The sequence below is a fragment of the Pseudomonas sp. OVF7 genome (assembly GCF_030644265.1).
Classification (GTDB): domain Bacteria; phylum Pseudomonadota; class Gammaproteobacteria; order Pseudomonadales; family Pseudomonadaceae; genus Aquipseudomonas; species Aquipseudomonas gorinensis.
The window spans coordinates 517,052-574,574 of sequence record NZ_CP128996.1 but is presented as its reverse complement, the minus strand read 5'-3'; the positions used below and the strand labels follow the sequence as shown (position 1 = coordinate 574,574).

The following is a 57,523-nucleotide window of genomic DNA, read 5'->3' as shown; positions in this document are numbered from 1 at the left end:
TGCGCGCAACAGCTCGGCGCGGCTGTGCAGGAGTTGGCCGAGGTTACTGGCCTCGCCTAACTCCAACGCGACTTCACCGATGATCGTACGCAACATCTCGGGGCGCCGGCCTACCAGCTCAAACGCCTCATCAATGTCGGCAGGGTTGAACTGATTGGTTTGCGCCAAATGAGCGTTGAGGTGCACGGTGTACGCCTGGGTGAACTCTTTGCCGAGCAAGGGGAACGGCGTGATGCTGGAGCCGAAGAACGGCTGGCTTTTGCCGAGCACCAAGTGAGCCAGCTTGTCGCGGTTGGAGCCGGTAAACACCAGGCGCAAGCCGCTGCCTTCCTCGTCACGGCCTTGGTTGAGCTGATCCCGGGCAGCCTTCAACGCGAACATCGCATTGATACCCGACTCGGTGGTTAATGCGTGCTGCGCTTCGTCAATCACCAGCACAACGGGTTTTTCAGCAGCGCTGTGGAGCAATTCCAACGCTTGGGTCAGCGTCGCCCCGACAGGCAATTGTGGCTTGGTAAAATCCCAGGAGAGCGTACGCAGAAAGCTCAGTTTCTCGATGCCGATGTTCTTGGCCAGTTTGCGAATGCCCTTTTCATAGGGAACCAGAGCAGCCGCAATAGCACTGGCAATCAACTCTGCAGGATCTTTCTCTTTGTCAGCCCAGAGATCCACATACACCGTCAGCCAGCCCCGGAGCTGACATTCCGGAATCAAGTCTTCGCGCAGAAAGGTGCTTTTGCCGGTGCGACGGGGCGCCGCGAGAAACAGGCCAGAGGTGAAATCCTGAATACCGGCCCCCACCAGGCCATCGGCAATACTGCGTGCCAGGGTGGGGCGGCGAAACACAAAGCCGCTGTGCTTGGGCATGGTTTTATACTCAATTATGTAAAGGACTATAAATTATAGTAACGAGTATAATTGACTATAATTGCCCGTCAAACCACCTCCCGTCGCCGATCCTCCCTCGGACACTTGGCAAACCTGGCCCGATAACTCCTGGTGAAATACGACGGCGACTCAAACCCGCAGGCAATGCTCACCTCCAGCACGCTCATGTCGCTCTGGCGCAGCAACTGCCGGGCTTTTTCCAGGCGCAGGCCCAGGTAGAAGTTGCTCGGCGTGTCGTTCAAATGCAGGCGAAACAAGCGTTCCAACTGGCGCCGGGTGACCTTGATCGTGTCAGCCAGGGCCAAGGTACTCAGGGGCGGCTCGGTGTGCTGCTCCATCTCGCCGATCACGTGCACCAGCTTCTTGTTGTTGATGCCGTAGCGCGTGGCGATCTGCATGCGCTGGTGGTCTTTGCGTGGGCGAATGCGCCCGAGCACGAATTGTTCGGAGACCTGGATGGCCAGGTCCGGGCCGTGGGCCTGGGCGATCAGGTCGAGCATCAGGTCGATGGACGCGGTGCCGCCGGCGCAGGTGATGCGGCGGCGGTCGATCTCGAACAGTTCCTGGGTCACGCTCAGGTGCGGATACGATTCCTTGAAGGCATCAATGGCTTCCCAGTGCAGGGTCAGGCGATGACCGTCGAGCAGGCCCGCCTCGGCGAGAACACAGGCGCCGGTGTCGATGGCGCCAAGGGTGACGCCGTCGTGGTCGAGGCGGCGCAGCCAGTGCTCCAGGGCGGGCGTGGCGAACTGGAGCGGTTCGAAGCCGGCGACCACCATCAAGGTGGCGCCCTTCTTCAACGGTTCCAGCGCGGCGTCGGCGTTGACCGACATGCCATTGCTCGCCAGCACCGCGCCGCCATCGGCGCTCAATACGTGCCAGCGGTACAACTCGCCACGAAAGCGGTTGGCCACGCGCAACGGTTCAAGCGCCGAAATAAAACCGATGGCCGAAAAGCCCGGCATCAGCAAAAAGTAGAAATCCTGGGACATGGTGGCGCTCTCGTCGGACGGGCAGCGTGGCACTGTGATACTCCCGTTCTCGGGTGGATTCAAGGGGGCAGGTCGCTGCAGTGCAAGAGTGAGTCGCCGCCGTGCGTTTTGCCGCCCTCCAAGCTGCGTAACGTGATCCCACGGCGCACAAAGACGCCGGCCCCCACAATAACGACCTGCCGAGGGATCCACCATGAATCGACTGATCAGCCGTTGCGTACTCGCACTCAGTGCCAGCGCCCTCTTGAGCACCAATGTCCTGGCCGCCGACGCGGCATCCTGCCAGAACGTGCGCATGGGCGTGGTGAACTGGACCGATGTCATCGCCACCAGCGCCATGACCCAGGTATTGCTCGACGGCCTCGGCTATAAGACCAAGCAAACCAGCGCCTCCCAGCAAATCATCTTCGCCGGCATCCGCGACCAGCGCCTGGACCTGTTTCTCGGCTACTGGAACCCGCTGATGACCCAGACCATCACACCGTTCGTCAACGCCAAGCAGGTCAAGGTCCTCGACAAACCGAGCCTGGAAGATGCCCGCGCCACCCTCGCCGTGCCGACTTACCTGGCGGACAAGGGCCTGAAAACCTTCGCCGATATCGCCAAGTTCGAGAAAGAACTGGGTGGCAAGATCTACGGCATCGAACCTGGCTCGGGCGCCAATACCCAGATCAAGGCGATGATCGCCAAGAACCAGTTCGGCCTGGGCAAGTTCCAGTTGGTGGAGTCCAGCGAAGCCGGCATGCTCGCCGCCGTGGACCGCGCCGTGCGCCGCAAGGAAGCCGTGGTGTTCTTCGGCTGGGCGCCGCACCCGATGAACGTCAACGTGGCAATGACCTACCTGACCGGCAGCGAGGACGCCCTGGGCCCGAACGAAGGCATGGCCACCGTCTGGACCGTCACCTCGCCGACCTACGCCGAGCAGTGCCCCAACGTGCACAAGCTGCTGAGCAACCTGACCTTCACCGCCGCCGACGAGAGCCGGATGATGCAGCCGCTGCTGGATCACAAGGACGCTCTGGAGTCCGCCAAACAGTGGCTCAAGGATCACCCGCAGGACCAGCAGCGCTGGCTTGAAGGCGTGACCACCTTCGACGGCAAACCGGCCGCCGCCAACCTGCAATTGACCAGCAAATAACCTTTTTGGACTCCCCGCGTCGCGGTCATCCCTGGCCGCGAACGGCGTCCTACGCCTTGAAATCACACGCCTGTAAGGAACCCACCTCATGAACCACGACGTCATCATCACCTGCGCACTCACCGGTGCTGGCGACACGACCGCCAAAAGCCCTCACGTGCCGGTCACCCCCAAGCAAATTGCCGCCGCCGCCGTGGAAGCCGCCAAAGCCGGCGCTACCGTGGTGCACTGCCACGTCCGCGACCCCGAAACCGGTAAGTTCAGCCGCGACGTCGCCCTGTACCGCGAAGTGATGGAGCGCATTCGTGAGGCTGACATCGACATCATCGTCAACCTCACCGCTGGCATGGGTGGCGACCTGGAGATCGGCGGCGGCGAGAACCCGATGGAATTCGGCCCCAATACCGACCTGGTCGGCCCGCTGACCCGCCTGGCTCATGTGGAAGAACTGCTGCCTGAAATCTGCACCCTCGATTGCGGCACCCTGAACTTCGGCGATGGCGACACCATTTATGTGTCCACTCCGGCCCAACTGCGCGCTGGCGCCAAACGTATCCAGGAGCTGGGGGTAAAAGCCGAGCTGGAAATCTTCGACACCGGCCACCTGTGGTTCGCCAAGCAGATGATCAAGGAGGGCCTGCTCGACAACCCGCTGTTCCAGCTGTGCCTGGGCATCCCGTGGGGCGCGCCGGCCGACACCACCACCATGAAAGCCATGGTCGACAACCTGCCCGCCGACGCGGTGTGGGCAGGGTTCGGGATCGGCCGCATGCAGATGCCGATGGCGGCCCAGGCCGTGCTGCTGGGTGGCAACGTGCGTGTGGGCCTGGAAGACAACCTGTGGCTGGACAAGGGCGTACTCGCCACCAACGGCCAACTGGTGGAACGCGCCAGTGAAATCCTCAGCCGCCTGGGCGCGCGGGTCATGACCCCGGCCGAAGGCCGCAAAAAAATGGGCCTCACCAAACGCCGCTAATCAAAAAATGTGGGAGGGGGCTTGCCCCCGATAGAGGTGTGTCAGTTGAAGGATCTATTGGCTGACACACCGTAATCGGGGGCAAGCCCCCTCCCACAAGGGATCACTGAACGCTTTAGGAATTTGCCATGCGCTTTATTACAGAAATCAAAACCTTCGCCGCCCTCGGCAGCGGTGTCATCGGCAGCGGCTGGGTGTCCCGCGCCCTGGCGCATGGCCTCGACGTGGTCGCCTGGGACCCCGCGCCAGGTGCCGAAGCGGCGCTGCGCAAACGCGTCGCCAATGCCTGGGGCGCCCTGGAAAAACAGGGCCTCGCACCCGGCGCATCGCAAGACCGCCTGCGCTTTGTGGCCACCATTGAAGAATGCGTGAAAGACGCCGACTTCATCCAGGAAAGCGCCCCGGAACGCCTGGAGCTGAAACTGCAATTGCACAGCAAGATCAGCGCAGCGGCCAAGCCCAATGCACTGATCGGCTCGAGTACCTCCGGGCTGTTGCCGAGCGAGTTCTACGAGGGTTCGACTCACCCGGAACGCTGTGTCGTCGGCCACCCTTTCAACCCGGTCTATCTGTTGCCGCTGGTGGAAGTGGTGGGCGGCAAGCACACCGCGCCGGAAGCGATCCAGGCCGCGATCAAGGTGTATGAAGCCCTCGGTATGCGCCCGCTGCATGTGCGCAAGGAAGTCCCCGGTTTTATCGCCGACCGCTTGCTCGAAGCGCTGTGGCGCGAGGCGCTGCACCTGGTCAATGACGGCGTGGCGACCACCGGCGAAATCGACGACGCCATTCGCTTTGGCGCCGGGTTGCGCTGGTCGTTCATGGGCACCTTCCTCACCTATACCCTGGCAGGCGGTGATGCGGGCATGCGGCACTTCATGGCGCAGTTCGGTCCGGCGTTGCAGTTGCCGTGGACCTACCTGCCGGCACCGGAGCTGACCGACAAGCTGATCGACGATGTGGTCGAGGGCACCAGCGACCAATTGGGCAAACACAGCATTTCGGCGCTGGAACGCTATCGTGACGATTGCCTGTTGGCGGTGCTCGAAGCGGTGAAGGCGACCAAGGAAAAACACGGCATGACCTTCGCCGAATAACCCTGTGGGAGGGGGCTTGCCCCCGATAGCGGTGGATCAGTACCGAACACCTTGACTGACACACCGCTATCGGGGGCAAGCCACCTCCCACATTCCTGACCGCGTACATAGCCGGAATTCATGTGATGCCTGCACTGACCACCTACGCCACCAAAATCCAACCCGCCTGGGTGGACTACAACGGCCACCTGCGCGACGCGTTCTACCTGCTGATCTTCAGCTACGCCACCGACGCGCTGATGGACACCCTGGGCCTTACCAGCGACAACCGCGAAGCCAACGGCCATTCGCTGTTCACCCTGGAACTGCACCTGAACTACCTGCACGAAGTGAAACTCGGCGCCGCGGTGGAGGTGCATACGCAACTGATCGCCCACGACGCCAAGCGCCTGCACCTTTATCACAGCCTGCATTTAGTGGGCGACGAGAAAGAGCTGGCCGGCAACGAACAGATGCTGCTGCACGTTGACCTGGCAGGCCCGCATTCGGCGCCGTTTGCCGAGGCGACGCTGGAAAAACTCGTTGCGATCAGCACTGAGCAAGCCGATCTGCCAAGGCCCGCCCTCCTCGGCCGAGTGATTGGACTGCCACCAAAAAAATAAGGAGCCATCATGCAAACCGCCGCCGCTGTTGCCGATTTCCGTACTTACCCGAAGCGCTGCGACCTCGCCGAGGCGCAGGTGTTGGAAGATCAGATTCGCGTACGCTGGGCCGATGGCCGGGTCAGCCCGTTTCATCATCAGTGGCTGCGGGACAACTGCCCGTGCGCACAATGCGTGTACAGCGTGACGCGTGAGCAGGTGCTGGAAATTGTCGACGTGGATGACGACCTCAGCGCCATCGGCGCGCGGATCGAGCACGGTGTTCTCAGCGTGGAGTGGCGTGGCGGCCATCGCAGCCAATACGATCCCGGCTGGCTGCGCGCCCATGCCTATGACGATGAATCCCGCGCCGAACGCAGGGCGGCAAAGCCCCAACCCCAGTTGTGGGACAGCACCTTCGATCTCCCGGTGTTTGACTATACCGCCGTGATGGAAGACCCCAAGGCCCTGCTGCAATGGCTACTGGCACTGCGCGACCTGGGCCTTACCCAAGTCCGTGGCGTGCCCACCGAACCGGGTTCCCTGGCACTGATCGCCAAGCGCATTTCGTTTATCCGCGAGAGCAATTTTGGTGTGCTGTTCAACGTGCAATCCAAGGCCGATGCCGACAGCAATGCCTACACCGCTTTCAACCTGCCGTTGCACAGCGATCTGCCGACCCGGGAGCTGCAACCGGGGCTGCAATTCTTGCATTGCCTGGTGAACGATGCGGACGGTGGCGAGAGTCTTTTTGTCGATGGGTTTGCCATCGCCAATGCCCTGCGCGAGGAAGATCCCGAAGCGTTTCGCGCCTTGTGTGAAATACCCGTGGAGTTTCGCAACAAAGACCGTCACAGCGACTATCGCCGCCTTGCGCCGATCATTGCCCTGGACGCGTTGGGCGAGGTGGTGGAGATTCGCATGGCCAACTTTTTGCGCGGGCCGTTCGAAACGTCGGTGGCGCAGATGCCGTTGCTGTATCGGGCTTATCGGCGGTTTATCGCGATGACGCGCGAGGCGCGCTTTCGGCTGGTCAAGCGCCTGAACCCGGGCGAGCTGTGGTGCTTCGATAACCGCCGTACGTTGCATGCGCGTAATGCGTTTGATCCAACATCCGGGGCGCGGCACTTTCAGGGGTGCTACATCGATCGCGACGAGTTGCTCTCGAGGATCCTGGTGTTGCAGCGGTAGATCGCGGCGCGGCAGCGCAAAAAACCCAGGCAAAAAAAAGCCCCGATCCAGCCGTGACGGGATCGGGGCAGAGCGCTTTGTGTGAGCCGTACATCCCGAGGGTGACCAAACCTTCAAGCTGCTTGCTGGTAGCCAGTGTGCCTATTCCTTCGGTGGGTAAATGACCCGAAAACGACACGCTCATAGCCATCTGAGCCATTCGTGCATTCTGCCCTTGCCGACCAGCCGGGGGCCTACCAGAATCCAGATCAATCCCCCGCTCCCTTCACCAGGATAAACGTCATGATGCATGCGGATTTGATTGACCAGGATGACCTGCTGAGCCAACTGCGCTCGCTGGGTTTCGAGGTATCCAGCGGTGCCAGCGCCGAACAGGCGTGCGAATGCGCGGTACGCGGTTTGAGCGAAGCACGGGCCAAGGCGCTCAAGGGTATGGTTGAGCAGATGTACACTGGCAGTGCGACGATTCTGCCGGCGGTGCGCCAGGCGATCGACAAGCAGTTGTTGCCGGCGTTGGTGCAGTTCAAGCAGAACGCTGGCGCCTGACAGCCACCCTCCCTGTAGGAGCGAGCTTGCTCGCGAAGATCGCCAACAATGACGCGGGGCACCAGGTGCCCCGCGGCGCTCTTGCTTTTTTCGCGAGCAAGCTCGCTCCTACAGTTAGAGCCGTACGCTGGCGAATGTCGACTCGTTGCGCGCCTGGCTCAACGCCGACATCGGCCCCGACAACGGTGACAACACCAACGCCTGCGGAATCGGCATCATCGCCACCTGCTGGGTGGTGTTGGAGCCTACGCGCTCATCCCGTGGCGGAATGCCGAAGTATTCGCGGTAGCACTTGGAGAAGTGCGGCGTGGACACGAACCCGCACACCGACGCCACTTCGATGATCGACATCGGCGTTTGCTTGAGCAACTGCCGGGCGCGAATCAGGCGCAGCTTGAGGTAGTAGCGCGACGGCGAGCAGTGCAGGTATTTCTGGAACAGCCGCTCCAACTGGCGCCGCGACACGGCGACGTACACCGCCAGCTCATCCAGGTCGATCGGCTCTTCGAGGTTGGCTTCCATCAGCGCCACGATTTCCTGCAACTTCGGCTGGTTGGTGCCAAGCATGTGCTTGAGCGGCACGCGCTGGTGATCCTGCTCGTTGCGGATGCGCTCGTACACGAACATCTCGGAGATCGCCGCCGACAGTTCACGGCCATGGTCGCGGCTGATCAGGTGCAGCATCATGTCCAGCGGCGCGGTGCCGCCGGAGCTGGTGAAACGGTTGCGATCGAGGGTGAACAGGCGGGTGCTCATCGACACGCGGGGGAAGGCTTCCTGCATCGACGCCAGGCACTCCCAGTGCACGCTGCAATCGAACCCGTCGAGCAAGCCGGCGCAGGCCAAGGCCCAACTGCCGGTGCACACCGCGCCAAGGCGACGGGACTGACGCGCCTGGCTTTGCAGCCACGACACGTGTTCACGAGTGACGGTACGCTGGATGCCCACGCCGCCGCACACAATCACAGTGTCCAGGGCCGGGGCTTTGTGCATGGAGGCATCGGGGGTGATTTGCAGGCCGTCGCTGGCCCACACCTGGTTCCCGTCGACACTCAGGGTCGTCCAGCGATACAACTCGCGACCGGACAACTGGTTGGCCATGCGCAGTGGTTCCACTGCCGAAGCCAGGGAAATCAGCGTGAAATTGTCCAGCAGCAAAAAGCCGATGGATTGAGGCGCACGGTTCTGGGGTTGAGTCCCGGAGTTGAACGACGTCATGGCGGTATCTCCTCACACAAAGCGGGTGATGGCCTCAGGCGAGGCTCTTGTTATTGCGCGCGTCTGCGATGCAGAGCGACGCTTTGAATTGATAGAGCAAATGCCATGCCTAAAATTGAATGGCTATTCAATAACTCCTGAAAACGACCTCATGACGCGTCTATATAAGCCCACGCAGGAAGTGCGGAATACGACCCGAATTGGTCGTAGGAGCGAGCCTACTCAAGGGCTGTGAGCAGTTCGGTAGCACTTGTGGGAAGGCGCTTTCAGGGCGTAGGAAAAGTCTGTCACCGCACGCACAGGTGACGGGTGGTCGGAGGGGAAATCGTTCGCGAGCTACTTATCTGTTTGCGACGCGCTAAAAGGTGGCGATTTAGGTTGGAGTGTTCACTTTTTGAGCAGCATTGCCTGGATTACAGCCATCGGGGGCAAGCCCCCTCCCACATTTGAAGGTATTCACAATTCAACATGTGGGAGGGACGGTGCGACGATTCGACTTGCCCCCGATGCAGGCATCGCGGTCTCAGCACTCCACCGCACTCACCGCCAACCCACCCCGCGATGTTTCCTTGTACTTGTCATGCATATCCGCCCCGGTATCGCGCATGGTGCGGATCACCCGATCCAGGGAGATGAAGTGCTGGCCGTCGCCGCGCAGGGCCATCTGTGCCGCGTTGATCGCCTTCACCGCCGCAATCGCGTTGCGTTCGATGCACGGCACTTGCACCAGGCCGCCCACCGGGTCGCAGGTCAGGCCAAGGTTATGTTCCAGGCCAATTTCGGCGGCGTTGCACAATTGCTCCGGCGTGGCGCCAAGAACCTCTGCCAGCCCGGCGGCGGCCATGGCGCAGGCTGAGCCCACCTCGCCCTGGCAGCCGACTTCAGCACCGGAGATCGATGCATTCTTCTTGCACAGGATCCCCACCGCCGCGGCGCTGAGCAGGTAGTCGACCACGTTGGCTTCGGTGACTTCGTCGCTGAATTTCATGAAGTAATGCAACACAGCCGGAATGATCCCCGCCGCGCCGTTGGTGGGGGCGGTGACCATGCGTCCACCGGCGGCGTTTTCTTCGTTGACCGCCAGGGCGAACAGGTTGACCCACTCCATCGCGCTCAAGGTCGAGCCGATCACATTGGGCTTGTTCAATTCCTGCAAGCTACGGTGCAACTTGGCGGCACGGCGACGCACGTTGAGGCCGCCGGGCAGGATGCCTTCGTGCTTGAGGCCCTGCTCGACGCACTCTTGCATGGCGCGCCAGAGCTTCATCAGGCCGCTGCGGATTTCGTCCTCGGAGCGCCAGACCTTTTCATTGGCCATCATCAGCTCGGCGACGCGCAGGTTGTGGGTCTTGCACAGCTGCAACAGCTCCACCGCGCTGGAAAAATCATAGGGCAAGGCGGTGCTGTCCATATCGGCCACACCGCTGCGGGCCTGGGCCTCATCCACCACAAAACCGCCCCCCACTGAATAGTAAGTGTCGCGGTGCAGCTCGCCGTCATCGCCGAACACCACCAGGGTCATGGCATTGGGATGGAACGGCAGGTTTTCGTCGAGCAGGCACATGTCCCGGGCCCATACGAACGGCACGGGCAAACGTCCGTCCAGCAGCAAGGTATCGGTCTTGCGCAGGGTATGAATGCGCAGGCCGATTTGCGCCGGATCGATCGCGTCCGGCCACTCGCCCATCAGGCCCATGATGGTCGCGGTATCACTGCCGTGACCGATGCCGGTAGCCGACAAGGAGCCGTAGAGCTGAACTTCGACGCGCCGGACCTGTTCCAACAGTTCACGTTCACGCAAAGCCTGGACGAACAACGCCGCGGCGCGCATGGGGCCGACGGTGTGAGAACTCGAAGGCCCGATGCCGATCTTGAACAGGTCGAAAACACTGATAGCCATTGCGGTAGAACTCCTCGATAAGCACGGCCAGGCTTGAACGAGGTGCTACGCTCAGATCGCCCAGATGGCGGCATCATCAAGCTTTTACCTGCCCTCACGGCGTCTCACACCGACGCACTCATGCTCACCAGCGTCGCTCCCGTGCGATCGCCTGTTTTGGCCGTTTTTAGCGGTGCAGATGGGCAAAAACAGCAGTTTTGACTTGGGAAAAACCTGTAAGCGACGTCACCGACACTGGATACGACCCTCCCTGTACTGGATACGACGCCCCCTGTAGGCGTCAGATTTTCACTGGTACATGATCAGTCTCGACTCGTTTGCAAGGCACCGTGCCAGAGCTGTCGTCGCACGCCCCAACCGCAACACCTAATAAAGCGCGGCGAATGCCGCCAGAAAAGACACAGGAGTCTACCCCGATGAAAGGTTCACCCTCGTTGTTGTTGGCCGCCATGCTGAGTCTGCCAGTCATGGCACACGCTGCAGAACCGGAACAGTGTAAGACCGTCAACTTCTCCGATGTCGGCTGGACCGACATCACCGTCACGACTGCGACCACCAGCGAAATTCTCAAGGGCCTGGGCTACAAGCCACGCACCACGATGATTTCGGTACCGGTGACCTACAAGTCACTGGCAGACGGCAAGAACATGGACATCTTCCTCGGCAACTGGATGCCGACCATGGAAAACGACATCAAGCCGTACCGTGATGCCGGCACCGTGGAAACCGTGCGCGCCAACCTGGAGAACGCCAAGTACACCCTGGCCGTCCCCGAGGCGTTGTACAACAAAGGCCTGAAAGACTTCGCCGATATCGCCAAATTCAAGGATGAGCTGGGCGGCAAGATCTACGGTATCGAACCAGGTAACGACGGCAACCGCACCATCCAGACGCTGATCGACAAAGACGCCTTCGGCCTGAAAACCGCGGGCTTCAAAGTGGTCGAATCCAGCGAAGCCGGCATGCTCTCCCAGGTGGAGCGCGCCACCAAGCGCGACCAGGCCATCGTGTTCCTCGGCTGGGAACCGCACCCGATGAACACCCGCTTCAAGATGAAGTACCTGACCGGCGGTGACGACTCGTTCGGCCCCAACTACGGCCAGGCCACCATCTATACCAACACCCGCAAGGGCTACACCCAGGAATGCAGCAACGTCGGCCAACTGCTGAAAAACCTGGTGTTCACGCTGAACATGGAAAGCACCCTGATGGGGAATGTCCTGGACGACAAAATGAAGCCCGACGCCGCGGCCAAGGCCTGGCTGAAGAAGAACCCTCAGGTGCTCGACACCTGGCTGGCCGGCGTGACCACGGTTGATGGCAAACCCGGCCTGGAGGCCGTCAAAGCTTACCTCGACAAGTAACCGCTGACCCCGGGGCGGTGCGCTGCCCCGGGATGTTTTCCCCTTCGCATGTGGACATTCACTACCATGCTGACTGAACAGAAAATCCCACTAGGCCAGTACATCGCTGCCTTCGTCGAATGGTTGACCAAACACGGTGCCAACTATTTCGACGCAATCGCATCGACACTGGAAACGATGATCCACGGCGTGACGTTCGCGCTGACCTGGTTCAATCCGCTGGCATTGATCGGTCTGATTGCGCTGCTGGCTCACTTTATTCAACGTAAATGGGGCCTGACGGTTTTTGTCGTCGCCTCCTTCCTGCTGATCCTGAACCTTGGGTACTGGCAGGAAACCATGGAAACCCTCGCGCAGGTGTTGTTCGCCACCCTGGTCTGCGTGGTCATCGGAGTGCCGCTGGGCATTGTTGCCGCGCACAAGCCGATGTTCTACACCCTGATGCGGCCGGTGCTCGATCTGATGCAGACCGTACCGACCTTCGTCTACCTCATCCCTACCCTGACCCTCTTCGGGCTGGGTGTGGTGCCCGGGCTGATTTCCACGGTGGTGTTCGCGATTGCCGCGCCGATCCGCCTGACCTACCTGGGTATCCGCGATGTACCGCAAGAGTTGATGGACGCCGGCAAGGCCTTTGGCTGCTCGCGCCGTCAGTTGCTCTCGCGCATTGAACTGCCCCACGCCATGCCGAGCATCGCTGCCGGCATTACCCAATGCATCATGCTGTCGTTGTCGATGGTGGTGATCGCCGCCCTGGTGGGTGCCGATGGCCTCGGCAAGCCGGTGGTCAACGCGCTGAACACCGCCGATATCGCCCTGGGCTTTGAAGCCGGCCTGGCGATCGTATTGCTGGCCATCATGCTCGACCGCATCTGCAAACAACCCGACGCCAAAGTAGGGGGTGATGCATGAGCATTATCCGATTCGACAATGTCGATGTGATCTTCTCCAAAGACCCACGCGAAGCGCTCAAGCTGCTGGACCAGGGCATGAGCCGTAATGAGATCCTGAAAAAAACCGGGCAGATTGTCGGCGTAGAAAAAGCCAGCCTGGATGTCGAGAAAGGTGAAATCTGCGTGCTGATGGGCCTGTCCGGTTCCGGCAAATCGAGCCTGCTGCGCTGCATCAACGGCCTCAATACGGTCAGCCGTGGCCAGCTGTTCGTGGAGCATGAAGGGCGCCAGATCGACATCGCCTCCTGCACCCCGGCGGAGCTGAAAATGATGCGCACCAAGCGCATCGCCATGGTGTTCCAGAAGTTCGCCCTGATGCCCTGGCTGACGGTGCGCGAGAACATCAGCTTCGGCCTGGAAATGCAGGGCCGTCCGGAGAAAGACCGGCGCAAGCTGGTGGACGAGAAACTCGAACTGGTGGGCCTGACCCAGTGGCGCAACAAGAAGCCCGACGAACTGTCCGGCGGCATGCAGCAACGTGTCGGCCTGGCCCGCGCGCTGGCGATGGACGCCGATATCCTGCTGATGGATGAACCCTTCTCGGCCCTCGACCCGCTGATCCGCCAGGGCCTGCAGGACGAACTGCTGGAACTGCAGAGCAAGCTGAGCAAGACCATTGTGTTCGTCAGCCACGACCTCGACGAAGCCCTCAAGCTCGGCAGCCGTATCGCGATCATGAAAGACGGCAAGATCATCCAGTACAGCGTGCCGGAAGAGATCGTGCTGAACCCGGCGGATGACTATGTGCGCACCTTCGTCGCCCACACCAACCCGCTGAACGTACTGTGCGGGCGCAGCCTGATGCGCACCCTGGACAACTGCAAGCGCGTCAACGGTTCGGTGTGTCTCGATCCGGGCGGCGACTCGTGGCTGGACCTGGCCGAAGGCAACACCATCAAGGGCGCCCGCCAGAATGGCGCGGTGATGAACCTGCAGAACTGGGCACCCGGGCAAGCGGTGGAAGGCCTGGGTCGGTTGCCGACGCTGGTGGATTCGAATATCGGCATGCGCGATGCGCTGCAGATTCGTTATCAGACGGGGAACAAGCTGGTGTTGCATGACAACAACCAGGTGGTGGGGATCTTGGGCGACAGTGAGCTGTACCATGCTCTGCTGGGCAAAAACCTGGGCTAATCACCCAGGCCCACTGTAGGAGCGAGCTTGCTCGCGAAGAACGATCAGACAACGCATTAAGCCAGGATACCCGCGTTATCGTTGACGTTTTTCGCGAGCAAGCTCGCTCCTACAGTTCGTCCGTGAAGGCGGCGGTGCTCATTTCAACTATCAGCTATAGACACGGCCAAGGAGCTGCCGATGGCTTTCAAACTGATCGAGCACGTCCCGGGTGATCTGTTCCTGGGCGAAGCCCATCAGGTCGTACTCCTGAGGCCCGTTATGCAGGTACACCTCAGCACGGTAGTAACGGGTGCGCTCTTCCTCGGGCAGGTCGTCCGACGCCGTCGAGTAGCCATCCAGGCTGACTTCGTAGACAAACGGATTCCCCTCTTCCCTCTCGATGCGCACGCCAATGCAGCGCTTGGATTTGCCCAACAGGGTCTGCACTTCCAGCCCCTGCTCGCGCAACACCGTCGCGGCTTCTTCCAACGCCGGCGTTACATGCTTGTCCATAAAGCGTTGCACGGTGGCCTGGCTCGGTTGCAGGTCCAACGCGCTCAGGCGCTCGCTGAAACCACGACGACCACGCTCGGCCAACTGCGCCTGCTCCAGCTCCGTCGCCACGTCCTGGCGCATCGCCTTGTGCAAACCGAACATAAAGAAGATCAGCACCACCGAGAACGGCAGCCCCGCCAGCACCACCATGGTTTGCATGGCTTCGAAGTTACCCGCAAACAGCAGGCCGATCGTCACCAGGGTGATCACCGCCGACCAGAAGATCCGCAGCCAGTGCGGCGCATCCTCATCCACGTTGCCACCCTTGCAGGAAAGGTTCGCCATCATCACCGCGCCGGAGTCCGCCGGGGTCAAAAACAGCACAAAGCCTACAAAGATCGACACGCCAATCACGATTTTCGACGCGGGGTAATGCTCCAGCAGTTGGTAGATAGCCATGGACGGTTGTTCCAGCGCCGTCTTGCCCAACTCTACCGCACCGTGGTTGAGCACCAGGTCCAGTGCCGAGTTGCCGAAGATCGACAGCCACGCCAAGGTAAAGCCCAGCGGGATCAACAGCACGCCGGCGACCAATTCACGCACCGTGCGGCCCCGGGAAATACGCGCGATGAACATGCCCACGAAAGGCGCCCAGGAAATCCACCAGGCCCAGTAGAACAGGGTCCACAGGCCCATCCAGCGCTCGGTCTTGTCGGCGTCGCCTTCGTACACATACAGGTCGAAGGTTTTCAGGATGATGCCGTTGAGGTAGTCACCGGTGTTCTGCACCAGGCCGTTGAGCAAGTGCAGGGTCGGGCCGAACAACAGCACAAAGATCAGCAGGCCGCTGAACAGCACGATGTTGAGGTTGGACAGGCGACGAATGCCGTTCTCCACGCCCGACACGGCAGCAATGGTCGCCACGGTGCTCATCACGATGATGACGATCAACAGGTTCGTGTTGCTGTGCGCCATGCCGAACAGGTTTTCCAGCCCGGACGACACCTGCATCGAGCCGATGCCCAGGTTGGTCACCAGGCCCAGCAGGGTCACGAACATGCCGAAACCGTCCACGGCATGCCCGGCCGCGCCCTTGACCCACCGTTCGCCCACCAGCGGGTACAGCGCCGAACGCAGCGCCAGCGGCTGGTTATGGCGATACGCGAAGTACGCCACGGCCAGGCCGACCAACGCATAGATCGCCCAGCCATGCAGGCCCCAGTGCAGGAAGGTCAACTGCAACGCCTGGCGTGCCGCACCGTTGCTGGCCGCTGCGCCTTCAGGCGGGTTGAAGTAGTGGTCCAACGGTTCCGAGGCGCCGAAGTACAGCAACGAAATGCCGATGCCCGACGAAAACAACATGCCGGCCCAGGCGCCGTAGCTGAAGTCCGGGGTGTCGTCCTTGCTGCCTAGTTTCAGCTTGCCGTAGGAGGAAAACGCCAGGCCCACCACGAACACCAGGTAGGCGGCGATGACCACCATGTAGTACCAGCCGAAGCTTTTCGACAGCCACGCCTGTGCGATGCCGAGCATGCGCCCGGCCTCTTGCGGAGCGATGATCAGGATGGCGGTCAACAACAGAATCAATGCGGTGGAGGTGTAGAACACCCAACCGTTGACCCGCACCTTTTCTGGCGGGGTCTTTATAAGAGAGGCAGAACTCATGGCGCAGATGCTCCAGGCAGTGCGAGAGAGAAACACAAGGCAGCGGTTATCCCGCGCCATCGATTTTTCGGCAGTCGACGGACGGGTGTTATAAAGACACCCCGAAAATCCATGGCCCCCGCCGTAGCGGTACAGCGGGTGTTTCAAGGGTTTTCCAGGTGTCAGATGTCGTTGGCCTCGGGTAGGAAATACCTGTAGGCAGCGACCATTTGTCGCAGAGCTTATTCTTTGTTGATTGAACGTTCAATCAAAACAAAATAGACTGGCCTTCAAGTCGACGAACGTTGATCGCGCGTCGGCAGGCCTAAGGAGAGGTGCTACATGCCCAAGGTCGGTATGCAACCCATACGCCGCCAACAGTTGATCGAAGCCACGCTGACGGCCATCGATCAGGTCGGGATGGGAGATGCCAGCATTGCGCTGATTGCCCGTCTGGCCGGTGTTTCGAACGGCATCATCAGTCACTACTTTCAGGACAAGAACGGCCTGATCGCCGCGACGATGCGCTACCTGATGAACGTGCTGATCGAGAACGTCCATGAACGCAGGCTGGCGCTGAAGGATGACAGCCCACGGGCACACATTCAGGTGATCATCGGGGGGAACTTCGATGCGAGCCAGGTCAATGGACCGGCAATGAAAACCTGGCTGGCCTTCTGGGCCGCCAGCATGCACCACCCGTCTTTGCACAGGTTGCAGCGGATCAACGATCAACGTCTGTATTCCAACCTGTGCTGCCAGTTCCGCCGAGTGCTGCCGCTGCCGCACGCACGCAAAGCAGCCCGAGGCCTGGCGGCCCTGATCGACGGTTTGTGGTTGCGCGGCGCCCTGTCGGGAGACGCTTTCGACACGGCGCAGGCGCAACGGATCGCTTACGAATACATGGATTTCCAATTGGCCAAGCAGGTGAGTTAGAGCACACATAACCGCTCAACCCCTGAACGTCCGCCACTCAGTGTTGCCACACCCTTATGGCCCACTTTGCGGCGGGTAACGCCAACCACTTATGCACTTGCGAGGACTTTATGGCCCGTTTCGACCTGCAAAAACTCTACATTGACGGCGGCTACAGCGACGCTGGCAGCGATGCCACCTTCGAAGCCATCAACCCGGCTAACGGTGAAGTTCTCGCCCAAGTGCAACGCGCCACGAAAGACGACGTTGAACGTGCCGTGGTCAGCGCTGAAAAAGGCCAGAAAATCTGGGCCGCCATGACCGCCATGGAGCGTTCGCGCATCCTGCGTCGTGCCGTCGACATCCTGCGCGAGCGCAACGACGAACTGGCCGCCCTGGAAACCCTGGACACCGGTAAAGCCTTCTCTGAAACCCAGTACGTCGACATCGTCACCGGCGCCGACGTGCTGGAGTACTACGCAGGCCTGGTGCCGGCCATCGAAGGCGAGCAGATCCCGCTGCGCGATACCTCGTTCGTCTACACCCGTCGCGAGCCGCTGGGCGTGGTCGCCGGTATCGGCGCGTGGAACTACCCGATCCAGATCGCCCTGTGGAAATCCGCGCCAGCCCTGGCCGCCGGTAACGCGATGATCTTCAAGCCCAGCGAAGTCACCTCGCTGACCACCTTGAAACTGGCCGAGATCTACACCGAGGCCGGCGTTCCAGCCGGTGTATTCAACGTCTTGACCGGCAGCGGCCGTGAAGTCGGCACCTGGCTGACCGAACACCCACGCATCGAGAAAGTCTCGTTCACCGGCGGCACCGACACCGGTAAAAAAGTCATGGCCAGCGCTTCGAGCTCTTCGCTCAAGGAAGTGACCATGGAACTGGGCGGCAAGTCCCCGCTGATCATTTTCGACGACGCCGACCTGGATCGCGCCGCCGACATTGCGATGATGGCCAACTTCTACAGCTCCGGCCAGGTCTGCACCAACGGCACGCGCGTGTTTGTGCCAAAGCACCTGCAAGCCGCGTTCGAAGCCAAGATTACCGAGCGTGTTGCGCGCATCCGCGTGGGCGACCCGCAAGATGCCAACACCAACTTCGGCCCACTGGTCAGCTTCGCCCACATGGAAAGCGTGCTGGGCTACATCGCCAAAGGTAAGGAAGAAGGCGCCCGCGTACTGTGCGGCGGCGATCGCCTGACCGATGGTGCCTTCGCCAAAGGCGCCTACGTGGCCCCGACCGTATTCACTGACTGCACCGACGAGATGACCATCGTCCGTGAAGAAATCTTCGGCCCGGTGATGAGCATCCTCACTTACGAGACCGAAGCAGAAGTGATCCGCCGCGCCAACGACACCGACTTCGGCCTGGCCGCCGGCCTGGTCACCAAGGACCTGAACCGCGCCCACCGCGTGATTCACCAGCTGGAAGCGGGTATCTGCTGGATCAACGCCTGGGGCGAGTCCGACGCGAAGATGCCGGTCGGTGGCTACAAGCAGTCGGGTGTGGGCCGTGAGAACGGGATCAGCTCGCTGAACAACTTCACTCGCATCAAATCGGTACAGGTTGAGCTGGGCGACTACGCCTCGGTGTTCTAAGACCCGAGTTTTGTATTGCCTGTCAGGCCGCCATCGGGGGCTAGCCCCCTCCCACGTTTGACTGTGTTTACACATCTGAAACTGTGAACACAGTCAGTGTGGGAGGGGGCTCGCCCCCGATGAGGCCCGACCTGACCACACATCAAAGAGGGTGCATTTATGTCCCAAGAATACGATTACATCATTGTGGGTGCCGGCTCCGCCGGTAACACCCTGGCGACCCGTCTGACCGAAGACGAAGGCGTCACCGTCCTGCTGCTGGAAGCCGGCGGTCCTGACTACCGTCTCGACTTCCGTACCCAGATGCCCGCCGCCCTGGCATTCCCGCTGCAAGGCCGCCGCTACAACTGGGCCTACGAAACCGATCCAGAGCCGCACATGAACGGCCGCCGTATGGAATGCGGGCGCGGCAAGGGCCTGGGTGGCTCTTCCTTGATCAACGGCATGTGCTACATCCGTGGCAACGCCCTGGACTACGACAACTGGTCGAAACTGCCCGGTCTGGAAGACTGGACCTACCTCGACTGCCTGCCGTATTTCCGTAAAGCCGAAACCCGCGACATCGGCCCCAACGACTACCATGGCGGCGACGGCCCGGTCAGCGTGACGACGCCCAAAGCCGGCAACAACCCGCTGTTCCACGCCATGGTCGAAGCCGGCGTACAGGCCGGTTACCCGCGTACCGAAGACTTGAACGGCTACCAGCAGGAAGGCTTCGGCCCGATGGACCGTACCGTCACGCCAAACGGCCGACGCGCCAGCACCGCGCGCGGTTACCTGGACACGGCCAAAAAGCGTTCGACCCTGACCATCGTCACCCACGCCCTGACCGACAAAGTGTTGTTCGAAGGCAAGCGTGCCGTTGGCGTGCGTTACCTGATCGGTGCCGCCGAAGAGCGCGTCGAAGCCCGCGCCCGCAAGGAAGTGCTGGTGTGCAGCGGCGCAATCGCCTCGCCGCAGCTGCTGCAACGCTCCGGTGTCGGCCCGGCCAAACTGCTGGAAAGCCTCGACATTCCGGTGGTCCATGACCTGCCCGGTGTCGGCGAAAACCTGCAAGACCACCTTGAGCTGTACCTGCAATACGCCTGCACCCAACCGGTGTCGCTGTACCCATCGCTGCTCTGGTACAACCAGCCGGCCATCGGTGCCGAGTGGCTGTTCAACGGCACCGGCATCGGCGCCAGCAACCAGTTCGAGGCCGGCGGTTTTATCCGTACCCGTGAAGAATTCGATTGGCCGAACATCCAGTACCACTTCCTGCCGGTAGCGATTAACTACAACGGCAGCAACGGCGTGAAAGAGCACGGTTTCCAGGCGCACATGGGGTCCATGCGCTCGCCAAGCCGTGGCCGCGTGCAACTGAAGTCGAAGAACCCACGGGACTACCCGAGCATCCTCTTCAACTACATGGCCACCGAGCAGGATTGGCAGGAGTTTCGCGACGGCATCCGCCTGACCCGCGAAATCATGCAACAGCCGGCGCTGGACCCGTACCGCGGCCGCGAAATCAGCCCGGGCATCGAGGTGCAAGCCGATGAGCAACTCGACAAGTTCATCCGAGAACACGCCGAAACCGCGTTCCACCCGTCCTGCTCGTGCAAGATGGGCACCGATGAGATGGCCGTGGTCGATGGCGAAGGCCGCGTGCATGGCATGCAAGGCCTGCGTGTGGTCGATGCGTCGATCATGCCGATCATCACCACCGGCAACCTGAACGCGCCGACGATCATGATCGCCGAGAAAATCGCCGACAAGATCCGTGGTCGCAAGCCGCTGCCGCGCAGCACCGCCGACTACTACGTGGCAGGCACCGCACCGGTGCGTGGCAAGCCGCTGCGTGAAGTGGGGCCGACTGCGCAGTAACCCATTCCCTGTGGCGAGCGGGCTTGCCCCGCGTTGGAGTGCGTAGCGCTCCCAAGATTTTTGGGGCCGCTGCGCAGCCCGACGCGGGGCAAGCCCGCTCGCCACAGGGGCACTTGCCACAAAGAATCACCTTTCCTTGATCAGCCCCCAGCCCAGGCCTACTCTGTTTGCCTGCCCGCGCTGAGCCGCCCACAAGGAAGGCCCCATGTTCGAACACCACGCCACACTCAAAAAACATTTCAGTGCCCTGCGCACCACCGCCGACTTCTTCTCCCTGCGCTACGTACGTGAGTCAGGCCACTACCTGTCGGTGCGCAAGAACGTCGCCGAACCGCCGCACCTGAACCACGACGCAGGCGCCATGCTCACCGTGCGTGTCAACGGCGTCGAAGCCTATGCCGCGACCCACGATATTTCCCTGGCCGGCCTGCAAGCGGCCCTTGAACGTGCCGAACAGCAAGCGCGCCTGATCAAGCCTCACGCCCTGCTCGACCTGCGCGATCAACAGGTCTCCAGCGACGTGGCCGACTACCTGTCACCGAACCTTGCGCAAGCCTTCCCTTCCTTGAGCGACTGCTACCAACTGCTGGGTGATGAATCCGCCGCCGTGCCCCGCGACGAACGCCTGGTCAACTGGGAAGTCAGCCTCGGCCTGAGCCACGTCGAGCAGATCTACCTCAATAATGCCGGGGCCGAACTGCGCCAGGCCCAACGGTTCGTATTCCCCGGCGTCAACGTCACGGCCTACGACGGCAACGACAGCCAGACCCGTACCCTCGGCGGCAGCAACTTCGGCCAGCAAGGCAGCTTTGACGTGATCGAGCGTTTTGGCCTGGTCGGCGCCGCACCCCGCATCGCCGACGAAGCCCTGCAACTGCTGCTGGCGCCGAATACGCCCCAAGGCCCGCGCGACCTGCTGCTGATGCCCGACCAGATGATCCTGCAAATCCACGAATCCATCGGCCATCCACTGGAGCTCGACCGCATCCTGGGTGATGAGCGCAATTACGCCGGCACCAGCTTCGTCAAGGCCAGCGACTTCGGCCACCTGCAATACGGCTCCAAGCTGTTGAACGTGACGTTCGACCCGGACATTCCCGAACAACTTGCCAGTTATAGCCATGACGACGACGGCAGCGCCGCCAGCAAGCAGTTCCTGATCCGCGAAGGGCTGCTGCTCAAGCCGTTGGGCGGCGCGCTGTCGCAATTCCGTTCGGGCATGAACGGTGTGGCCAACAGCCGTGCCAGCAGTTGGAACCGCCCGCCGATCGACCGCATGGCCAACCTGAATATCGAAGCCGGGGATAAGAGCCTGGCGCAACTGATTGGCGGCATCGAACACGGCATCCTGATGTCGACCAACCGTTCGTGGTCGATCGACGATGCGCGCAATAAATTCCAGTTCGGCTGCGAGTGGGGCCAGTTGATTAAAAACGGTGAGCTCAAGGGCGTGGTGAAAAACCCCAACTACCGGGCTATCTCCGCGCAGTTCTGGCGCAACCTCAGCGCAGTGGGCGACGCCAGCACCTTCAAGGTCCTGGGCACGCCCAACTGCGGCAAAGGCGAACCCAACCAGGTGATCCGCGTCGGCCATGCCTCGCCCGCCTGTGTGTTCAGCAACGTTGATGTATTCGGGGGAGATGCCTGATGAACAACTTCAAGGCATTGGTGCAGTGGCTCAAGCAGGCCCTCACCGACAAGGAACAATTTCACCTGGGCTATGCCGCCGAATCGTCCGAGTTCGTGCGTTTCAACCACGCCAAGGTGCGTCAGGCCGGGCAAGTGCAACAGGCCAGCCTCACCCTCAAGCTGATCAACGAAGGCCGCCATGCCGACCTGGGCATCACCCTGGCCGGCGAACCGGAGCTGGACCGCCAGCGCCTCGCCGACGGCCTGCAACAGTTGCGTGAAACCTTGCCACTGCTGCCGCACGACCCGTACTTGCTGCTCAACCACAACGCCTGGCAAAGCCACAACGAACAGGCGCGCCCCCTGCCCGACCTGGCGCAGGTGCTGGAGGAAATCAGCCAGGCGGCGCACGGCGTCGACCTGGTCGGCTTTTATGCCGCAGGCCCGATCAGCCGTGGCTTTGCCAGTTCCAACGGCGCATTTGGCTGGCACCAGGCCAATAGCTTCAACTTCGATTTCAGCCTGTTCCACGCCAATGGCGAAGCGGTGAAAGCCAGTTATGCCGGGCACACCTGGAACAGCGACGAGTTCGCCCGGCGCTTCCAACTGGCCCGCCAACAGCTGGAGTTCCTCGACCGCCCGCTGCACACACTGGCGCCTGGGCAATACCGCGCCTACCTGGCCCCCGCGGCGCTGGAAGAAATCATCAGCATCATCACCTGGGGTGGTTTTTCCGCCCAGGCCATCGCCAGCAAAGGCAGCTCGTTGCAACGGTTGTATGCCGGCGAACAATCGCTGAGCCCGCTGGTGACGGTGGATGAGCAGATCAGCGGCTCCCTGAGCCAGGCGTTTTCCACCGAGGGCTACCCGCGCAGCGATGTCACGCTGATCAACGCCGGCAAAGCCGATGGCCAACTGGTGAACTCGCGCAGCGCCGCTGAATACGGCCTCAGCGCCAACGGCGCCAGCCGCGACGAATCCCCCAGTGCCTTGCAGATGGCGGCGGGCACCTTGGCCCAGGCCGATATCCTCAAGCAACTGGGCACCGGGCTGTATATCAGCAACCTGTGGTACCTGAACTACTCCGACCTGCCGGCCGCCCGCCTGACCGGCATGACGCGCTTCGCCACGTTCTGGGTGGAAGACGGTGAGATCAAGGCGCCGGTCAGCACCATGCGCTTTGATGACAGCGTCTACAGCTTGCTCGGGTCGCAGTTGGAGGCCCTGACCGCCGAGCGCGAACTGCTGCTGTCGGCCAGTACCTACAGCCAACGCAACACCGCGTCCAACCTGTTGCCGGGGGCGTTGGTAAAACGCCTGACCCTGACCCTGTAAATACAGCCCCCTGTGGGAGGGGACTTGCCCCCGATGGCGGTGTGTCAGTCAATGAGTACTTTGCTGATACACCGCCATCGGGAGCAAGCTCCCTCCCACCTTGTCCTGTGCTGATTTCAGACATCGCGGTTTCAGCCCTTCCTACCGTAAATTCTCTTCCTCCCAGTCTGCACGGGCAGCCTGTTGTCGCCTGCGAAAAACCTCGTTATAAGAGTTAGTGGCCCCCCGCCACCTCATCCACGAGAGCATGACCTTGCCCGGGAAGGGCAAGCTGGAGCGTTGACATGAACCATGGAAGTTTTGTCATTGAAAAGCTGTTCAAGCACTACAACGTTCATGTTGAGCAGCTAGGAAACGATTCGGAAAAGAAGACCATCTTGATGGTCAATGGCGCACTGTCCACCACACGCTCATTCGCCCGCACCAGCAAATGCCTGGCCGAGCATTTCAATGTGCTGTTGTTCGACCTGCCGTTCTCCGGCTATTCGCGCGAGTACAACACCGACCTGGACCTGGTGACCAAGGACGACGAAGTCCAAATCCTGCGCGCGCTGGTCGAGCGCTTCCAGGTCAACCACCTGGTGTCGGCCTCGTGGGGCGGTATCTCCACGCTGCTGACCCTGGCGCATAACCCGCCGTCGATCGAAAGTTCGGTAGTCATGGCCCTGGCGCCCAACCTGAACCAGGCCATGCTCGACTATGTGGAGCGGGTACGCGTGCTGATCGAGGCCGATGACAAATCCGCCGTCGGCCACTTGCTCAACGAGACCGTCGGCAAATACCTGTCGCCCCGGCTCAAGCGCAACAACCATCGGCACCTGTCGAACATGGCCACCACCGAGTACCGCCAGGCGCGTTTCCATATCCACCAGGTGTTGGCGCTGGGCGATGGCAACTACCTGCCCCAGCTCAAACAGATCGAAACCCCGGTGCACTTTCTCAACGGCACGCTGGACGAATACACCCCGGCCGCCGATGCCCAGTTGTTCAAGCACTACGTTGGCCACAGCAGCTTTGCCGTGGCGGAACATACCGGGCATTTACTCGACCTGGAGTCCCGTGAATCAGCCCTGGCGGTGCACCGCGCGCTGTTGGATTTCTTGGTGGGAGAGCACGCAAAGCTGTCGGATTTAGACGAACCGCCAGTGGGAAAAGGAGCGACGAATGGCGCATAATCGCCGACACATAGCCGGCTAACAAAAAGGTACCCCATGCCAGATCGTGCCCCTCTCGATGCCAAGACTGCCCGCTGGCTCCCCTGGGTAGTAGCGATTGCCTTCTTCATGCAATCGCTGGATGGGACGATTCTCAACACGGCACTGCCGGCCATGGCCCGGGACCTGGCGGAAAACCCGCTGCGCATGCAAGGGGTGGTGATCGCCTACATGCTCACCGTCGCCTTGCTGATCCCGGCCTCGGGCTGGATCGCCGACCGCTTCGGCACCAAGAAAATCTTCTTCGGCGCGATCATGCTGTTCAGCATCGGCTCCTTGCTGTGCGCCCTGTCCAGCAGCCTGACCATGCTGGTGGGCGCACGGGTTATCCAGGGCCTCGGCGGTGCGTTGATGCTGCCGGTTGGCCGGCTCGTGGTTCTACGTGCTTACCCCCGCTCCGAATTGGTGCGGATCATGGGTTTCATTACCATCCCCGGCCTGCTCGGGCCCTTGCTCGGCCCGACCATGGGCGGTTGGATGGTGCAATACCTGACGTGGCACTGGATCTTCCTGATCAACCTGCCGGTGGGCATGATCGGTTGCTATGCCGTGTGGAAACTCATCCCCGACCTGCGCGGCAGCGAACGTACGCGCTTCGATGGCATCGGCTTCCTGCTGTTCGGCGCAGCGATGGTGCTGATCACCATTGCCATGGAAGGCTTGGGCGAACTGCACCTGCCGCACCTGCGGGTGATGTTGCTGCTGTTCGGCGGGTTGGCGTGCCTGGCGGCGTATTGGCTGCGCGCCGGGCATATCGATAACCCGCTGTTCTCGCCGGCGCTGTTCAAGACCCGCACCTTTGCGGTGGGCATCCTCGGCAACCTGTTCGCGCGCCTGGGCAGCGGTGCCTTGCCGTTCCTGGTGCCGTTGCTGCTGCAAGTGGCCCTGGGGTATTCGCCGTCCCAGGCAGGGATGAGCATGCTGCCCCTGGCGGCCGCGGCGATGTTCGCCAAGTCGGTGGCGCGCCCGCTGATCGAGCGCCTGGGTTATCGCGTGGTGTTGACCGGCAACACCCTGGCCCTGGGCATCATGCTGGCGAGCATGGGCCTGGTCAGCGAGCAAACACCCTACCCGCTGTTGCTGGGCATGCTGGCGGTGCTGGGGGCGATCAACTCCCTGCAATTTACCGCCATGAACACCGTGACCCTGATCGACCTCGACGACGCCCAGGCCAGCAGCGGCAATAGTTTGCTGTCGGTGGTGGCGCAATTGTCCCTGAGCCTGGGGGTGGCCTGCGCCGGTGCGTTGCTCGGGGGCTTCACCGCCGAATCGGGCAACGACGGCGTCAGCACGGTACTCGGCGCGTTCCAACTGACCTTCCTCACGGTGGGCATCATGGCGATGCTGGCGGCGGCGATCTTCCTGCAATTGTCGCCAAAAGACGGCAAACGTGTGGTCAGCCGCGAACACCACATCGAGCACTAGCAGGCGTCTCGTCGAGAACTTGCAGGGAAAATCCCATAGGGCTGGTACACTGCGCGACATTTTGTTTTGCAGAGCCAGTCCCGTGACCACCATCGCCACCGCTTTTAATACTTTGCCGCTCTCCGCCGCCATGCTGGCTAACCTCGACTCGCTGGGTTATGCCGAGATGACGCAGATCCAGGCGCAAAGCTTGCCGGTGATCCTCAAGGGGCTGGACCTGATCGCGCAGGCCAAGACCGGCAGTGGCAAGACCGCCGCCTTCGGCATCGGCCTGCTGAACCCGATCAACCCGCGCTACTTCGGCTGCCAGGCCCTGGTGATGTGCCCGACCCGTGAGCTGGCCGACCAGGTCGCCAAGGAAATCCGTCGCCTGGCCCGTGCCGAAGACAACATCAAGGTGCTGACCCTGTGCGGTGGCGTGTCCCTCGGCCCGCAGATCGCCTCCCTGGAACATGGCGCCCACGTGATCGTCGGCACCCCGGGCCGTATCCAGCAGCACCTGCGCAAGGGTTCGCTGGTGCTCGATGGCTTGAACACGCTGATCCTCGACGAAGCCGACCGCATGCTCGACATGGGCTTCTACGACGCCATCGAAGACATCATCAGCAAGACCCCGGCACGCCGCCAGACCCTGCTGTTCTCGGCCACCTACCCGGTGAGCATCAAGCAGTTGGCCTCCAAGTTCATGCGCGCGCCGCAGCAAGTCAAAGCCGAAGCCTTCCACTCCGACGACCAGATCGAGCAGCGTTTCTTCGAAATCTCGCCGGAAGAGCGCATGGACGCGGTGACGAAAGTCCTCGCGCACTTCCGCCCGGCATCGTGCGTGGCGTTCTGCTTCACCAAGCAGCAAGTGCAGGAAACCGTCGACCACCTGACGTCCAAGGGTATTTCCGCCGTCGGCCTGCATGGCGACCTGGAACAGCGCGACCGCGACCAGGTACTGGCGATGTTCGCCAACCGCAGCACCTCGGTGCTGGTGGCGACCGACGTCGCCGCCCGTGGCCTGGACATCGACTCGCTGGACATGGTGATCAACGTCGAACTGGCCCGCGACTCGGAAATCCACATCCACCGCGTCGGCCGTACCGGTCGTGCCGGTGAGACCGGCATCGCCATCAGCCTGGTGGCGCCTTCCGAAGCGCACCGCGCCCAGGCCATCGAGCAACTGCAAAAGTCGCCGTTGAACTGGGACCAACTGGACAACCTCAAGCCGCAAAGCGGTGGCCCGCTGCTGCCGCAGATGAGCACCCTGTGCATCGCCGCCGGCCGTAAAGACAAAGTGCGCCCGGGCGATATCCTTGGCGCATTGACCGGGGAAGCCGGCATCCCAGGCGCCCAGGTGGGCAAGATCGCGATCTTTGACTTCCAGGCCTTCGTGGCCGTGGAGCGTGGCGTCGCCAAGCAGGCGTTGCAGCGTTTGAATGACGGCAAGATCAAGGGCCGTTCGTTGCGCGTTCGCATCCTGTAAAAAACCCACCCCCCTTGTAGGAGCGAGCTTGCTCGCGAAAAACGTCAACGATCACGCAGCGCTATCAGGTAGCCCGTGTCGTCTATGGGGTTTTCGCGAGCAAGCTCGCTCCTACAGGGATCGTACTGATTCATAGATGAGGACATTGCTGTGCGCTCGACCGAAGTTGTGATCATTGGCGCCGGCGCCGCAGGCTTGATGTGCGCCCTGACCGCTGCGGGGCGTGGGCGCAAGGTGATGTTGATCGACCATGCCAACAAGGCCGGCAAGAAGATCCTGATGTCCGGCGGTGGCCGCTGCAATTTCACTAACCTGTACACCGAGCCGGCCAACTTCCTTTCGCACAACGCGCACTTCTGCAAGTCCGCCCTGGCCCGTTATACCCAGTGGGATTTCATCGGCCTGGTGGCCAAGCACGGCGTGCCGTACCACGAGAAGAAACTCGGCCAACTGTTTTGCGATAACAAGTCCAGCGATATCCTCGGCATGTTGCTCGACGAATGCATCCAGACCGGCGTGAGCCTGCACCTGGATACGTCTATCCAGGAAATCGCCAAGCTCGATAACGGCTACCAGTTGCAGACCACCTTGGGTGAGCTGCGCTGCGAATCCCTGGTGATCGCCACCGGCGGCCTGTCGATTCCAACCCTGGGCGCTACCGGATTTGGCTATCAAGTGGCCAGGCAGTTCGGCCACGAACTGCTGCCGACCCGCGCCGGGCTGGTGCCGTTCACCATCACCGACCAGCTCAAGGACTTGTGCGGCGAGCTGTCCGGCACCTCGGTGGATTGCCTGGTCAGCTGCAACGGCCAGAGCTTTCGCGAGAACATTCTGTTTACCCACCGCGGCCTGAGCGGCCCGGCGATCTTGCAGATTTCTTCGTACTGGGAGCCCGGCGACACAGTCGAGATCAACCTGCTGCCCGACCACGACGCCCACAGCTGGCTGCAACAGCAACAGGTCGAGCGGCCCAACAGCGAGCTGAAAACCTTGCTGGGTGAAATCTTCACCAAGAAAATGGCCAACTTGCTGTCGGAAACCTGGTTCGTGTCCAAGCCGATGAAGCAGTACACCCATGCCGAAGTGGCGGATATCGCCAACAAGCTGGGGAACTGGCAATTGGTGCCGGCAGGCACCGAAGGTTATCGCACCGCCGAAGTGACGCTGGGCGGCGTGGATACGCGGGAAGTGTCGTCCAAGACCATGGAATCACTGAAAAGCCCGGGCTTGTACTTTATTGGGGAAGTGCTGGATGTGACCGGGCACCTGGGCGGGTTTAACTTTCAGTGGGCGTGGGCGTCGGGTTACGCCGCAGCGCAGTACGTCTGAAGGATGTACCCCTCCCACATTTTGATTTGTGGTGTGCCTGGGAATAATTTGCTGTCAGATGTGATCGCCACGCTTGCCGTGGCGTCCTTGATAGCTCAATTTAGCGGCAACGTCCCGGAAGACTCCAGACTTCATGTCATCGACCTCGTTCAAGCAGTCCATGCGGCGCCTGTGGGCGCTGGATAAATTCAGTTATAGCGTGCGGGTCTTCATCGCCCTTACCGGCAGCATGGCGCTGTGCTGGTACCAGGATGAAATGACACTGCTGATCCCACTGTTCCTGGGGATCATCGCCAGTGCCCTGGCCGAGACCGACGACAGTTGGCAGGGCCGCCTCAATGCCCTGGCGGTGACGCTGGTGTGTTTCAGCATCGCCGCGCTGTCCGTGGAGTTGCTGTTCCCCTACCCCTGGATTTTCGCAGTCGCCCTGGCCCTGGCCAGTTTCGGCCTGACCATGCTCGGGGCCCTGGGCGAACGCTATGGCGCGATTGCCTCGGCCACCTTGATCCTGTCGGTCTACACCATGATCGGCGTGGACCAGCGCGGCGGCGCCGTCAGCGATTTCTGGCATGAACCCTTGCTGCTGGTGGCCGGTGCCGCCTGGTACGGCGTGTTGTCGGTGCTGTGGCAGGTGCTGTTTTCCAACCAGCCGGTACAGCAGAGCCTGGCGCGCCTGTTTCGAGAGTTGGGGCATTATCTCAAGCTTAAATCGTCGCTGTTCGAGCCGATCCGCCAACTGGATGTGGAGGCGCGGCGCCTGGAACTGGCCCAGCAAAATGGCCGGGTGGTGGCGGCGCTCAATGCGGCCAAGGAAATCATCCTGCACCGCGTCGGCAATGGCCGACCGGGTTCGAAGGTCAGCCGCTACCTCAAGCTGTACTTCCTGGCCCAGGACATCCATGAACGCGCCAGTTCGTCCCACTACCCCTACAACGCCCTGGCCGAGGCGTTCTTCCACAGCGATGTGCTGTTCCGCTGCCAGCGCCTGCTGCGCCAGCAAGGCAAAGCCTGCCAGGCCCTGGCCGAGTCGATCCAACTGCGCCAGCCGTTCATTTATGACGCCCACTTCGCCGAAGCCCTGGGCGACCTGAATGCCTCCCTGGAACACCTGCGCATCCAGAGCAACCCGGCCTGGCGCGGCCTGCTACGCTCGTTGCGTGCCCTGGCGGCCAACCTCTCGACCCTGGATCGCCTGCTGGGCGACGCCAGCAATCCCGACGCCCTGGCCGACGCTACCGACAGCAACCTGCTGGACCGCGCCCCGCGCAACCTCAAGGAGATGTGGACGCGCCTGCGCACCCAGCTCACACCGACGTCGCTGCTGTTCCGTCACGCCTTGCGCCTGGCCCTGGCGCTGACCGTCGGCTATGGCGTCCTGCACGCGATCCACGCGTCCCAAGGCTACTGGATCATCCTCACCACCCTGTTCGTCTGCCAGCCCAACTATGGCGCCACGCGGCGCAAGCTCGGTCAGCGGATCATCGGCACGGCCATCGGCCTCACCGTGGCCTGGGCACTGTTCGACCTGTTCCCCAGCCCGCTGGTGCAATCGATGTTCGCCATCGCCGCAGGCCTGGTGTTCTTTATCAACCGCACCACCCGCTACACCCTGGCCACGGCGGCGATCACCTTGATGGTGCTGTTCTGCTTTAACCAAGTGGGCGATGGCTACGGGTTGTTCCTGCCACGCCTGTTCGATACGTTGCTGGGCAGCGTGATTGCCGGCCTGGCGGTGTTCCTGTTCCTGCCGGACTGGCAAGGCCGCCGCCTGAACAAAGTGCTGGCCAACACCCTGACCTGCAACAGCATCTACCTGCGCCAAATCATGCAGCAGTATGCTGCCGGCAAGCGCGATGACCTGGCCTACCGCCTGGCTCGACGCAATGCGCATAACGCCGACGCGGCCCTGTCCACCACCTTGGCCAATATGCTGATGGAACCGGGGCACTTCCGTAAGGAAGCCGATGTGGGCTTCCGCTTCCTGGTGCTGTCCCACACCCTGCTCAGCTACTTGTCAGGGCTCGGCGCGCATCGGGAAACCCAACTGCCGGCCGAGGTGCGTGAGCATTTGATCGACGGCGCCGGCAAGACACTGGCGGCAAGCATCGATGAGATCGCCGAGGGCTTGGCCAACAAACAGCCGATTGCGATTCAGAGTGATGCCGAGGAAGCGCTGGCAACCGACCTGGAGCAGATGCCGGACGAGATCGATGAAGGGCAACGGTTGGTGCAAACGCAGTTGGCGTTGATTTGCCGGCAGTTGGGGCCGTTGCGCACCTTGGCGGCGCATTTGATCAAGGACACCAGCGCGGCTTAGGTCGCTATCGGGGGCTTGGTCCCGATGAGGCCCGCACAGGCACTACATGCCATGGGCCTTCATCAACCGCGCATAACTGCCATCAGCCTTCATCCTGGCAATCTCGCGGTCAAAGCTGGCGACGATCTGCGCATGCTCAGGGTTCTTCAGGCTGACCAGGATATGCAGGCTATTTTCGCTCAAGGGCTTGGGCAAAAACTCCACCGCATTGCGCACCCGCGCCGATTCGCGTGACAGGTAATAGCGCGCCACATATTCATCCTCCACCGTCAACCGCACGCGCTGCGCCGCAAGCATGCGCACGGCCATGGCAAAGTTATGCACAGGGACTTTCTGCAATTGCGCATCCTGGTCGAACGCCGGCGAATACACGTACCCGCGCACCACGGCGATAGGCTCATCGTGCAATTGCTCAAGGTTCTGGAACTCGATCGGGTCATCACGGCGCTTGATAAAACGCACACGGTTCACCAGGTATTCCGCGGAAAACTGCCCCAACTGCGTGCGAGCATCGTCGTACCAGGCGTTGATCAGTACGTCATAGCGCCCATCGCCCACCCCCATCAGTGCGCGAGCCCAGGGCACCTGTTCGAAATCACTGGCGTACCCGGCGCGGGCCAAGGCCGTGGTGACAATGTCGGTGGCCAGCCCGCCATTGATCAAGGTGGCATCGGTAAAGGGTGGCCAGGCATCCGCTACCAGGCGCAGACGCTCTGCGAACACTGGCTGGGCCAGCAATAAAACTCCAATCAAAGCAACGGCACGAGAGAATCGCGGCATGCTTAAAGTCCTTGGCAGGCAGGCGGTAGCCCTTACTCAGGCGAGGCCTGAGGCTCTAACAGTAGTTCAGATTACACAAGAAGCCGACGGCAGATGCACACAATGATGGCGAATTGACGTCACTCACAAAAATAGCTGATTTCGACACAAAGGCGTGGCGCGCTTACTATCCAGAACAGACATTGATAAAGAGAACGCACCATGACAGTCGAATGGGTCTGCAAACATCACAATGACCTGGGCAAGGAGCAGCTCTACGCCATCCTGCGCCTACGCAGCGAAGTCTTTGTCGTCGAGCAGAAGTGCATCTACCAGGACATCGACGGGCAGGACCTGGAAGGCGATACCCACCACCTGATGGCCTGGCAGGACGACCAGTTGGTGGCTTACCTGCGCCTGTTGGACCCGGAGTCCCAGGGCGGCGACGTGGTGATCGGGCGGGTAATCGTGGCCCCCATGGCGCGCGGCACCGGGCTGGGGCACCTGATGATGCAGGAAACCCTCAGGCAGATTGACGATATCTGGCCAGAAACGCCGATATTCCTGTCAGCCCAGGCCCATTTGCAAGGGTATTACGGTCGGTATGGTTTTCTGGTGGCGGGCGAGGAATACCTGGAAGACGATATTCCACATATTGGTATGCGGCGCGTTTGAGGCCGCCATCGGGGGCAAGCCCCCTCCCACAGTTTGAACTGTGAATGCATTCAAATGTGGGAGGGGCGGTGCGACGATTCGACTTGCCCCCGATGGCGTCAGCCAAATCCCCGCAGAACCTCAGGGATAACCCAATACCTGTTTGATGGACCCGAGATTCACCTCGATCCACCGCCGATCAATCGCGCCCCAATCCCGAATCCGATAATGCCCGGCATGGTTGCGGCCGCCGTCTTGCTGTTCGAACTCACACACGATATCCAGGTCGGCCAGCGCCGCAATCGTGTCCTGCGCCGTGCGCCGGGGCATGCCCGTCAACTCGGTCAGCGCCGGTACGCTGCTGGCTTGCCCGCTGTCGATCAGGTAGGCCACATAGAGCCGGCGGTAAAAGCTGCTCTTGGTCTTGCTCACATCCATGGTCGGTCGCCTTGTACGGTTAGGGCTTGCCCTGCAAGTCGCGATAGGTGAGGTACACCCGCAGGTCGAATTCCACCTGATGGTAGCCCGGCATCATGTACTCACAGAGTTTATAGAACGCCTTGTTGTGGTCCGACTCCTTGAAGTGCGCCAGCTCGTGCACCACGATCATGCGCAGGAACTGCGGCGCGGCCTCCTTGAACAGCGCGGCGATGCGGATCTCTTTCTTGGACTTCAGGTTGCCGCCCTGCACCCGGGAAATCGTGGTGTGCAAGCCGAGGGCGCGATGGGTCAGGTCCAGGCGGTTGTCGAACAGCACTTTGTCGATGGCCGGCGCGTTGCGCAGGTGCTCCTGCTTCAGGGCCAGCGCGTAGGCATACAACGCCTTGTCACTCTGCACGGCGTGGCGCTCGGGGTAACGCTGCTCCAGGTAGGCACCCAACTGGTCCTTGGCGATCAGTTGGCGCACTTGCTCCTGGAGGGCTGCGGGGTAGGCCTGGAGGTATTTCAGGGCGGTCATTGGGGGTCTGCAACAGGGTTCGGATGGGCGCCAGTGTAGCGAATTCAACGCACGCGAGCGCGCGCCCAGACGAGCACTTCCTCGGCCATCAACGGCTGCGCCGCCCATGGCCCCTGGATAAATCGGCAACCATTGGCCTTGAGCCACTCGGATTGCTCCTGCGTCTCTACGCCCTCGGCGATCACCAGCACCTCGAAGTGCTCGCACAATTGGATAATGCTGCGGGCCAGTGCGGCATCCCGCGCCGAACCCGGCAGGCGCGCGACCAGTTGCGGATCAAGCTTGAGGGTGTCGAACTCCAGGTCGCGCAGGTGAGCCAGGGAACAGTGGCCGCAGCCAAAGTCATCCAGGGCGATACGCACCCCGACCTGACGCAACAACTTGAGCTGCTTGGCAGACTCCTCAAGATTGCTCATCAGGCTGTCTTCGCTGATTTCCACCTCCAACTGCCGCCCCTGCAACCCATGCCGCTCCAGCACCTGCTGCAGTTGGCTGGACAGCTGCGGCATATTGAACTGGCTGCTGCTCAGGCTCACGCTCAGCACCAGTTCGTCATCCAAAGCCACCTGCCACATCTGGCGCTGCGCAGCGACCTGCAGGTAAATCCAGGCGCTCAACTGGCTGATCAGCCGGGCCTCCTCCAGCAGCGGTAAAAACAGCCCCGGCGGCACATCACCGACGCTGGGGTGCTGCCAGCGCAATAGCGCCTCGACGCCGCGCAAGCGACCATCCTCCAGGGACACCTGGGGTTGGTACACCAAGGTGAAGTCCTTGTTCTGAATCGCCGTGCGCACGCTGTCTTCAAGCATCAGCCGCGAACGAGCACGCCCGTTCATTTCCTGATCGTAATAGCGGTACTGCTGACGCCCCGCACGCTTGGCTTCGTACATGGCGATGTCAGCCGCACGCAACAGACCGTTCAAGTCAGAACCGCAATCCGGGAAAGTGGCAATGCCGATGCTGACCCCGAGCATCACATCCAACCCGTCGACCTGCTGGCAAACAGACACACGCTCAATCAGTTTTTCCGAAATTTTCGCGGCCTGCTCCGGGAACTCCAGCTCCAGCAATGCCGTGAATTCGTCGCCGCCCATGCGTCCGAGAATGTCGCTGGCGCGCACGCTGCCCTGCAATTGTTCCGACACCCAGCGCAGCACCCGATCGCCAGCGTCATGCCCCAGTGAATCGTTGACCCGTTTGAACCCATCCAGGTCCAGGTACAGCAACACCAGCGACCGCTCGACGCGTTCGCCGCGCAACAACGCACTCTCTACCGCCTGATAGAAGCCGCGCCGATTCAGCAACCCGGTCAACGGGTCTGTGACGGCCTGAAACTCCAGTTGCTGGTGCAGGTGACGTATTTCGGACATATCCAGCACCGTCACCACCATGGCCTTCTGCTCAGAGGGCAACGGCGCGCACGACAACGCCACCGGCACCTGTTGGCCGCGGCCTGTGCGCAGGATCGCATCATGCAAGCGCCAGGTTTCGCCCTGGCGGTAACCGGCATACATCTGCGAATCCAGCCAGGCAGGTACATGGGGTTTTTGCAGGAAGCCGAGGAACTCCTGGCCTTGCAGTTCCTGGATCGTGGCATTGAGCAGGCGCGAAATCGCCGGGTTGGCGTACTCGATCACTCCCCCCTCCCCCACCACCAGGATGCCTTCGGCGGCGTTGTCCAACACCGAGGCATTAAAGGCACGCGCCGATTCCAGGTCATGACTCAGGCGCTGCAGCGCCCGGCGATTACGCTGGTGCTCCAGCAACGCCTGGACCTTGGGCTTGAGGATATGCGGGTCGAACGGTTTGAACAGGTAGTCGATCGCGCCGCTGGCATAGCCCTCGAGCACGGCGGCGGGCGATTGGGCATTGGCACTGAGGAAGATGATTGGCGTCATCCGGGTGCGCTGGTTGCCGCGCATCAGGCGGGCGACTTCAAAGCCGTCCATGCCGGGCATCATCACATCCAGCAATACCAGATCAACTTCGAGCTGCAGCAGCAGTTCCAGGGCTTCAAGGCCTGAAGCAGCGGTCACCACATGCCAATCATCACGCTGCAAAAGTGCGCGCATGCTGATCAGGTTTTCCGGGTAGTCATCGACCACCAGAAGAACCGAACTGCCATCGCCGGGGAGTGGTGCGCATTCCATGCTACGTCTCTTCCTAAAGGAGCTGTCCCAGTCACTTCTGACAGAAAACCCGGACAAACTCTGAGGCATCACTCTAGCCTCGGTTCCCAAAAATCAGAAGTCACCGCGATGCCATCATTGCGCCAAAGCCTGGGAAGCCGACTAACGGTCAGTGCCTGCAGCCCACGGTTCATGGGCAACATGGCTTTTTGGCATTCCTTTGGCGCCAATAAATTGCCGAGCAATAATTAACAAGCGAGTGACGACCGCCTATAAAGAACCTGTCTGGCCCAAGGGCCATAGCCTACACCCCTCTGTAAAAAGGCCTACGCCCATGATTGATCTTTCCACCTGGAACCTGAGTATTCCGGTCGGCTCGCCCCCCGCGACCATCGACACCCCGAAGCTGATGAGCGGCTTCAATGACCAATATTTCCAGGCAGAAGGGAGCAATGTGCAATTCTGGACACCCGTCACCGGCACCCGTACCGAAAACGCTGTCTACCCCCGCAGCGAACTGCGTGAAACCTACGCCGACGGCCGCCTGCGTAACTGGACCTACCCTGACGCCGACAACTTCCTGCGCGCCACGCTGACCGTCAACCAGGTACCGTCCACCGGCAAGGTGGTGATCGGCCAGATTCACGCCTATGACAGCCAGAAGCCGCTGATCAAGCTGGAGTATCAATTCAAGGAAAAAACCCAGACCGGCAACATCGTCGCCAAGGTCCGCATGCGTCCGGATGAGGATGAAAGCCGCGTGATCATCGTGGCTTCCAATGTGCCGCTGGAAAAAAGCTTCACCTACGTGATCAACCTCAACAAGGCCGGGCTGCTCAGTGTGTACGCCGCCGACAGTGAGTGGAACGAACGCATCGGTGCGGCGTGGGGCAGCAAACCCCTGTACTTCAAGGCTGGCGCGTATGTTCAGGACAACAGCGGGGATAGCAAGGAAGGCGCACGGGTGACGTTTGCCAAGCTGGATATCGACCACGAGTGAGCGGCGCCTCATTTCGCGTGGGCGTTGCCTGCCTGCGCGAACGCCTTGACGCCCCCCCTTGAGCGCCTCGGCCTGGCGGACTTTGCCGAGCGCGATCTGAACAACGTTGCCAATACCGCCTTTACTGGCATACACATGCGCGGCCGCTCACCAAGAGCGGCCGCCACTTTTCACGCGACGAGGTTGCCTGTCTACTGGGCAGGTAATTTCATCTGAGCTGGGCCCTTTGAATTCACCAACTCAAAAGCACAGTCCGCGACCTTACTCGTTGCGCACTCATTATCCTTCCAACCAGAACCTTTAGGCACAGGAGGCAGGACAAACCTCTGGGACAACCTTAGATAGTCATCCTTACCTTTACCACTGTAATTACAGATTACATAGTTATAAGGCAACTTTGTTTCGCTGTCCGTTCCCTGCTTGATTGCCGAGCCCATAAACTTGAACCCTTTGACCATCGATTTATTGTCAATGGACTGCTCACCCTTCCACCCCTCTTCTTCAGCTGAAAACTGAATGCTCACCGCCTTGATGGTTGAAACCTCGGGGCAAGATAACGGTGCCGCATATGCACTCCCCATCAACGCCAACGCGCCAACAGCAGTTAGACACTGAAGCGATTTTATAAGATATGGATGTGACATAGCCGTGTACACCTCTCTTTAATGAGTGACTCCAGCCTAGGCACGATGGCCAACGAGCGATACTGTCAAGGTTGACAGCTTTAAATATAAATTAGAAATAAGCGCCGGTAGTTTAATTGCGTTCAGCACGATCCCTGTAACGCCTCATGGATTTAATTACAGTTAAACAAGACGGATCTGAATGACACCCGACACTTAACTGAACCAACGGGCGCACCGAGCATCTTGTCTTATCAACTTGATCGAACTTAAAATGTTCAGCAAAGCATCAAAAAACAACAAAGGGAAAACATTCAGTTCATTTAACTCGGTACCCAAAAAAGCCCGCATCACTGCGGGCTTCTTTTTAACGCCTGAGGCTTAATTCACCTTAGCGTTCAACTCACCTTTCAGGTAACGCTGGTACATCGCTTCCAACGAGATCGGCTTGATCTTCGAAGCGTTGCCGGCAGTACCGAACGCTTCGTAGCGAGCGATACACACGTCACGCATCGCCGTCACGGTTGCGCCGAAGAATTTACGCGGGTCGAATTCGCTTGGGTTGGTGGCCATCAGGCGACGCATCGCACCGGTGGACGCCAGGCGCAGGTCGGTGTCGATGTTGACCTTGCGCACGCCGTACTTGATGCCTTCGACGATTTCTTCAACCGGTACGCCGTAGGTTTCTTTGATGTCGCCGCCGTACTGGTTGATGATCGCCAGCCACTCTTGCGGTACCGAGGAAGAACCGTGCATCACCAGGTGGGTGTTAGGGATGCGCTTGTGGATTTCCTTGATGCGGTCGATGGCCAGCACGTCGCCGGTTGGCGGCTTGGTGAACTTGTAGGCGCCGTGGCTGGTGCCGATGGCGATCGCCAGGGCATCCACCTGGGTCTTCTTGACGAAGTCAGCGGCTTCTTCCGGGTCAGTCAGCATCTGGCTGTGATCCAGCACGCCTTCGGCGCCAATACCGTCTTCTTCACCGGCCATGCCGGTTTCCAGGGAACCCAGGCAGCCCAGCTCGCCTTCAACCGACACGCCGCAGGCGTGAGCCATGGCCACGGTTTGTTGGGTCACGCGGACGTTGTACTCGTAGTCGGTCGGGGTCTTGCCGTCTTCGCCGAGGGAACCGTCCATCATCACCGAGCTGAAACCCAGTTGGATGGAGCGCTGGCACACGTCAGGGCTGGTGCCGTGGTCCTGGTGCATGCACACCGGGATGTGCGGGAATTCTTCGATCGCGGCGAGGATCAGGTGGCGCAGGAAAGGCGCGCCGGCGTATTTGCGGGCACCGGCCGAAGCCTGGACGATCACAGGGGAGTCGGTCTTGTCAGCGGCTTCCATGATGGCGCGCATCTGCTCAAGGTTGTTGACGTTAAAAGCTGGGACGCCGTAGCCGAATTCGGCTGCGTGGTCCAGCATTTGACGCATGCTGATAAGTGCCATTGTGTTGTCTCTCCCGGTCGAGGGTCGTTAATCGTGCAAGCCTGCCGTAGCGGCGGCTGCTATTCAAGTTATTGAAGGTCAGGCTTTGCATACCTGGCCTGCTGAATCGTTTTTTGTGAGCCGGACTCAACGCCGACATCACTTTGAAACCGTATCAATGTGGGAGGGGGCTTGCCCGCGATGGCGATTTACCTGTCGACATCGTGGGTGGCTGACCCAACGCTATCGGGGGCAAGCCCCCTCCCACATTGGGATCTCATTAATGTTGAGACCGTGTTCTGTTTACTGGGCCTTGCAGCCCCGCCCGATCAAATCGTCGGTGGCCACCCAGTAAACCAGGCCTTCCTCACCTTTTGTGTGAAACGCCAATTGGTCGTTGCTGTACAGCACGCCCGAGGCGGCAACGTCCTGCTTAAGGCGGTAAACCTGGTCGGAACCGCCGAGGCGTACATCCACCTCGCTGTGGGCCTGGTTAGCAAAGCGCCAGTTGACCTCGGCCTTGCTATCGCAGGTCCAAGTGGTCCATTTGTCGGCAGACTCTGCCTTGTTGAACATGTCCATGCTGCTGCAACCGGCCAGTAACGCCAGTGTTGCCAGGGCGAAAACGCCTTTCATTGCCAATCCTCGAACGGCGCCCCAAAAGGCCGCCACTGCTGTCGGTTAGTTGATCAGACCCGTCAAGGGCAACCCTGTTCCTGACCGTTGGGCGCGGAGTCGTATTTCTCCAGGCGTTCATTGCCGATGCGCTTGTTGATCACCGGCATGGTCTCGGCTTGCCAATCGGCCTGATAGCAGCTTTTTTTCTGCGCTGGCGCGGGCTTGCCAACCTCCGGCGCAGCGTTCGGCGTACTGCCGCAGCCAGCCAACAGGCCCGCTGCGAGCACCAGTGCCAACGACTTGATCATGGGAATGCTCCTTTTCCTGATCGCGCGCCTTAGCCTTTGGCCCGGCTTTCCAGGACTTCAACGGCAGGCAGGACCTTGCCTTCAACGAACTCGAGGAACGCACCGCCACCGGTAGAAATGTAGGAGATCTGGTCGGCAACGCCATATTTGTCGATGGCCGCCAGGGTGTCGCCGCCGCCGGCGATGGAGAATGCCGAGCTTTCGGCAATCGCCTTGGCCAGCACTTTGGTGCCATTGCCGAACTGATCGAACTCAAACACACCCACCGGGCCGTTCCACAGGATGGTCTGGGAAGCCTTGAGCAGCTCTGCGAAGTTGGCCGCGGTTTGCGGGCCGATATCCAGGATCATGTCGTCGGCGGCCACATCGTCGATCAGCTTGACGGTCGCTTCGGCGCTTTCCGCAAATTCCTTGGCCACGACCACGTCCACTGGCAGCGGTACGCTGACCTTGGCAGCGATGGCGCGCGCGGTGTCGAGCAGGTCCGGCTCGTACAGGGACTTGCCCACCGGGTGACCCGCGGCCGCCAGAAAGGTGTTGGCAATGCCGCCGCCGACGATCAGCTGGTTACAGATCTGGCTGAGGCTATTGAGCACGTCCAGCTTGGTGGAAACTTTCGAGCCGGCCACGATGGCGGCCATTGGCTGTGCGGGCGCACCCAGGGCCTTGCCCAGCGCGTCCAGTTCAGCAGCCAGCAGAGGGCCGGCAGCGGCGACCTTGGCAAACTTGGCCACGCCATGGGTCGAACCTTCGGCGCGGTGGGCGGTACCGAAAGCGTCCATCACGAACACGTCGCACAGGGCCGCGTATTGCTGGGCCAGTTCGTCGCTGTTCTTTTTCTCGCCTTTGTTGAAGCGCACGTTTTCGAACAACACGATGTCGCCAGGCGTGACGTCGACGCCCCCCAGGTAGTCAGCCACCAGTGGCACGTCCCGGCCCAGGGCCTTGCTCAGGTAGTCAGCCACAGGCTTGAGGCTGTTTTCGGCGGAGAACTCACCTTCGGTCGGACGACCCAGGTGGGAGCAGACCATCACGGCCGCACCTTTTTCCAGAGCCAGCTTGATGGTCGGCAGCGAGGCCAGGATTCGCGCATCACTGGTGACAACACCGTCCTTGACTGGGACGTTGAGGTCTTCGCGAATCAGTACGCGCTTACCTTGCAGATCGAGGTCGGTCATCTTCAACACGGTCATGGGAGGCAATTCCTGAGGCTAAAGTTTTGGAGAGGCTGTTTGCAGATAGTGTTCTGCGACGTCCAGCATACGGTTGGCAAACCCCCATTCGTTGTCGAACCAGGCCAGGATGTTCACCAGCCTCGGGCCGGAAACGCGGGTCTGGCTGGCATCGACAATCGCCGAATGCGGGTCATGGTTGAAATCACAACTGGCGTGGGGCAACTCGGTATAGGCCAGAAGGCCCTTGAGCGGGCCGCTGGTGGCGGCGTCACGCAGGATCCGGTTGACCTCCTCGGCATCGGTGTCGCTGACGGTTTGCATGGTGATGTCCAGGCAGGACACGTTCACCGTCGGCACCCGTACGGCTTTGGCCTGAATTCGCCCGGCAAGTTCCGGCAACAGTCGTTCGATGCCGCGCGCCAGGCCGGTGGACACCGGAATCACTGACTGGAACGCCGAGCGCGTGCGGCGCAGGTCTTCGTGGTGATAGGCGTCGATCACCGGCTGGTCGTTCATCGCCGAGTGGATGGTGGTAATCGACACGTAGTCCAGGCCGATCGCCTGATCCAGCAGGCGCAACAGCGGTACGCTGCAGTTGGTGGTGCAGGAGGCATTGGACACCAGCAACTCATGACCGGTGAGGCAATCCTGGTTGATGCCGTAGACGATGGTGGCGTCGACATCCGCCTCGCTGGCCATCGGCTGGGAAAACAACACTCGCGGGGCGCCGGCATCGAGAAAACGCTGGCCATCGGCGCGGGTGTTATAGGCACCGGAGCATTCCAGCACCAGGTCGACGCCCAGCGCCGCCCAGTCGATGCCCTCGGGGGTGGCACTGCGCAACACTTTCACGCAGTCGCCCTTGATATGCAGACAATCGCCTTCGACCCGCACTTCGCCGGGAAAGCGGCCGTGGGTGGAGTCAAAGCGTGTCAGGTATTCGATGCTGGCCATGTCGGCCAGGTCATTGATCGCGACAATTTCAAAACCGGCCGCCGCCCCTCGCTCGAACAGAGCACGCAAGACGCAACGACCAATGCGGCCGTAGCCGTTGAGTGCAACTTTGTAGGGACGCGGTTGGGGCATGGGGTTCTCGCAGTGGGGGCGACATAAACCATCTAACCAATGTAGGAGCGAGCTTGCTCGCGAAGATCGTCAACGATAACGCAGCGTTTCTGATGTGACGCGGCGCTCTCTCGTTCTTCGCGAGCAAGCTCGCTCCTACAGAGGGTGCGATGGGCAGTCGCCAACGCACATCTGTGTGCAGCGGCCAAATTGGCCGCCGCGTTCGCGCTTTAGTCTTCCAGCAGCTCTTCAGCCTGACCCAGGATGTTATCCAGGGTGAAACCGAATTCTTCGAACAACGCCGGTGCCGGCGCCGACTCACCGTAGGTGGTCATGCCGATCACGCGGCCTTCCAGGCCCACGTACTTGTACCAGTAGTCGGCGTGGGCCGCTTCGATGGCGATACGCGCGCTGACCTGCAACGGCAGCACCGACTGTTTGTAGTCGGCATCCTGGGCTTCGAACACGCTGGTGCACGGCATGGAAACAACGCGCACGTTGCGGCCCTGGGCAGTCAGCTTGTCGTATGCCTGGACGGTCAGGCCCACTTCGGAACCGGTGGAGATCAGGATCAGCTCCGGCTCGCCGATGCAGTCCTTGAGCACGTAGCCGCCACGGCTGATGTCGGCGATCTGCGCGTCGGTACGCACCTGGTGTTGCAGGTTCTGACGAGAGAAGATCAGCGCCGAAGGGCCGTCCTTGCGCTCGATCGCATGTTTCCAGGCCACGGCGGATTCGACCGCGTCGGCTGGGCGCCAGCAATCCAGGTTCGGCGTGGTACGCAGGCTGGTCAGTTGCTCGACCGGCTGGTGCGTCGGGCCGTCTTCGCCCAGGCCGATGGAGTCGTGGGTGTACACATGGATCACACGCTTCTTCATCAGCGCCGCCATACGGACTGCGTTACGTGCATATTCCATGAACATCAGGAAGGTCGCACCGTAAGGCACCAGGCCGCCATGCAGGGACACGCCGTTCATGATGGCGCTCATGCCGAACTCGCGCACACCGTAGTACATATAGTTGCCGCTGGCGTCTTCGGCCGAGACACCTTTGCAGCCTTTCCACAGGGTCAGGTTGGAACCGGCCAGGTCGGCCGAACCGCCGAGGAACTCGGGCAGCAGCGGGCCAAAGGCGTTCAGGGTGTTCTGGCTGGCTTTACGGCTGGCGATGGTCTCGCCCTTGGCCGCGACTTCGGCGATGTAGGCCGAGGCTTTTTCCGAGAAGTCGGCAGGCAGGTCACCGGCCAGGCGGCGTACCAGCTCGTTGGCCAATTCCGGGAATTCAGCGGAGTAGGCGGCGAAGCGCTGGTCCCACTCGGCTTCGGTGGCCAGGCCTTTTTCCTTGGCATCCCATTCGGCGTAGATGTCGGCCGGGATTTCGAACGGACCGTGGTTCCACTTCAGCGCGGCGCGGGTCAGGGCGATTTCCGCGTCACCCAGGGGGGCACCGTGGCAGTCTTCTTTACCTTGCTTGTTGGGCGAACCGAAACCGATGGTGGTCTTGCAGCAGATCAGCGTCGGCTGCTCGCTCTTGCGGGCGGTGTCGATGGCGGTCTTGATTTCTTCCGGATCGTGGCCGTCGACATTGCGGATCACCTGCCAGTTGTAGGCTTCGAAACGCTTAGGGGTGTCGTCGGTGAACCAGCCTTCGACTTCGCCGTCGATGGAGATGCCGTTGTCATCGTAGAAGGCGATCAGCTTGCCCAGGCCCAGGGTACCGGCCAGGGAAGCGACTTCATGGGAAATGCCTTCCATCATGCAGCCATCACCCAGGAACACGTAGGTGTGGTGGTCAACGATGTGGTGGCCAGGGCGGTTGAATTGCGCGCCCAGGACTTTTTCAGCCAGCGCGAAACCTACGGCGTTGGCCAGGCCTTGGCCCAGGGGACCGGTAGTGGTCTCGACGCCTGGGGTGTAGCCGAATTCCGGGTGGCCCGGGGTGCGGCTGTGCAGCTGGCGGAAGCTCTTGAGGTCATCGATGGTGACGTCGTAGCCGGTCAGGTGCAGCAGCGAGTAGATCAGCATCGAGCCGTGGCCGTTGGACAGCACAAAGCGGTCACGGTCGGCGAACGATGGGTTGCTCGGGTTGTGTTTCAGGTAGTCACGCCAAAGTACCTCGGCGATATCCGCCATGCCCATCGGGGCACCGGGATGGCCGCTGTTGGCTTTTTGCACGGCATCCATGCTGAGGGCACGAATGGCGTTGGCACGCTCACGACGGCTGGGCATCGCTGTTCTCCTGAGGATTTTGAATAGTGAGTGATTAAAAGAAACGGAAAAAAGGACCGGCATTTTCCCTCAGCCACCGCCTGCGGGCAATGACAGATAGTCACTTGCAGGTGTTTTTCCTGTGCTTTGCGCGGCAATCGCTTGCAGAAACCTTTAACCGCTTCGTCTAAAGGTTATAGCGACTGTTTATAACCGCCACTTATCGTCCAATATCAAAACTTTTTGATATTGGCCTTGCGAGGAGACCCACCCGTCACTAGACTGCTGGCCTTATGAACCTACCCGTGCCCTCCCTGCGTCCTGACGACGGCGATGACCTGGCAGCCTTGTGCAAGGCCGCTGGTGACCCGTTGCGCCTGAACGTATTGCGCGCACTGGCCAACGACTCTTTCGGTGTACTGGAGTTGGCGCAGATTTTCGCCATTGGCCAGTCCGGCATGAGCCACCACTTGAAGGTATTGGCCCAGGCCGACCTGGTAGCCACCCGCCGCGAAGGCAATGCGATTTTTTACCGCCGCGCCCTGCCCCACTCCGACGTGCTCGGCGGAAAGCTTCATGCCGCCCTGCTCGACGAAGTGGACAGCCTCAACCTGCCCAACGACGTGCAATCACGCATCGGCCAGGTACACGGACAACGCGCTGCGGCCAGCCAGGACTTTTTCTCGCGGGTTGCCGAGAAGTTTCGTGCCCAGCAGGACCTGATCGCCGGTTTGCCCCAATATCGCGAAAGCGTACTGGCGCTATTGGACAAGCTGAGCTTCAGTCATGAGGCCACGGCATTGGAAGTCGGGCCTGGGGATGGCGGCTTTCTGCCAGAACTGGCGCGCCGTTTCGGCCAGGTCACCGCGCTGGACAACAGCCCGGCAATGCTTGAGCTGGCACGCCAGCTCTGCGAGCGCGAGGCGTTGGGCAATGTCCGCCTGCAGTTGGCCGATGCGCTGACTCATACGGGCCTGAAGGCCGATTGCGTGGTGCTGAACATGGTCCTGCACCATTTCGCAGCCCCCGCCGACGCCCTCAAGCAGATGGCGAACTTGCTGCAACCCGGCGGTAGCCTGCTGGTTACAGATTTATGCAGCCACAACCAGAATTGGGCCAGGCAGGCCTGCGGTGATCTCTGGTTGGGTTTTGAACAGGACGACCTGGCCCGTTGGGCCACCGCTGCGGGGCTCGTTCCCGGGGAAAGCCTCTATGTAGGTTTACGTAATGGTTTCCAGATTCAGGTCCGCCATTTTCAGCGACCGGCTGGCGACACTCACCATCGGTAAATATCAGGAAAACATCGAGATGAGCGAATACTCCCTTTTCACCTCCGAGTCCGTGTCTGAAGGGCATCCGGACAAAATCGCCGACCAGATTTCTGATGCGGTGCTGGACGCCATCATTGCTGAAGACAAGTTCGCCCGTGTGGCGTGCGAGACTCTGGTGAAAACCGGTGTAGCGATCATCGCTGGCGAAGTGACCACTACCGCCTGGGTTGACCTGGAGCAGATCGTTCGTGACGTGATCACCGACATCGGCTACAACAGCTCCGACGTAGGCTTTGACGGCGCTACCTGCGGCGTGATGAACATCATCGGCAAGCAGTCCCCTGACATCAACCAGGGCGTCGACCGGGCCAAGCCTGAAGATCAGGGTGCCGGCGACCAGGGCCTGATGTTCGGCTACGCCAGCAACGAAACCGACGTGCTGATGCCAGCACCGATCACCTTCTCGCACCAGCTCGTGCAACGTCAGGCCGAAGCGCGCAAATCCGGCCTGCTGCCTTGGCTGCGCCCGGACGCCAAGTCCCAGGTGACCTGCCGTTATGAAGGCGGCAAGGTGGTCGGCATCGACGCGGTCGTCCTGTCGACCCAGCACAACCCGGACGTTTCCTACGCCGACCTGCGCGAAGGCGTGATGGAACTGATCGTCAAGCACGTGCTGCCCGCCGAACTGCTGAGCAAAGACACTCAGTTCCATATCAACCCGACTGGCCAGTTCATCATCGGTGGCCCGGTCGGCGACTGCGGCCTGACCGGTCGCAAGATCATCGTTGACAGCTACGGCGGCATGGCCCGGCATGGCGGTGGCGCGTTCTCCGGTAAAGATCCGTCGAAGGTTGACCGTTCCGCGGCCTACGCCGGTCGCTACGTGGCCAAGAACATCGTCGCCGCCGGCCTGGCCGAGCGCTGCGAGATCCAGGTGTCCTACGCCATCGGCGTGGCCCAGCCTACGTCGATCTCGCTGAACACTTTCGGTACCGGCAAGATCAGCGATGACAAGATCGTCAAACTGGTGCGCGAGATCTTCGACCTGCGCCCTTACGCGATCACCACCATGCTCGACCTGCTGCACCCGATGTACCAGGAAACCGCAGCCTACGGCCACTTCGGTCGTACCCCTGCGCAGAAGACCGTCGGCGACGACACCTTCACCACCTTCACCTGGGAAAAGACCGACCGCGCCAACGACCTGCGCATTGCTGCCGGCCTGTAATCGCTCGCGTCATCCAAAGCCCTGCCGGGTTTTCCCGGCGGGGCTTTTTATTGTCGGGTGAATCGCGGTGACGTTCACATTTTTTGGATCCAAAGCTTGCAGGCCAAATAATGGCCCACTAGAATCCGCGCCCTCTCGGGCCCTCCACCTTAATTGGATATTGCACTGCGCCAGCCCGGGATAGATAAGTGCGCAGGCAATCGAACATTGAGGTTTTTCATGCGCATCTCCACGCTCGTCCCCGCCGCCCTTCTGCTCAGCCTGCTCGCCCTGCCGGCCCACGCCGCCGACCTGAGCGCCCTGAGTGGCGCCCTGACCTCCCAACTGGGTGGCAATGCCGGCGACTGCCAGAAGCAAGCCGCAGACCTGCAAACCAAAATCGATGCGGCCGAAGCCAGCAAAGACACCATGAAAGTGAAGGCATTCAAAGCCGCACAAGACCAGGTCAACAAAGGTTGCAACAAACTCGCTGAAACCCAAGCCAAAGCCGACGCCAAGCAGCAAAACCAGGAAGCCAAGGCGGATAAGCCGGACGCCGTGAAAGCCTTGGGTGGTTTGTTCAAGTAACTGGAAACACCCGGTAAAAAGCCCCGCACTGCCGGGGCTTTTTTGTGGAAGAGAGGATCATTTAGGCTGGGCGCCCTTTTCGAGCAAGGATGCTCATGATGCGTTCAGTGATCACTCTTCTAGTCAGTGCTCTGCCCATTTTGTGTTGGGCAGATGAATGCCCTGATGAAGCCAGGTCGCAGGTCAATACCCTCGCCGAACACATTCGCCTGTGGGATGACAGCTACCATCGACTCGGCCATTCGCCCATCAGCGATGAGCTCTACGACCAGGCCCGCCAGCGCCTGGCCAACTGGCGCCAATGCGTCTCCCCCTCCGCGGCGACCACAGACAAACCGCTGGCCAGTTCACGCGGCACCGTGCCGCACCCGACTGCCCATACGGGCCTGGAAAAACTGCTGGATGAACAGGCCGTTGGCGAATGGTTGCGCGTGCGCCAGGATGTCTGGATTCAACCCAAGGTCGACGGCGTTGCCGTCACGCTGGTGTACCGCCAGGGCCACTTGAGCCAAGTCATCAGCCGCGGTGACGGCCGACTCGGCCAGGATTGGTCAGCCTCTTCCAGCAGGATCCCGGCCATCGTCCAACGCTTGCCTGAACCCATCGACCTGGTGTTGCAGGGCGAGCTCTACTGGCGTCTCGACGACCACGTGCAATCGGCACAGGGTGGGCTCAATGCCCGCAGCAAAGTGGCCGGGCTGATGAACCGTCGCCAGCTGAGCGACGCCGATGCAGCCGGAATCGGCCTGTTCGTCTGGGCCTGGCCCGAGGGTCCGGAGGACTTTACCGAACGTCTGGCTACCCTGGCGCGCTGGGGGTTCACGGACAGCCAAGACTACAGCCACCCCGTCGATAGCATCACCGAAGCCGCCCATTGGCGCACCCACTGGTATACCCATCCACTGCCGTTCGCCAGCGACGGCGTGGTGTTGCACCAGGCCGTGCGCGCCCCCGCCGAACGCTGGCAGGTCAGCACGCCTTACTGGGCAGTCGCCTGGAAATACCCCGCAGCCAAGGCCCTGGCGCTGGTGCGCAACGTGCAGTTCAAGATCGGCCGCACCGGGCGCATCACGCCGTTGCTGGAACTCGAGCCGGTGCGGCTGGACGACCGGCAGATCAGCCGGGTCAGCGTCGGCTCCCTGAAACGCTGGCAAGCGCTGGACATCCGCCCCGGCGACCAGGTTTCCATCAGCCTCGCCGGCCAAGTGATCCCACGCTTGGACGAGGTCATCCTGCGCAACGAAACCCGAGTCGCCATGGCCGTGCCCCATCCCCGGGATTTTCACGCGCTGAGCTGCTGGCAACTCGACCCCGGCTGCGAAGAACAATTGCTCGCGCGCCTGACCTGGCTGAGCGGCAACCAGGGCCTGGCGTTACCGCATTTGGGCCGCGAGACCTGGAACGTATTGATCCAGGCCGGTCTAATCGCTGGCTTTCTCGATTGGTTAACCCTGGATGCGGCAGAGCTTGCTAACATTGATGGCTTCGGCGATCGCAGCCGTGCGCGACTGCTCGACAGCATTCGCAGCGCGCGGCAACGGCCTTTCGCGCAATGGCTCAAAGCCCTGGGTGTACCGCCCGTGGCACGCAATAACCTGGAAGGCGGCTGGCAGACGCTGGTCGCCCGGGACACCCAAGCCTGGCAGGCCATCGATGGCATTGGCCCGGGTCGCGCAGCGCAATTGAGCGCTTTTTTTCACGACCCACAAGTCCAGGCGTTGGCTGAGACACTCCGCGTGGCCGGGATAGACGGGTTTTGAACCGGCCCGGCCACCTTTGAACCACGGCAGAATTCACCCTGCCATCCGATTGCGACCTTGGAGCTCCACATGAAATTTCTAGCCCCCCTTGCCCTGTTGACCGTCGCAAGCTTCATGGCCACGCCATCGCTGGCGGCCGAAGACACGCAACCCCTGACCGGCTGCGCCGCCAAGCGCCAGGCCATCAGCACCCAGATCGAACAGGCCAAGGCCCATGGCAACAGCGAACAACAGGCCGGCCTGGAAAAAGCCCTGGCTGAAGTCACCGCCAACTGCAATGACGCCGCCTTGAAGAAGGAACGCGAAAACAAGGTGCTCGACGCCAAGCACGAAGTCAGCCGTCGTCAGGCCGACCTCGACAAAGCGATGAAAAAGGGTGACGCGGACAAGATCAACAAGCGCAAGGACAAGCTTGCCCAGTCACGCAAAGACCTGCAGGACGCCGTGGAAGAGCTCGACCAGTAAAATCGGTCAGTGGTCTCGGAACTGTTTATGGCAAGCGCTGCAGGCATCTTCAACTTTCTGCACCGCCGGCCCCAGGTTGGCGGCCTTGTAAGGCTGCACCTGGCTGGCGATCACCAATTCACCGGTGGCCGCTTCAAGGTTGCGCGCCAGCTCCTGGAAACGTGCCTGCTGCTGCCAGACATCGTCCTTTGCGCTGGTGTGATCTTCTTCGCGCACACTCGGAAAATGCTTCCAGGGCTCATGGGACAGGGCATCGAGCTTGACCGCCCCTTCGGCGAACTTTGCGCCGTCGAACGGGATGCGCCCACGCAACATGCCGCCCAGGTCTTCGCCGGTTTTGAGCATCTGCTTGAAGATCGCCTTGCGCTGGCCCAGGGGGGAGTTGGGGTCAACACCGCCACAGGCAGACAAGGCCAGGCAGGCCAGCAATACAACCGTCAATTTTTTAAAAGTCATGGTGGCTCACGGTCACGGAAAACGGCGGCCAGTATCCTCGCCCCGCCCGAAAAGACCAATAGCCCTATTAATAATAAGGGTTGCCCCAACGCGCGATGGCGCAGGCAATCGCTTCAGGAATTACCCCTATGAATGTCACCTTGAAACCCTGGAGCCGCCGCCTGGCGTGGGCTCTACCGATGATCGCGCTGCTGGCCGGCTGCGACGCGGGCAAAGATGCCGGCAAAGATGAAACCGTAAAACCCCATGCCATAGCCACCTACGTGAACGCACCGTGGGAAGCGTTGCCGGCGGTGTCCGACAGCGACCTGCTGGCCGGGTTTGAATCCTGGCGCAGCGCCTGCCAGCGTCTCAAGGCCGACCCTGTGTGGGGCGCCACGTGCACGGCGGCGGCCGCAGTGCCGGGTGATGCCGTGGCAATCCGCGGCTTCCTCAAGGAGCGCCTGGATGTGTTCGGCCTGCGCTCGGCGGACAATAGCCCGAACGGCCTGATCACCGGCTACTACGAACCGGTCTACCCCGGCAGCCTGACCCAGACCGCCAGCGCCCATGTGCCGGTGTACGGCGTGCCGGATGACCTGATCATCGTCAACCTGGAAAGCATTTACCCCGAACTCAAGGGCAAGCGCCTGCGCGGCCGCCTCGAAGGTCGCGTGCTCAAGCCCTATGACGATGCCAGCACGATCAATGGCCAAGGCTCCAGCGCCAAGCCGATCGCCTGGCTGACCAACCCGATGGACCTGCAATTCCTGCAGATCCAGGGCTCCGGCCGTATCCAGCTGGCCGGCGGTCGTCAACTACGCGTCGGCTACGGCGACCAGAACGGCTACCCCTATCGCCCTATCGGCCGCTGGCTGGTGGAACAAGGCGAACTGAAAAAAGAAGACGTGACCATGGGCGCCATCAGCGCTTGGGCCAAGGCACACCCGCAGCGCATTCCCGAGCTGCTGGCGAGCAACCCCAGCTATGTCTTCTTCAGCGCCCGCCCCGACAGCAACGAAGGCCCACGCGGCTCGCTGAATGTGCCATTGACCGCCGGCTACAGCGTGGCGGTGGATCGCAAGGTGATCCCACTCGGTAGCCTGTTGTGGCTGTCGACCACCAAGCCCGATGGCTCACCGATCACAAGGCCCGTGGCGGCCCAGGACACGGGCGGCGCCATTACCGGCGAGGTGCGGGCAGACTTGTTCTGGGGCACGGGCGATGCCGCGGGCGAGCTGGCCGGCAACATGAAGCAGCAGGGGCAGATCTGGATGCTGTGGCCCAAAGGCGCAGCGTTACCGCAGGTACCGGATGCGCCCGCCGGCAGCTGACAGCCACTGACCGTCAACGATGAAACCGGCCGTTGTGGCCTCCCGTTGGGCTGCGTAGCGGCCCCAGCGGTTTTGGGAGCGCTACGCACGCCAGCGGGAACAAGCGTGCTCCCGCGAAGCCAGGTCAGATCGAGACGAAGAAGAAACTCGCAATCAGCACCATGCCCACCGTCCACACCAACGAACGCAATATCGCCCAGTCCGCCAGGTAGCAGATGATGTACAGCAGGCGGCTGGTGATAAACAGCACCGCCAACACGTTGATGGTCACCAGCGACGCCGTACCGGCGATGTGCGCAATGATCACCGCCGCGGCAAACGCCGGGGTCACTTCAAAGCTGTTGAGTTGCGCACTGTGAGCACGCTTGGCAAAGCCTTCGAGGGTATCGAGGAAAGCGCGCGGGTCGTGGTTCTGCCTGAGGCCGAACTTGCCGCCACTGAACTTGGCGACGCCCGTGCACAGGTACGGCAGAAAGATTGCAATCAACACACACCAGAAAGCCGCTGTCATCACTCATTCCTTTTTTGGTTTTATCCGACGGTTAGAGCTTCATCACGAACATGCCGATCAGCACCAACCCACAGGCTATGAGCCGTGGCCGGCCGAAAGGTTCTTTCAGATAACGCATGCCGAACAACACCACCAGGATCACGCTGACTTCCCGCAGCGCGGCAGCCTCGGCAATCGAGCCCAACTGCATGGCCCAGAGCACCAGAGCGTAGCTCAACAATACGCAGAACCCCACGCTCAACCCCAGCCGCCATTGGGTGCGCCAAAACAGGTTGAACGCCGCGCGCTTGCGTACCACCGCCAGCAACGGGAATGGCCAGGCGCTGATCAGCGTCAGCCACACCAGGTAATCCAGCGGGTGTGACCAGCGCCGCAATGCCTGGCCGTCCAGGAAGGTATAGCAGCCAATGCACAGGCCGATCAGCGCCACTACCGGCAACATCGACCAGGGCAAACGGTCGCCACCACCGCCCTGCCATAGCAGGCACAGCATGCCGAACGGGATCAGCAGGATGCCGAGGATTTGCTGGGTGCTCAGCACTTCACCGGCGAACACCAGAGTCAACGCCAGTACCACCAGGGGCGACAGGCCACGCATCAGCGGATAGACCAGCCCCAGGTCGCCGACGCGATAAGCTTGAATCAGCAGATAACGGTAGAGCAGCTCAAACAGCGCCGAGGCGATGATCCACGGCCAGATGTCCAGCGGCGGCACCGACACAAACCCCACCGCCAGCACCACAAACAGCAAGGCCACAGTGTCCATGCAAGCGATCACAAGCAGGCGCTCGCCGCTGAACTTGATCAAGGTGTTCCAGGTCGCATGCAACAGCGCCGCTACCAGCACCAGAGCTGTCGCTACCAATGCAATCTCCTTAATTGATTCGTGATGTATCAACGCCTGTTTATACTAAACGCCGCCTCGGCGCACCTGTCGCGCCTGCATCTGCCCAGTTGAATCCCCTCTCCCACCTCCCCAAGGACCCCGGATGCTTGAACTTGTCGCCGCCTTCATTTGCCTCACCACCCTGCTCACCTATGTGAACTTCCGTTTTATCGGCCTGCCGCCCACCATTGGCGTGATGGTCACCGCCCTGCTGTTTTCGCTGATCCTGCAAGGCCTGAGCGTGCTCGGCTACCCGGGCCTGGAGGAACGTATCCAGCAGTTGATTGGCCAGATCGACTTCGGCGACCTGCTGATGAACTGGATGCTGTCGTTCCTGCTGTTCGCCGGCGCCTTGCACGTGAACCTCAACGACCTGCGCAGCTACCGTTGGCCCATCGGCCTGTTGGCGACCTTTGGCGTGCTGATCGCCACCGGGGTGATCGGCAGCCTGGCGTACTACATCTTCGCCCTGTTCGGCTGGCACGTGAGTTTCCTCTACTGCCTGCTGTTCGGCGCGCTGATCTCGCCCACCGACCCGATTGCGGTGCTGGGCGTGCTGCGTACCGCCAATGCGTCGAAACCACTGAAAACCACGATCGTCGGCGAGTCGCTGTTCAACGACGGTACAGCCGTAGTGGTGTTTACCGTATTGCTGGGTATCGCACAGTTGGGCGAGACGCCCACCGTGGGCGCCACCGCGATGCTGTTCGCCCATGAGGCAATCGGCGGCGTGGTGTTTGGCGGGCTGATCGGTTACCTGATCTACCTGATGATCAAGAGCATCGAACAGCACCAGATCGAAGTGATGCTGACCCTGGCATTGGTGATCGGTGGCTCGGCGATGGCCACCGAACTGCACGTCTCGGCACCGATTGCGATGGTGGTGGCAGGCCTGATCATCGGCAACCTGGGCCGCAAGCTGGCGATGAACGATATGACCCGGCGCTACCTGGACGGTTTCTGGGAGTTGCTCGACGACATGCTCAACGCCCTGCTGTTCGCGTTGATCGGCATGGAGTTGTTGCTGTTGCCGTTCAACTGGCTGCATGTGTTCGCGGCCAGCTTGCTGGCGGTGGCGATCCTGCTGTCGCGCCTGCTGACAGTGGCCCCGGCGATCCTGCTGCTACGGCGCTGGCGCACGGTACCTCGCGGGACTATTCGCATCCTGACATGGGGCGGGCTGCGCGGTGGGGTTTCGGTGGCGCTGGCGCTGGCCCTGCCGTTGGGCCCGGAGCGCGACCTGCTGCTGAGCATCACCTACATTGTGGTGCTGTCGTCGATCCTGTTGCAGGGACTGAGCATCGGCAAGCTGGTCAAGCGCGTGACCGAGGGCGAACCCCAGGCCACGCCCGACACTCACTGACCCTTGTCAATCTGCTGCGGATGCCTGGGGTCCGCAGCCTTTTTGCCCGGCAAACTGCTTTCACTGCGAATCTGCGCATGGCTGATCAGCGCAAAGATGAAGCTGCCGCCAATGATATTGCCGGCCAGGGTCGGCCCGGCGAAGACCAGCCAGAAATCCTTCCACGGCAGCTCACCGGCGAACACCAGGTAGGACACCTCGGCCGAGCCCACGACGATGTGAGTGAAATCGCCCAAGGCCATCAGGTAGGTGATCAGGATGATGATCCACATCTTGGCGCTTTCCATGGACGGAATCATCCACACCATGGTCGCGATCATCCAACCGGAAACAATGCCTTTGGCAAACATCTGGCCGGCATCGTTTTCCATGATCTTGCGCCCGATTTCAAGGAAAGCATGGTCGGTCTTGGTATCGAAGATCGGCAGGTGCAGCATCACGTAGGCCACCAGCAGAGTGCCGCACAGGTTGCCCACCAGCACCACGCTCCACAACCTCAACAAGCGTCCGGCGTTGGCCAATGTAGGTTTGCTCATCACCGGCAACACCGCGGTCAGGGTGTTTTCGGTGAACAACTGCTGGCGTGCAAGAATCACCGCCAGAAAGCCCGCACAGTAACCGAAGCTGGCGATCACCTTGAACGCCTCGCCGTCCGGCAGGCGGGAATTGAGTAGCCCCATGGCCATCAACGACAGCCCCATGGTCAACCCGGCGGCCAGCGCCGACCACCACAAGGCAGCGACACTTCGCTCCAGCTCCTGGTCGCCCTGGGTACGGATGATTTCGTGCAGCACCGCTGCGCGGGGCGGTTGGTTTTTGTCGACGTCGTGCTGTTCTTCCTGCGACAGGTTGGGGGTCTTGCCGTCTTCTTGGGTGGCCATGGTGATACCTGAACGAGGGGGCGGTGTTCAGGTACGACCTATCGCCTATCAAGAGCGTTCACTGCCACCCGCAGGATTAATTCTTGATGCCGTCTTCCTGGAATTGGTCCTTGACGTACTTGATCTCGGTACGGCCATGGGGCGCGGGTAAACCGTCCTCGCCGAGGTTGACGAAGACCATTTTTTCCACGGTCAGGATGCTTTTGCGGGTGATCTTGTTACGCACTTCGCAGGTCAGGGTAATGGAGGTGCGGCCGAACTCGGTGGCGGTGATGCCCAATTCGATGATGTCGCCCTGGCGCGAGGCGCTGACAAAGTTGATTTCGGAGATGTACTTGGTCACCACACGCTGGTTGCCCAGCTGGACAATCGCGTAGATGGCTGCTTCTTCGTCGATCCAGCGCAGCAGGCTACCGCCGAACAGGGTGCCGTTGGGGTTGAGGTCTTCAGGTTTTACCCATTTGCGGGTGTGAAAGTTCATGGTCACTCCAAAGCGCGTGGCGAAATGATGGGCAACATCATGGCAGAGCCTGCCCCCAAGCTCTATGCGCCATTGCCTATCAAGCCGATGAGCGATCTTCATGTCGTCGACAGAAAGGCTTGGGAAGTGCCGCGTACACGGCTATAATCGCCCCCGCTTCAAAACGGTCATCTTCAGTTGATACCGTTCTCCCGCCACCTGTCCGAGGGGCGCTGCAGCAGGCTAGGCCTGTCAGGCTCGGATGGGGCGTTGTCCGGCCTGGTTGTCCTGGCCTGATACTAAACGCACAACGGCGCCCATTCGCACACTACGAATGGAGGCTCTTCATGAGCGCTGTAATTACGCCTGCAGATTTCACCGACTACAAAGTCGCCGACATGTCCCTCGCCGCCTGGGGTCGTCGCGAAACCTTTATCGCCGAATCCGAAATGCCAGCCCTGATGGGCCTGCGTCGCAAGTACGCCGCTGAGCAGCCGCTCAAGGGCGCGAAGATTCTCGGCTGCATCCACATGACCATCCAGACCGCCGTGCTGATCGAAACCCTGGTTGCCCTGGGTGCCGAAGTGCGTTGGTCGTCCTGCAACATCTTCTCGACCCAGGACCAGGCCGCTGCCGCCATCGCCGCCGCCGGTATCCCGGTATTCGCCTGGAAAGGCGAGACCGAAGAAGAGTACGAGTGGTGCCTGGAGCAAACCATCCTGAAAGATGGCGCGCCATGGGATGCCAACATGATCCTCGACGACGGCGGCGACCTGACCGCGCTGCTGCACACGAAGTACCCGCAGATCCTCGACCGCGTCCACGGCGTGACCGAAGAAACCACCACTGGCGTGCACCGCCTGCTGGACATGCTGGCCAAGGGCGAGCTGAAAATCCCGGCCATCAACGTCAACGACTCGGTGACCAAGAGCAAGAACGACAACAAGTACGGCTGCCGTCACAGCCTGAACGATGCCATCAAGCGCGGCACCGACCACCTGCTGTCGGGCAAGCAAGCCCTGGTGATCGGCTACGGTGACGTGGGCAAGGGTTCGTCCCAGTCCCTGCGTCAGGAAGGCATGATCGTCAAGGTTTCCGAAGTCGACCCGATCTGCGCCATGCAAGCCTGCATGGACGGTTTCGAAGTGGTTTCGCCGTTCATCGATGGCGTCAATGACGGCACCGAAGCGAGCATCGACAAGGCCCTGCTGGGCAAGATCGACCTGATCGTGACCACCACCGGCAACGTGAATGTTTGTGATTCGAACATGCTCAAGGCCCTGAAAAAGCGCGCCGTGGTGTGCAACATCGGTCACTTCGACAACGAGATCGACACCGCTTTCATGCGCAAGAACTGGGCATGGGAAGAAGTGAAGCCACAGGTACACAAGGTTCACCGTACCGGCGCTGGCGCTTTCGACCCACAGAACGACGACTACCTGATCCTGCTGGCTGAAGGCCGCCTGGTTAACCTGGGCAACGCCACCGGCCACCCAAGCCGCATCATGGACGGCTCGTTCGCCAACCAGGTACTGGCGCAGATCTTCCTGTTCGGCCAGAAGTACGCCGACCTGTCGCCAGCCCAGAAAGCCGAGCGCCTGACCGTGGAAGTACTGCCGAAGAAACTCGACGAAGAAGTGGCCCTGGAAATGGTCCGCGGCTTCGGCGGCGTGGTGACTCAACTGACCAAGACCCAGGCCGACTACATCGGCGTGACCGTCGAAGGTCCGTTCAAGCCGCACGCTTACCGCTACTAAGTAACCAGCCCGACCTGCTGTACCTGTAGGAGCGAGCTTGCTCGCGAAAAACTCAAAGGCACCGCGTTCATCCTGAATGCACGCGTTATCGTTGACGTTCTTCGCGAGCAAGCTCGCTCCTACAGTGCAGGTGGGTTGCACGCTTCTGAGTTTCAAAGGGTATGACCATGTCCCAAGACCGTCGCTACAGCTTCGAGTTCTTCCCCACCAAGACCGATGCTGGGCATGAAAAACTGATGGCGACTGCCAAGCAGTTGGCCAGCTACAACCCCGACTTCTTTTCCTGCACCTACGGCGCCGGCGGCTCGACCCGTGATCGTACGATCAACACCGTGTTGCAGCTGGAAAGCGAAGTCAAAGTTCCCGCCGCCCCGCACTTGTCGTGCGTGGGCGACAGCAAGGCCGACCTGCGCAGCCTGCTGACCCAATACCAGCAAGCCGGCATCAAGCGTATCGTCGCCCTGCGTGGCGACCTGCCCTCCGGCATGG

The 57,523-nt window shown here is 61.1% G+C and carries 51 protein-coding genes, 1 pseudogene and 1 riboswitch (2 of these 53 cut by a window edge); of the genes and pseudogenes, 31 read left to right on the top strand and 21 right to left on the bottom strand.

Annotation, left to right across the window (positions count from 1 at the left end; genetic code table 11):
* Together QU606_RS02620 and QU606_RS02615 are read right to left on the bottom strand one after the other, a co-directional pair.
* Positions 1–867, bottom strand: partial view of an AAA family ATPase gene (locus tag QU606_RS02620; RefSeq protein WP_024077813.1) — the 5' portion only. The gene continues 312 nt to the left of window position 1, outside the view; only the first 867 of its 1,179 coding nucleotides appear in the window; the start codon lies at positions 865–867; its stop codon lies beyond the left edge, outside the window.
* Positions 868–935: 68 nt separating this feature from the next.
* Positions 936–1,880, bottom strand: coding sequence for a GlxA family transcriptional regulator (locus QU606_RS02615; protein WP_024077814.1), 945 nt, complete (start codon positions 1,878–1,880; stop codon positions 936–938).
* 193 nt (positions 1,881–2,073) lie between these two features.
* On the opposite strand from QU606_RS02615, the gene QU606_RS02610 reads away from it, so the two are divergent.
* The 7 genes and pseudogenes from QU606_RS02610 to QU606_RS02580 all read left to right on the top strand — a co-directional run.
* Positions 2,074–3,018, top strand: coding sequence for a choline ABC transporter substrate-binding protein (locus QU606_RS02610; RefSeq protein ID WP_024077815.1), 945 nt, complete (start codon positions 2,074–2,076; stop codon positions 3,016–3,018).
* 88 nt (positions 3,019–3,106) lie between these two features.
* On the top strand, positions 3,107–3,994 hold the full coding sequence (locus tag QU606_RS02605) for a 3-keto-5-aminohexanoate cleavage protein (protein WP_193689913.1): 888 nt from the start codon (positions 3,107–3,109) through the stop codon (positions 3,992–3,994).
* Positions 3,995–4,122: 128 nt separating this feature from the next.
* Positions 4,123–5,088, top strand: a complete 966-nt coding sequence (locus tag QU606_RS02600; RefSeq protein ID WP_069077111.1) for an L-carnitine dehydrogenase — start codon at positions 4,123–4,125, stop codon at positions 5,086–5,088.
* 125 nt (positions 5,089–5,213) lie between these two features.
* Positions 5,214–5,690 (top strand): thioesterase family protein, encoded by a 477-nt coding sequence (locus QU606_RS02595; RefSeq protein WP_304998084.1) that lies wholly within the window; start codon positions 5,214–5,216, stop codon positions 5,688–5,690.
* Positions 5,691–5,699: 9 nt separating this feature from the next.
* Entirely contained in the window at positions 5,700–6,860 is a 1,161-nt protein-coding gene (locus tag QU606_RS02590; RefSeq protein WP_304998083.1) for a gamma-butyrobetaine dioxygenase, read from the top strand.
* Between the two features lie 282 nt (positions 6,861–7,142).
* Complete coding sequence (locus QU606_RS02585; protein ID WP_024077820.1) at positions 7,143–7,406, top strand: hypothetical protein; 264 nt, start codon at positions 7,143–7,145, stop codon at positions 7,404–7,406.
* Positions 7,403–7,531 (top strand): annotated as a pseudogene (locus QU606_RS02580) (outer membrane lipoprotein carrier protein LolA); the annotation flags it as partial. The gene QU606_RS02585 and the pseudogene QU606_RS02580, both read left to right, overlap by 4 nt.
* Here QU606_RS02580 and QU606_RS02575 read toward each other — a convergent pair.
* On the bottom strand, positions 7,521–8,624 hold the full coding sequence (locus QU606_RS02575; RefSeq protein ID WP_024077821.1) for a GlxA family transcriptional regulator: 1,104 nt from the start codon (positions 8,622–8,624) through the stop codon (positions 7,521–7,523). The pseudogene QU606_RS02580 and the gene QU606_RS02575 overlap by 11 nt on opposite strands.
* Before the next feature lie 523 nt (positions 8,625–9,147).
* Positions 9,148–10,524 carry an L-serine ammonia-lyase gene (locus tag QU606_RS02570; protein ID WP_304998082.1) on the bottom strand — a complete coding sequence of 459 codons (1,377 nt, stop codon included), beginning with the start codon at positions 10,522–10,524 and terminating at the stop codon, positions 9,148–9,150.
* 416 nt (positions 10,525–10,940) lie between these two features.
* On the opposite strand from QU606_RS02570, the gene QU606_RS02565 reads away from it, so the two are divergent.
* From QU606_RS02565 to choV, 3 genes are all read left to right on the top strand, one after another.
* Positions 10,941–11,888 carry a choline ABC transporter substrate-binding protein gene (locus tag QU606_RS02565; protein WP_024077823.1) on the top strand — a complete coding sequence of 316 codons (948 nt, stop codon included), beginning with the start codon at positions 10,941–10,943 and terminating at the stop codon, positions 11,886–11,888.
* A 66-nt stretch (positions 11,889–11,954) separates the two neighbouring features.
* The gene (gene choW, locus QU606_RS02560) at positions 11,955–12,800 is read left to right on the top strand and encodes a choline ABC transporter permease subunit (RefSeq protein ID WP_041161040.1); all 846 of its coding nucleotides are present in this window, start codon (positions 11,955–11,957) and stop codon (positions 12,798–12,800) included.
* Entirely contained in the window at positions 12,797–13,975 is a 1,179-nt protein-coding gene (choV, locus tag QU606_RS02555; RefSeq protein WP_024077825.1) for a choline ABC transporter ATP-binding protein, read from the top strand. The genes choW and choV overlap by 4 nt, the downstream gene beginning before the upstream one ends.
* Before the next feature lie 150 nt (positions 13,976–14,125).
* Here choV and QU606_RS02550 read toward each other — a convergent pair whose 3' ends face one another.
* Complete coding sequence (locus QU606_RS02550) at positions 14,126–16,060, bottom strand: BCCT family transporter (RefSeq protein WP_223820643.1); 1,935 nt, start codon at positions 16,058–16,060, stop codon at positions 14,126–14,128.
* A gap of 378 nt (positions 16,061–16,438) precedes the next feature.
* Between QU606_RS02550 and betI the strand changes: the two genes are divergently transcribed.
* From betI to yccS, 10 genes are all read left to right on the top strand, one after another.
* Entirely contained in the window at positions 16,439–17,032 is a 594-nt protein-coding gene (gene betI, locus QU606_RS02545) for a transcriptional regulator BetI (RefSeq protein ID WP_024077827.1), read from the top strand.
* Positions 17,033–17,142: 110 nt separating this feature from the next.
* Complete coding sequence (betB, locus tag QU606_RS02540; protein WP_304998081.1) at positions 17,143–18,615, top strand: betaine-aldehyde dehydrogenase; 1,473 nt, start codon at positions 17,143–17,145, stop codon at positions 18,613–18,615.
* Positions 18,616–18,774: 159 nt separating this feature from the next.
* A complete protein-coding gene (betA, locus tag QU606_RS02535; RefSeq protein WP_304998080.1) occupies positions 18,775–20,478 on the top strand; it encodes a choline dehydrogenase in 1,704 nt (567 codons plus the stop codon).
* Positions 20,479–20,683: 205 nt separating this feature from the next.
* On the top strand, positions 20,684–22,126 hold the full coding sequence (locus QU606_RS02530; RefSeq protein ID WP_304998079.1) for a TldD/PmbA family protein: 1,443 nt from the start codon (positions 20,684–20,686) through the stop codon (positions 22,124–22,126).
* The gene (locus tag QU606_RS02525) at positions 22,126–23,442 is read left to right on the top strand and encodes a TldD/PmbA family protein (protein ID WP_304998078.1); all 1,317 of its coding nucleotides are present in this window, start codon (positions 22,126–22,128) and stop codon (positions 23,440–23,442) included. The genes QU606_RS02530 and QU606_RS02525 overlap by 1 nt, the downstream gene beginning before the upstream one ends.
* A gap of 284 nt (positions 23,443–23,726) precedes the next feature.
* A complete protein-coding gene (locus QU606_RS02520) occupies positions 23,727–24,617 on the top strand; it encodes an alpha/beta fold hydrolase (RefSeq protein WP_024077832.1) in 891 nt (296 codons plus the stop codon).
* A 36-nt stretch (positions 24,618–24,653) separates the two neighbouring features.
* Positions 24,654–26,081 (top strand): multidrug transporter subunit MdtD, encoded by a 1,428-nt coding sequence (gene mdtD / locus QU606_RS02515; protein ID WP_024077833.1) that lies wholly within the window; start codon positions 24,654–24,656, stop codon positions 26,079–26,081.
* Between the two features lie 130 nt (positions 26,082–26,211).
* Complete coding sequence (dbpA, locus tag QU606_RS02510) at positions 26,212–27,549, top strand: ATP-dependent RNA helicase DbpA (RefSeq protein WP_236646017.1); 1,338 nt, start codon at positions 26,212–26,214, stop codon at positions 27,547–27,549.
* Between the two features lie 150 nt (positions 27,550–27,699).
* The gene (locus tag QU606_RS02505) at positions 27,700–28,878 is read left to right on the top strand and encodes an NAD(P)/FAD-dependent oxidoreductase (protein WP_102623695.1); all 1,179 of its coding nucleotides are present in this window, start codon (positions 27,700–27,702) and stop codon (positions 28,876–28,878) included.
* Positions 28,879–29,011: 133 nt separating this feature from the next.
* Positions 29,012–31,195 carry a YccS family putative transporter gene (gene yccS, locus QU606_RS02500; protein ID WP_024077836.1) on the top strand — a complete coding sequence of 728 codons (2,184 nt, stop codon included), beginning with the start codon at positions 29,012–29,014 and terminating at the stop codon, positions 31,193–31,195.
* Between the two features lie 42 nt (positions 31,196–31,237).
* Here the strand turns inward: yccS and QU606_RS02495 are convergent, their stop codons facing one another.
* Positions 31,238–31,975, bottom strand: a complete 738-nt coding sequence (locus QU606_RS02495) for an ABC transporter substrate-binding protein (protein WP_024077837.1) — start codon at positions 31,973–31,975, stop codon at positions 31,238–31,240.
* A 201-nt stretch (positions 31,976–32,176) separates the two neighbouring features.
* Here QU606_RS02495 and QU606_RS02490 point away from each other — a divergent pair, with 201 nt between their 5' ends.
* Positions 32,177–32,629 (top strand): GNAT family N-acetyltransferase, encoded by a 453-nt coding sequence (locus QU606_RS02490; RefSeq protein ID WP_069077182.1) that lies wholly within the window; start codon positions 32,177–32,179, stop codon positions 32,627–32,629.
* Positions 32,630–32,749: 120 nt separating this feature from the next.
* Here QU606_RS02490 and QU606_RS02485 read toward each other — a convergent pair whose 3' ends face one another.
* The 3 genes from QU606_RS02485 to QU606_RS02475 are packed head-to-tail and all read right to left on the bottom strand — an operon-like array spanning position 32,750 to position 35,716.
* Positions 32,750–33,046 (bottom strand): helix-turn-helix domain-containing protein, encoded by a 297-nt coding sequence (locus QU606_RS02485; RefSeq protein WP_024077839.1) that lies wholly within the window; start codon positions 33,044–33,046, stop codon positions 32,750–32,752.
* Positions 33,047–33,065: 19 nt separating this feature from the next.
* Positions 33,066–33,566: a M48 family metallopeptidase gene (locus tag QU606_RS02480; RefSeq protein ID WP_069077183.1), complete on the bottom strand. Its 501-nt coding sequence runs from the start codon at positions 33,564–33,566 to the stop codon at positions 33,066–33,068.
* A 44-nt stretch (positions 33,567–33,610) separates the two neighbouring features.
* Positions 33,611–35,716 carry a bifunctional diguanylate cyclase/phosphodiesterase gene (locus QU606_RS02475; RefSeq protein WP_024077841.1) on the bottom strand — a complete coding sequence of 702 codons (2,106 nt, stop codon included), beginning with the start codon at positions 35,714–35,716 and terminating at the stop codon, positions 33,611–33,613.
* 313 nt (positions 35,717–36,029) lie between these two features.
* On the opposite strand from QU606_RS02475, the gene QU606_RS02470 reads away from it, so the two are divergent.
* Positions 36,030–36,695, top strand: coding sequence for a polysaccharide lyase family 7 protein (locus QU606_RS02470; RefSeq protein ID WP_069077184.1), 666 nt, complete (start codon positions 36,030–36,032; stop codon positions 36,693–36,695).
* 191 nt (positions 36,696–36,886) lie between these two features.
* Here the strand turns inward: QU606_RS02470 and QU606_RS02465 are convergent, their stop codons facing one another.
* From QU606_RS02465 to tkt, 7 genes are all read right to left on the bottom strand, one after another.
* A complete protein-coding gene (locus QU606_RS02465; RefSeq protein WP_304998077.1) occupies positions 36,887–37,339 on the bottom strand; it encodes a hypothetical protein in 453 nt (150 codons plus the stop codon).
* 360 nt (positions 37,340–37,699) lie between these two features.
* Positions 37,700–38,764, bottom strand: a complete 1,065-nt coding sequence (gene fba, locus QU606_RS02460) for a class II fructose-bisphosphate aldolase (protein ID WP_003177554.1) — start codon at positions 38,762–38,764, stop codon at positions 37,700–37,702.
* Between the two features lie 282 nt (positions 38,765–39,046).
* Positions 39,047–39,379, bottom strand: coding sequence for an MliC family protein (locus QU606_RS02455; RefSeq protein WP_102623699.1), 333 nt, complete (start codon positions 39,377–39,379; stop codon positions 39,047–39,049).
* A gap of 62 nt (positions 39,380–39,441) precedes the next feature.
* On the bottom strand, positions 39,442–39,669 hold the full coding sequence (locus QU606_RS02450) for a hypothetical protein (RefSeq protein ID WP_024077845.1): 228 nt from the start codon (positions 39,667–39,669) through the stop codon (positions 39,442–39,444).
* 29 nt (positions 39,670–39,698) lie between these two features.
* The gene (locus QU606_RS02445) at positions 39,699–40,862 is read right to left on the bottom strand and encodes a phosphoglycerate kinase (RefSeq protein WP_024077846.1); all 1,164 of its coding nucleotides are present in this window, start codon (positions 40,860–40,862) and stop codon (positions 39,699–39,701) included.
* An 18-nt stretch (positions 40,863–40,880) separates the two neighbouring features.
* Positions 40,881–41,930 (bottom strand): erythrose-4-phosphate dehydrogenase, encoded by a 1,050-nt coding sequence (epd, locus tag QU606_RS02440; RefSeq protein ID WP_024077847.1) that lies wholly within the window; start codon positions 41,928–41,930, stop codon positions 40,881–40,883.
* A 209-nt stretch (positions 41,931–42,139) separates the two neighbouring features.
* The gene (gene tkt, locus QU606_RS02435) at positions 42,140–44,137 is read right to left on the bottom strand and encodes a transketolase (protein WP_024077848.1); all 1,998 of its coding nucleotides are present in this window, start codon (positions 44,135–44,137) and stop codon (positions 42,140–42,142) included.
* Positions 44,138–44,409: 272 nt separating this feature from the next.
* On the opposite strand from tkt, the gene QU606_RS02430 reads away from it, so the two are divergent.
* From QU606_RS02430 to QU606_RS02410, 5 genes are all read left to right on the top strand, one after another.
* The gene (locus QU606_RS02430; protein WP_304998076.1) at positions 44,410–45,405 is read left to right on the top strand and encodes a metalloregulator ArsR/SmtB family transcription factor; all 996 of its coding nucleotides are present in this window, start codon (positions 44,410–44,412) and stop codon (positions 45,403–45,405) included.
* A 19-nt stretch (positions 45,406–45,424) separates the two neighbouring features.
* The gene (gene metK / locus QU606_RS02425; protein WP_024077850.1) at positions 45,425–46,615 is read left to right on the top strand and encodes a methionine adenosyltransferase; all 1,191 of its coding nucleotides are present in this window, start codon (positions 45,425–45,427) and stop codon (positions 46,613–46,615) included.
* Between the two features lie 219 nt (positions 46,616–46,834).
* A complete protein-coding gene (locus QU606_RS02420) occupies positions 46,835–47,182 on the top strand; it encodes a hypothetical protein (RefSeq protein ID WP_024077851.1) in 348 nt (115 codons plus the stop codon).
* Between the two features lie 98 nt (positions 47,183–47,280).
* On the top strand, positions 47,281–48,942 hold the full coding sequence (gene ligB, locus QU606_RS02415) for an NAD-dependent DNA ligase LigB (RefSeq protein ID WP_370531083.1): 1,662 nt from the start codon (positions 47,281–47,283) through the stop codon (positions 48,940–48,942).
* A 69-nt stretch (positions 48,943–49,011) separates the two neighbouring features.
* Positions 49,012–49,407 (top strand): DUF1090 domain-containing protein, encoded by a 396-nt coding sequence (locus QU606_RS02410; RefSeq protein WP_024077853.1) that lies wholly within the window; start codon positions 49,012–49,014, stop codon positions 49,405–49,407.
* 6 nt (positions 49,408–49,413) lie between these two features.
* Here QU606_RS02410 and QU606_RS02405 read toward each other — a convergent pair whose 3' ends face one another.
* Positions 49,414–49,863 carry a cytochrome c gene (locus QU606_RS02405; protein ID WP_024077854.1) on the bottom strand — a complete coding sequence of 150 codons (450 nt, stop codon included), beginning with the start codon at positions 49,861–49,863 and terminating at the stop codon, positions 49,414–49,416.
* A 128-nt stretch (positions 49,864–49,991) separates the two neighbouring features.
* Here QU606_RS02405 and QU606_RS02400 point away from each other — a divergent pair, with 128 nt between their 5' ends.
* The gene (locus QU606_RS02400; protein WP_102623702.1) at positions 49,992–51,176 is read left to right on the top strand and encodes a murein transglycosylase A; all 1,185 of its coding nucleotides are present in this window, start codon (positions 49,992–49,994) and stop codon (positions 51,174–51,176) included.
* Between the two features lie 124 nt (positions 51,177–51,300).
* On the opposite strand, the gene QU606_RS02395 is transcribed toward QU606_RS02400, so the two are convergent.
* Both QU606_RS02395 and QU606_RS02390 read right to left on the bottom strand, forming a co-directional pair.
* Positions 51,301–51,687 carry an MAPEG family protein gene (locus QU606_RS02395; RefSeq protein WP_024077856.1) on the bottom strand — a complete coding sequence of 129 codons (387 nt, stop codon included), beginning with the start codon at positions 51,685–51,687 and terminating at the stop codon, positions 51,301–51,303.
* A 31-nt stretch (positions 51,688–51,718) separates the two neighbouring features.
* The gene (locus QU606_RS02390; protein WP_024077857.1) at positions 51,719–52,552 is read right to left on the bottom strand and encodes an EamA family transporter; all 834 of its coding nucleotides are present in this window, start codon (positions 52,550–52,552) and stop codon (positions 51,719–51,721) included.
* Between the two features lie 124 nt (positions 52,553–52,676).
* Between QU606_RS02390 and QU606_RS02385 the strand changes: the two genes are divergently transcribed.
* A complete protein-coding gene (locus QU606_RS02385; RefSeq protein ID WP_304998074.1) occupies positions 52,677–53,936 on the top strand; it encodes a sodium:proton antiporter in 1,260 nt (419 codons plus the stop codon).
* Here QU606_RS02385 and QU606_RS02380 read toward each other — a convergent pair.
* Both QU606_RS02380 and QU606_RS02375 read right to left on the bottom strand, forming a co-directional pair.
* Positions 53,930–54,817 carry a formate/nitrite transporter family protein gene (locus QU606_RS02380; RefSeq protein WP_024077859.1) on the bottom strand — a complete coding sequence of 296 codons (888 nt, stop codon included), beginning with the start codon at positions 54,815–54,817 and terminating at the stop codon, positions 53,930–53,932. The genes QU606_RS02385 and QU606_RS02380 overlap by 7 nt on opposite strands.
* A 76-nt stretch (positions 54,818–54,893) precedes the next feature.
* Positions 54,894–55,298 (bottom strand): acyl-CoA thioesterase, encoded by a 405-nt coding sequence (locus tag QU606_RS02375; protein WP_041161043.1) that lies wholly within the window; start codon positions 55,296–55,298, stop codon positions 54,894–54,896.
* Positions 55,299–55,496: 198 nt separating this feature from the next.
* Positions 55,497–55,603: riboswitch (S-adenosyl-L-homocysteine riboswitch) on the top strand.
* A 21-nt stretch (positions 55,604–55,624) separates the two neighbouring features.
* On the opposite strand from QU606_RS02375, the gene ahcY reads away from it, so the two are divergent.
* Positions 55,625–57,034 (top strand): adenosylhomocysteinase, encoded by a 1,410-nt coding sequence (gene ahcY / locus QU606_RS02370; RefSeq protein ID WP_069077187.1) that lies wholly within the window; start codon positions 55,625–55,627, stop codon positions 57,032–57,034.
* Between the two features lie 167 nt (positions 57,035–57,201).
* On the top strand, positions 57,202–57,523 hold the 5' portion of the coding sequence (metF, locus tag QU606_RS02365) for a methylenetetrahydrofolate reductase [NAD(P)H] (RefSeq protein WP_069077461.1). 524 nt of this gene lie beyond the right edge of the window; the window shows 322 of its 846 coding nt (coding positions 1–322); the start codon lies at positions 57,202–57,204; the stop codon falls past the right edge of the window.

Excerpts from the sequence above, each read along its gene's own strand:
- QU606_RS02615 (WP_024077814.1), bottom strand. The coding sequence starts at position 1,880 with ATGTCCCAGGATTTCTACTTTTTGCTGATGCCGGGCTTTTCGGCCATC.
- QU606_RS02610 (WP_024077815.1), top strand. The coding sequence starts at position 2,074 with ATGAATCGACTGATCAGCCGTTGCGTACTCGCACTCAGTGCCAGCGCC.
- QU606_RS02605 (WP_193689913.1), top strand. The coding sequence starts at position 3,107 with ATGAACCACGACGTCATCATCACCTGCGCACTCACCGGTGCTGGCGAC.
- QU606_RS02600 (WP_069077111.1), top strand. The coding sequence starts at position 4,123 with ATGCGCTTTATTACAGAAATCAAAACCTTCGCCGCCCTCGGCAGCGGT.
- QU606_RS02595 (WP_304998084.1), top strand. The coding sequence starts at position 5,214 with ATGCCTGCACTGACCACCTACGCCACCAAAATCCAACCCGCCTGGGTG.
- QU606_RS02590 (WP_304998083.1), top strand. The coding sequence starts at position 5,700 with ATGCAAACCGCCGCCGCTGTTGCCGATTTCCGTACTTACCCGAAGCGC.
- QU606_RS02585 (WP_024077820.1), top strand. The coding sequence starts at position 7,143 with ATGATGCATGCGGATTTGATTGACCAGGATGACCTGCTGAGCCAACTG.
- QU606_RS02575 (WP_024077821.1), bottom strand. The coding sequence starts at position 8,624 with ATGACGTCGTTCAACTCCGGGACTCAACCCCAGAACCGTGCGCCTCAA.
- QU606_RS02570 (WP_304998082.1), bottom strand. The coding sequence starts at position 10,524 with ATGGCTATCAGTGTTTTCGACCTGTTCAAGATCGGCATCGGGCCTTCG.
- QU606_RS02565 (WP_024077823.1), top strand. The coding sequence starts at position 10,941 with ATGAAAGGTTCACCCTCGTTGTTGTTGGCCGCCATGCTGAGTCTGCCA.
- choW (WP_041161040.1), top strand. The coding sequence starts at position 11,955 with ATGCTGACTGAACAGAAAATCCCACTAGGCCAGTACATCGCTGCCTTC.
- choV (WP_024077825.1), top strand. The coding sequence starts at position 12,797 with ATGAGCATTATCCGATTCGACAATGTCGATGTGATCTTCTCCAAAGAC.
- betI (WP_024077827.1), top strand. The coding sequence starts at position 16,439 with ATGCCCAAGGTCGGTATGCAACCCATACGCCGCCAACAGTTGATCGAA.
- betB (WP_304998081.1), top strand. The coding sequence starts at position 17,143 with ATGGCCCGTTTCGACCTGCAAAAACTCTACATTGACGGCGGCTACAGC.
- betA (WP_304998080.1), top strand. The coding sequence starts at position 18,775 with ATGTCCCAAGAATACGATTACATCATTGTGGGTGCCGGCTCCGCCGGT.
- QU606_RS02530 (WP_304998079.1), top strand. The coding sequence starts at position 20,684 with ATGTTCGAACACCACGCCACACTCAAAAAACATTTCAGTGCCCTGCGC.
- QU606_RS02525 (WP_304998078.1), top strand. The coding sequence starts at position 22,126 with ATGAACAACTTCAAGGCATTGGTGCAGTGGCTCAAGCAGGCCCTCACC.
- QU606_RS02520 (WP_024077832.1), top strand. The coding sequence starts at position 23,727 with ATGAACCATGGAAGTTTTGTCATTGAAAAGCTGTTCAAGCACTACAAC.
- mdtD (WP_024077833.1), top strand. The coding sequence starts at position 24,654 with ATGCCAGATCGTGCCCCTCTCGATGCCAAGACTGCCCGCTGGCTCCCC.
- dbpA (WP_236646017.1), top strand. The coding sequence starts at position 26,212 with ATGCTGGCTAACCTCGACTCGCTGGGTTATGCCGAGATGACGCAGATC.
- yccS (WP_024077836.1), top strand. The coding sequence starts at position 29,012 with ATGTCATCGACCTCGTTCAAGCAGTCCATGCGGCGCCTGTGGGCGCTG.
- QU606_RS02495 (WP_024077837.1), bottom strand. The coding sequence starts at position 31,975 with ATGCCGCGATTCTCTCGTGCCGTTGCTTTGATTGGAGTTTTATTGCTG.
- QU606_RS02490 (WP_069077182.1), top strand. The coding sequence starts at position 32,177 with ATGACAGTCGAATGGGTCTGCAAACATCACAATGACCTGGGCAAGGAG.
- QU606_RS02485 (WP_024077839.1), bottom strand. The coding sequence starts at position 33,046 with ATGGATGTGAGCAAGACCAAGAGCAGCTTTTACCGCCGGCTCTATGTG.
- QU606_RS02480 (WP_069077183.1), bottom strand. The coding sequence starts at position 33,566 with ATGACCGCCCTGAAATACCTCCAGGCCTACCCCGCAGCCCTCCAGGAG.
- QU606_RS02475 (WP_024077841.1), bottom strand. The coding sequence starts at position 35,716 with ATGGAATGCGCACCACTCCCCGGCGATGGCAGTTCGGTTCTTCTGGTG.
- QU606_RS02470 (WP_069077184.1), top strand. The coding sequence starts at position 36,030 with ATGATTGATCTTTCCACCTGGAACCTGAGTATTCCGGTCGGCTCGCCC.
- QU606_RS02465 (WP_304998077.1), bottom strand. The coding sequence starts at position 37,339 with ATGTCACATCCATATCTTATAAAATCGCTTCAGTGTCTAACTGCTGTT.
- fba (WP_003177554.1), bottom strand. The coding sequence starts at position 38,764 with ATGGCACTTATCAGCATGCGTCAAATGCTGGACCACGCAGCCGAATTC.
- QU606_RS02455 (WP_102623699.1), bottom strand. The coding sequence starts at position 39,379 with ATGAAAGGCGTTTTCGCCCTGGCAACACTGGCGTTACTGGCCGGTTGC.
- QU606_RS02450 (WP_024077845.1), bottom strand. The coding sequence starts at position 39,669 with ATGATCAAGTCGTTGGCACTGGTGCTCGCAGCGGGCCTGTTGGCTGGC.
- QU606_RS02445 (WP_024077846.1), bottom strand. The coding sequence starts at position 40,862 with ATGACCGTGTTGAAGATGACCGACCTCGATCTGCAAGGTAAGCGCGTA.
- epd (WP_024077847.1), bottom strand. The coding sequence starts at position 41,930 with ATGCCCCAACCGCGTCCCTACAAAGTTGCACTCAACGGCTACGGCCGC.
- tkt (WP_024077848.1), bottom strand. The coding sequence starts at position 44,137 with ATGCCCAGCCGTCGTGAGCGTGCCAACGCCATTCGTGCCCTCAGCATG.
- QU606_RS02430 (WP_304998076.1), top strand. The coding sequence starts at position 44,410 with ATGAACCTACCCGTGCCCTCCCTGCGTCCTGACGACGGCGATGACCTG.
- metK (WP_024077850.1), top strand. The coding sequence starts at position 45,425 with ATGAGCGAATACTCCCTTTTCACCTCCGAGTCCGTGTCTGAAGGGCAT.
- QU606_RS02420 (WP_024077851.1), top strand. The coding sequence starts at position 46,835 with ATGCGCATCTCCACGCTCGTCCCCGCCGCCCTTCTGCTCAGCCTGCTC.
- ligB (WP_370531083.1), top strand. The coding sequence starts at position 47,281 with ATGCGTTCAGTGATCACTCTTCTAGTCAGTGCTCTGCCCATTTTGTGT.
- QU606_RS02410 (WP_024077853.1), top strand. The coding sequence starts at position 49,012 with ATGAAATTTCTAGCCCCCCTTGCCCTGTTGACCGTCGCAAGCTTCATG.
- QU606_RS02405 (WP_024077854.1), bottom strand. The coding sequence starts at position 49,863 with ATGACTTTTAAAAAATTGACGGTTGTATTGCTGGCCTGCCTGGCCTTG.
- QU606_RS02400 (WP_102623702.1), top strand. The coding sequence starts at position 49,992 with ATGAATGTCACCTTGAAACCCTGGAGCCGCCGCCTGGCGTGGGCTCTA.
- QU606_RS02395 (WP_024077856.1), bottom strand. The coding sequence starts at position 51,687 with ATGACAGCGGCTTTCTGGTGTGTGTTGATTGCAATCTTTCTGCCGTAC.
- QU606_RS02385 (WP_304998074.1), top strand. The coding sequence starts at position 52,677 with ATGCTTGAACTTGTCGCCGCCTTCATTTGCCTCACCACCCTGCTCACC.
- QU606_RS02380 (WP_024077859.1), bottom strand. The coding sequence starts at position 54,817 with ATGGCCACCCAAGAAGACGGCAAGACCCCCAACCTGTCGCAGGAAGAA.
- QU606_RS02375 (WP_041161043.1), bottom strand. The coding sequence starts at position 55,298 with ATGAACTTTCACACCCGCAAATGGGTAAAACCTGAAGACCTCAACCCC.
- ahcY (WP_069077187.1), top strand. The coding sequence starts at position 55,625 with ATGAGCGCTGTAATTACGCCTGCAGATTTCACCGACTACAAAGTCGCC.